Source organism: Celeribacter baekdonensis, from assembly GCF_900102315.1.
Taxonomy (GTDB): Bacteria; Pseudomonadota; Alphaproteobacteria; order Rhodobacterales; family Rhodobacteraceae; genus Celeribacter; species Celeribacter baekdonensis.
The window spans coordinates 1-56,697 of the sequence record NZ_FNBL01000017.1; the positions used below are offsets into that span (position 1 = coordinate 1).

54 protein-coding genes and 4 pseudogenes (1 of these 58 only partly in view) are annotated in these 56,697 nt (G+C 57.1%); 34 read left to right on the top strand and 24 right to left on the bottom strand.

Annotated features, from left to right (window positions below; all coding sequences use genetic code 11):
* Positions 1-323 precede the first annotated feature (323 nt).
* From BLT54_RS23065 to BLT54_RS19365, 8 genes and pseudogenes are all read right to left on the bottom strand, one after another.
* A pseudogene (locus BLT54_RS23065) lies at positions 324-620 on the bottom strand (DUF3768 domain-containing protein); the annotation flags it as partial.
* An 88-nt stretch (positions 621-708) separates the two neighbouring features.
* Positions 709-918, bottom strand: a complete 210-nt coding sequence (locus tag BLT54_RS19335; protein ID WP_074646987.1) for a DUF6330 family protein — start codon at positions 916-918, stop codon at positions 709-711.
* 23 nt (positions 919-941) lie between these two features.
* Positions 942-1,244 (bottom strand): annotated as a pseudogene (locus BLT54_RS19340) (zincin-like metallopeptidase domain-containing protein); the annotation flags it as partial.
* Between the two features lie 110 nt (positions 1,245-1,354).
* Complete coding sequence (locus BLT54_RS19345; protein WP_102856250.1) at positions 1,355-2,353, bottom strand: tyrosine-type recombinase/integrase; 999 nt, start codon at positions 2,351-2,353, stop codon at positions 1,355-1,357.
* The gene (locus BLT54_RS19350) at positions 2,350-3,294 is read right to left on the bottom strand and encodes a tyrosine-type recombinase/integrase (RefSeq protein WP_058123597.1); all 945 of its coding nucleotides are present in this window, start codon (positions 3,292-3,294) and stop codon (positions 2,350-2,352) included. Before BLT54_RS19350 ends, BLT54_RS19345 begins: the two co-directional genes overlap by 4 nt.
* Positions 3,291-4,538, bottom strand: a complete 1,248-nt coding sequence (locus BLT54_RS19355) for a tyrosine-type recombinase/integrase (protein ID WP_199484383.1) — start codon at positions 4,536-4,538, stop codon at positions 3,291-3,293. The genes BLT54_RS19350 and BLT54_RS19355 overlap by 4 nt, the downstream gene beginning before the upstream one ends.
* 180 nt (positions 4,539-4,718) lie before the next feature.
* A pseudogene (locus BLT54_RS19360) lies at positions 4,719-5,363 on the bottom strand (ArdC family protein); the annotation flags it as partial.
* A 39-nt stretch (positions 5,364-5,402) separates the two neighbouring features.
* Positions 5,403-5,873 carry a hypothetical protein gene (locus tag BLT54_RS19365; protein ID WP_245708068.1) on the bottom strand — a complete coding sequence of 157 codons (471 nt, stop codon included), beginning with the start codon at positions 5,871-5,873 and terminating at the stop codon, positions 5,403-5,405.
* Positions 5,874-6,165: 292 nt separating this feature from the next.
* Between BLT54_RS19365 and BLT54_RS19370 the strand changes: the two genes are divergently transcribed.
* Complete coding sequence (locus BLT54_RS19370) at positions 6,166-7,368, top strand: Fic family protein (RefSeq protein WP_074646993.1); 1,203 nt, start codon at positions 6,166-6,168, stop codon at positions 7,366-7,368.
* 135 nt (positions 7,369-7,503) lie between these two features.
* Here BLT54_RS19370 and repC read toward each other — a convergent pair whose 3' ends face one another.
* The 3 genes from repC to repA form a co-directional block, all read right to left on the bottom strand.
* Entirely contained in the window at positions 7,504-8,724 is a 1,221-nt protein-coding gene (gene repC, locus BLT54_RS19375) for a plasmid replication protein RepC (protein ID WP_074646995.1), read from the bottom strand.
* A 177-nt stretch (positions 8,725-8,901) separates the two neighbouring features.
* Positions 8,902-9,918, bottom strand: a complete 1,017-nt coding sequence (gene repB, locus BLT54_RS19380) for a plasmid partitioning protein RepB (protein ID WP_074646996.1) — start codon at positions 9,916-9,918, stop codon at positions 8,902-8,904.
* A complete protein-coding gene (gene repA, locus BLT54_RS19385; RefSeq protein WP_068293325.1) occupies positions 9,915-11,102 on the bottom strand; it encodes a plasmid partitioning protein RepA in 1,188 nt (395 codons plus the stop codon). Before repA ends, repB begins: the two co-directional genes overlap by 4 nt.
* A 236-nt stretch (positions 11,103-11,338) precedes the next feature.
* On the opposite strand from repA, the gene BLT54_RS19390 reads away from it, so the two are divergent.
* On the top strand, positions 11,339-11,566 hold the full coding sequence (locus BLT54_RS19390; protein WP_074646997.1) for an AbrB/MazE/SpoVT family DNA-binding domain-containing protein: 228 nt from the start codon (positions 11,339-11,341) through the stop codon (positions 11,564-11,566).
* Positions 11,556-11,951: a PIN domain-containing protein gene (locus tag BLT54_RS19395; protein WP_074646999.1), complete on the top strand. Its 396-nt coding sequence runs from the start codon at positions 11,556-11,558 to the stop codon at positions 11,949-11,951. The genes BLT54_RS19390 and BLT54_RS19395 overlap by 11 nt, the downstream gene beginning before the upstream one ends.
* Positions 11,952-12,012: 61 nt before the next feature.
* On the opposite strand, the gene BLT54_RS19400 is transcribed toward BLT54_RS19395, so the two are convergent.
* Complete coding sequence (locus tag BLT54_RS19400; RefSeq protein WP_074647001.1) at positions 12,013-12,897, bottom strand: recombinase family protein; 885 nt, start codon at positions 12,895-12,897, stop codon at positions 12,013-12,015.
* Positions 12,898-13,043: 146 nt separating this feature from the next.
* On the opposite strand from BLT54_RS19400, the gene BLT54_RS19405 reads away from it, so the two are divergent.
* The 4 genes and pseudogenes from BLT54_RS19405 to BLT54_RS19420 form a co-directional block, all read left to right on the top strand.
* Positions 13,044-14,678 (top strand): Mu transposase C-terminal domain-containing protein, encoded by a 1,635-nt coding sequence (locus BLT54_RS19405; RefSeq protein ID WP_074647003.1) that lies wholly within the window; start codon positions 13,044-13,046, stop codon positions 14,676-14,678.
* Entirely contained in the window at positions 14,638-15,561 is a 924-nt protein-coding gene (locus BLT54_RS19410; protein ID WP_245708069.1) for a TniB family NTP-binding protein, read from the top strand. Before BLT54_RS19405 ends, BLT54_RS19410 begins: the two co-directional genes overlap by 41 nt.
* Positions 15,558-16,349, top strand: a complete 792-nt coding sequence (locus tag BLT54_RS19415) for a TniQ family protein (protein WP_007803196.1) — start codon at positions 15,558-15,560, stop codon at positions 16,347-16,349. Before BLT54_RS19410 ends, BLT54_RS19415 begins: the two co-directional genes overlap by 4 nt.
* Before the next feature lie 42 nt (positions 16,350-16,391).
* A pseudogene (locus tag BLT54_RS19420) lies at positions 16,392-16,835 on the top strand (helix-turn-helix domain-containing protein); the annotation flags it as partial.
* Positions 16,836-17,040: 205 nt separating this feature from the next.
* Here BLT54_RS19420 and BLT54_RS19425 read toward each other — a convergent pair.
* A complete protein-coding gene (locus BLT54_RS19425) occupies positions 17,041-17,424 on the bottom strand; it encodes a MerR family transcriptional regulator (protein ID WP_064223622.1) in 384 nt (127 codons plus the stop codon).
* Positions 17,425-17,475: 51 nt separating this feature from the next.
* A complete protein-coding gene (locus BLT54_RS19430) occupies positions 17,476-18,525 on the bottom strand; it encodes an AraC family transcriptional regulator (protein WP_064223623.1) in 1,050 nt (349 codons plus the stop codon).
* Positions 18,526-18,860: 335 nt separating this feature from the next.
* Between BLT54_RS19430 and BLT54_RS19435 the strand changes: the two genes are divergently transcribed.
* The 21 genes from BLT54_RS19435 (at position 18,861) to BLT54_RS19535 (ending at position 41,013) form a co-directional block, all read left to right on the top strand.
* Entirely contained in the window at positions 18,861-20,045 is a 1,185-nt protein-coding gene (locus tag BLT54_RS19435; protein WP_067296557.1) for an ABC transporter substrate-binding protein, read from the top strand.
* A gap of 84 nt (positions 20,046-20,129) precedes the next feature.
* The gene (locus BLT54_RS19440; protein WP_064223625.1) at positions 20,130-20,987 is read left to right on the top strand and encodes a branched-chain amino acid ABC transporter permease; all 858 of its coding nucleotides are present in this window, start codon (positions 20,130-20,132) and stop codon (positions 20,985-20,987) included.
* A 26-nt stretch (positions 20,988-21,013) separates the two neighbouring features.
* Positions 21,014-21,934, top strand: coding sequence for a branched-chain amino acid ABC transporter permease (locus BLT54_RS19445; RefSeq protein WP_064223646.1), 921 nt, complete (start codon positions 21,014-21,016; stop codon positions 21,932-21,934).
* Positions 21,931-22,680, top strand: a complete 750-nt coding sequence (locus BLT54_RS19450; RefSeq protein ID WP_064223626.1) for an ABC transporter ATP-binding protein — start codon at positions 21,931-21,933, stop codon at positions 22,678-22,680. Before BLT54_RS19445 ends, BLT54_RS19450 begins: the two co-directional genes overlap by 4 nt.
* A complete protein-coding gene (locus BLT54_RS19455; protein WP_176832926.1) occupies positions 22,677-23,378 on the top strand; it encodes an ABC transporter ATP-binding protein in 702 nt (233 codons plus the stop codon). The genes BLT54_RS19450 and BLT54_RS19455 overlap by 4 nt, the downstream gene beginning before the upstream one ends.
* Before the next feature lie 51 nt (positions 23,379-23,429).
* Positions 23,430-24,980: an AMP-binding protein gene (locus BLT54_RS19460; RefSeq protein WP_067296559.1), complete on the top strand. Its 1,551-nt coding sequence runs from the start codon at positions 23,430-23,432 to the stop codon at positions 24,978-24,980.
* A gap of 11 nt (positions 24,981-24,991) precedes the next feature.
* Positions 24,992-26,500: a class I adenylate-forming enzyme family protein gene (locus BLT54_RS19465; RefSeq protein ID WP_074647007.1), complete on the top strand. Its 1,509-nt coding sequence runs from the start codon at positions 24,992-24,994 to the stop codon at positions 26,498-26,500.
* A gap of 15 nt (positions 26,501-26,515) precedes the next feature.
* Positions 26,516-27,700, top strand: a complete 1,185-nt coding sequence (locus BLT54_RS19470; protein ID WP_009808028.1) for a lipid-transfer protein — start codon at positions 26,516-26,518, stop codon at positions 27,698-27,700.
* Positions 27,697-28,512 (top strand): SDR family NAD(P)-dependent oxidoreductase, encoded by an 816-nt coding sequence (locus BLT54_RS19475; RefSeq protein WP_229678646.1) that lies wholly within the window; start codon positions 27,697-27,699, stop codon positions 28,510-28,512. The genes BLT54_RS19470 and BLT54_RS19475 overlap by 4 nt, the downstream gene beginning before the upstream one ends.
* A 211-nt stretch (positions 28,513-28,723) precedes the next feature.
* On the top strand, positions 28,724-29,512 hold the full coding sequence (locus BLT54_RS19480; RefSeq protein ID WP_009808030.1) for an enoyl-CoA hydratase/isomerase family protein: 789 nt from the start codon (positions 28,724-28,726) through the stop codon (positions 29,510-29,512).
* Between the two features lie 12 nt (positions 29,513-29,524).
* Complete coding sequence (locus tag BLT54_RS19485; RefSeq protein ID WP_009808031.1) at positions 29,525-30,763, top strand: thiolase family protein; 1,239 nt, start codon at positions 29,525-29,527, stop codon at positions 30,761-30,763.
* A gap of 9 nt (positions 30,764-30,772) precedes the next feature.
* Entirely contained in the window at positions 30,773-31,909 is a 1,137-nt protein-coding gene (locus BLT54_RS19490; RefSeq protein ID WP_009808032.1) for an acyl-CoA dehydrogenase family protein, read from the top strand.
* A gap of 8 nt (positions 31,910-31,917) precedes the next feature.
* Positions 31,918-32,691, top strand: a complete 774-nt coding sequence (locus BLT54_RS19495; RefSeq protein ID WP_009808033.1) for an SDR family NAD(P)-dependent oxidoreductase — start codon at positions 31,918-31,920, stop codon at positions 32,689-32,691.
* A 4-nt stretch (positions 32,692-32,695) separates the two neighbouring features.
* Positions 32,696-33,811 (top strand): CaiB/BaiF CoA transferase family protein, encoded by a 1,116-nt coding sequence (locus BLT54_RS19500; RefSeq protein WP_009808034.1) that lies wholly within the window; start codon positions 32,696-32,698, stop codon positions 33,809-33,811.
* A 5-nt stretch (positions 33,812-33,816) separates the two neighbouring features.
* Positions 33,817-34,689 carry a branched-chain amino acid ABC transporter permease gene (locus BLT54_RS19505; RefSeq protein WP_218129412.1) on the top strand — a complete coding sequence of 291 codons (873 nt, stop codon included), beginning with the start codon at positions 33,817-33,819 and terminating at the stop codon, positions 34,687-34,689.
* A gap of 3 nt (positions 34,690-34,692) precedes the next feature.
* Positions 34,693-35,772, top strand: a complete 1,080-nt coding sequence (locus BLT54_RS19510) for a branched-chain amino acid ABC transporter permease (protein ID WP_009808036.1) — start codon at positions 34,693-34,695, stop codon at positions 35,770-35,772.
* A complete protein-coding gene (locus BLT54_RS19515) occupies positions 35,769-36,536 on the top strand; it encodes an ABC transporter ATP-binding protein (protein WP_009808037.1) in 768 nt (255 codons plus the stop codon). Before BLT54_RS19510 ends, BLT54_RS19515 begins: the two co-directional genes overlap by 4 nt.
* Positions 36,533-37,303, top strand: coding sequence for an ABC transporter ATP-binding protein (locus BLT54_RS19520; protein WP_009808038.1), 771 nt, complete (start codon positions 36,533-36,535; stop codon positions 37,301-37,303). Before BLT54_RS19515 ends, BLT54_RS19520 begins: the two co-directional genes overlap by 4 nt.
* On the top strand, positions 37,300-39,147 hold the full coding sequence (locus BLT54_RS19525) for an AMP-dependent synthetase/ligase (protein ID WP_009808039.1): 1,848 nt from the start codon (positions 37,300-37,302) through the stop codon (positions 39,145-39,147). Before BLT54_RS19520 ends, BLT54_RS19525 begins: the two co-directional genes overlap by 4 nt.
* Before the next feature lie 20 nt (positions 39,148-39,167).
* Complete coding sequence (locus BLT54_RS19530) at positions 39,168-40,331, top strand: ABC transporter substrate-binding protein (protein WP_039965744.1); 1,164 nt, start codon at positions 39,168-39,170, stop codon at positions 40,329-40,331.
* A 61-nt stretch (positions 40,332-40,392) separates the two neighbouring features.
* Positions 40,393-41,013, top strand: coding sequence for a TetR/AcrR family transcriptional regulator (locus BLT54_RS19535; RefSeq protein WP_074647008.1), 621 nt, complete (start codon positions 40,393-40,395; stop codon positions 41,011-41,013).
* Positions 41,014-41,327: 314 nt separating this feature from the next.
* Here the strand turns inward: BLT54_RS19535 and BLT54_RS19540 are convergent, their stop codons facing one another.
* The 7 genes from BLT54_RS19540 to BLT54_RS19570 all read right to left on the bottom strand — a co-directional run bounded on the left by BLT54_RS19540 (position 41,328) and on the right by BLT54_RS19570 (position 50,640).
* The gene (locus BLT54_RS19540; RefSeq protein ID WP_074647010.1) at positions 41,328-42,533 is read right to left on the bottom strand and encodes a GIY-YIG nuclease family protein; all 1,206 of its coding nucleotides are present in this window, start codon (positions 42,531-42,533) and stop codon (positions 41,328-41,330) included.
* Positions 42,526-44,574, bottom strand: a complete 2,049-nt coding sequence (locus BLT54_RS19545; protein WP_074647012.1) for a pseudomurein-binding repeat-containing protein — start codon at positions 44,572-44,574, stop codon at positions 42,526-42,528. The genes BLT54_RS19540 and BLT54_RS19545 overlap by 8 nt, the downstream gene beginning before the upstream one ends.
* A 175-nt stretch (positions 44,575-44,749) precedes the next feature.
* A complete protein-coding gene (locus BLT54_RS19550) occupies positions 44,750-46,222 on the bottom strand; it encodes an ATP-binding protein (RefSeq protein ID WP_083351912.1) in 1,473 nt (490 codons plus the stop codon).
* A 142-nt stretch (positions 46,223-46,364) separates the two neighbouring features.
* Entirely contained in the window at positions 46,365-47,249 is an 885-nt protein-coding gene (locus BLT54_RS19555; RefSeq protein ID WP_064223261.1) for a hypothetical protein, read from the bottom strand.
* Positions 47,246-49,969 carry a class I SAM-dependent DNA methyltransferase gene (locus BLT54_RS19560; protein ID WP_074647014.1) on the bottom strand — a complete coding sequence of 908 codons (2,724 nt, stop codon included), beginning with the start codon at positions 49,967-49,969 and terminating at the stop codon, positions 47,246-47,248. Before BLT54_RS19560 ends, BLT54_RS19555 begins: the two co-directional genes overlap by 4 nt.
* The gene (locus BLT54_RS19565; protein ID WP_074647016.1) at positions 49,966-50,388 is read right to left on the bottom strand and encodes a type II toxin-antitoxin system VapC family toxin; all 423 of its coding nucleotides are present in this window, start codon (positions 50,386-50,388) and stop codon (positions 49,966-49,968) included. Before BLT54_RS19565 ends, BLT54_RS19560 begins: the two co-directional genes overlap by 4 nt.
* A 3-nt stretch (positions 50,389-50,391) precedes the next feature.
* Positions 50,392-50,640, bottom strand: a complete 249-nt coding sequence (locus tag BLT54_RS19570; RefSeq protein ID WP_064223258.1) for a FitA-like ribbon-helix-helix domain-containing protein — start codon at positions 50,638-50,640, stop codon at positions 50,392-50,394.
* Between the two features lie 202 nt (positions 50,641-50,842).
* Between BLT54_RS19570 and BLT54_RS22930 the strand changes: the two genes are divergently transcribed.
* Complete coding sequence (locus BLT54_RS22930) at positions 50,843-51,598, top strand: hypothetical protein (RefSeq protein ID WP_229678647.1); 756 nt, start codon at positions 50,843-50,845, stop codon at positions 51,596-51,598.
* A 102-nt stretch (positions 51,599-51,700) separates the two neighbouring features.
* Here BLT54_RS22930 and BLT54_RS19580 read toward each other — a convergent pair whose 3' ends face one another.
* The 3 genes from BLT54_RS19580 to BLT54_RS19590 form a co-directional block, all read right to left on the bottom strand.
* Positions 51,701-51,925 carry a hypothetical protein gene (locus BLT54_RS19580; RefSeq protein WP_074647017.1) on the bottom strand — a complete coding sequence of 75 codons (225 nt, stop codon included), beginning with the start codon at positions 51,923-51,925 and terminating at the stop codon, positions 51,701-51,703.
* A gap of 166 nt (positions 51,926-52,091) precedes the next feature.
* The gene (locus tag BLT54_RS19585; RefSeq protein WP_074647018.1) at positions 52,092-52,349 is read right to left on the bottom strand and encodes a helix-turn-helix domain-containing protein; all 258 of its coding nucleotides are present in this window, start codon (positions 52,347-52,349) and stop codon (positions 52,092-52,094) included.
* 124 nt (positions 52,350-52,473) lie between these two features.
* Positions 52,474-52,725, bottom strand: a complete 252-nt coding sequence (locus BLT54_RS19590) for a hypothetical protein (RefSeq protein WP_009808055.1) — start codon at positions 52,723-52,725, stop codon at positions 52,474-52,476.
* Positions 52,726-52,935: 210 nt separating this feature from the next.
* Here BLT54_RS19590 and BLT54_RS19595 point away from each other — a divergent pair, with 210 nt between their 5' ends.
* The 5 genes in view from BLT54_RS19595 to BLT54_RS19615 are tightly spaced (at most 43 nt apart) and all read left to right on the top strand, a layout consistent with a single transcriptional unit that may run on beyond the window.
* Positions 52,936-53,304: a hypothetical protein gene (locus BLT54_RS19595; RefSeq protein ID WP_009808056.1), complete on the top strand. Its 369-nt coding sequence runs from the start codon at positions 52,936-52,938 to the stop codon at positions 53,302-53,304.
* A gap of 43 nt (positions 53,305-53,347) precedes the next feature.
* Positions 53,348-53,962, top strand: coding sequence for a lytic transglycosylase domain-containing protein (locus BLT54_RS19600; RefSeq protein ID WP_074647020.1), 615 nt, complete (start codon positions 53,348-53,350; stop codon positions 53,960-53,962).
* Positions 53,959-54,252 (top strand): TrbC/VirB2 family protein, encoded by a 294-nt coding sequence (locus BLT54_RS19605; protein ID WP_008282963.1) that lies wholly within the window; start codon positions 53,959-53,961, stop codon positions 54,250-54,252. The genes BLT54_RS19600 and BLT54_RS19605 overlap by 4 nt, the downstream gene beginning before the upstream one ends.
* Positions 54,245-54,523: a VirB3 family type IV secretion system protein gene (locus tag BLT54_RS19610; RefSeq protein ID WP_074647022.1), complete on the top strand. Its 279-nt coding sequence runs from the start codon at positions 54,245-54,247 to the stop codon at positions 54,521-54,523. Before BLT54_RS19605 ends, BLT54_RS19610 begins: the two co-directional genes overlap by 8 nt.
* Positions 54,513-56,697 carry the 5' portion of a VirB4 family type IV secretion/conjugal transfer ATPase gene (locus BLT54_RS19615; protein WP_074647024.1) on the top strand. The gene runs 191 nt beyond the window's last position, so 2,185 of the gene's 2,376 nt are visible here — the first part of the coding sequence; it begins with the start codon at positions 54,513-54,515; the stop codon falls past the right edge of the window. Before BLT54_RS19610 ends, BLT54_RS19615 begins: the two co-directional genes overlap by 11 nt.

The window sequence follows — 56,697 nt, forward strand, 5'->3', positions numbered from 1 at the left end:
AGCTCATTGTGGCCTTGTGGCGATATGTGGAAACGGGACTTGTCCCGTCTGGCGCGGTTCTGAAGGCGGAGGTGTAATACGGGATACTGAAACTTCAGAATAACGCGCAACGCCGGATGGTTGAGTGACCGAGAAGATTGATGGTCTTCACAAACCCTGTAGAAGTTTGGTCCCAACCAAGGCGGCTCCATTCCGGGAACGTGAACGGAAATTTGGTTCGGGCAGCACGCCCACCGTATGCAAGTCGATGCCACTGGAGTGAGCATAATCGAGGAGCCAAACCAGCGTTGCACAGAAAGAAAAGGACTTGAAAATGTAATTTCCTCATGCAAATCGATTTTCCAGAACACGGTCTCGCCCCGGATCTCGACCGCGCCGAAATCGTGCCAGCCTTCCGGGTCATTCTCGGGCTCGAATGTGGCAAACTCACCGGCGGCCTTCACCGCCTCGGCCATGAAGCCGTCGCCGGCCTCCATGAGCGAACGGGTGACGTGCATCCGGCCCTGGATGGGCTGCGCGGGCGGCACCCCAAGGCACGCCAGCTTGCGGAACGCGTCGTTCTGCGCCGCGATCACGGTCGAACCCGGGCGGTCTGGCTGGGGTTGAACGGTCATGGACATGTGGATCTCCTTTGAGAAGTTTGAAACACCCTTCTAAAAGCCCGCTTTTTCTTTTCCGCTTGGCGGATGAACCGAGGCCGAAGGTGCCCTACCCGAACAGCCCCTTGGGTCTGTAATTCGGGTTGGGGATGGTTTCGATCCAGCCGCCCTGTTCCTTGATGCTCTCGAGCGCTGCCGAGAGCGGATAAGCGCCCTCGGACGGGCTCCACCAATAGGCACCGCGCTTGCAGACGATGATCTTGCGGCGGCCGTCTTCGAAGCAGGCCACCCGCAGCGTCTTGGGTTCCTTGCGTGACATGCGAGTCTCCGTTCTCCGTGTGGTCAGGCCGCCTCGGCACTGCGCCCTGCCCTGCCCGTCTCCGATCTGGCAATCAGATAGTCGCAGGCGCGCTGCGCGTCCGCGGCGTGCTTGAAGATCGCACCCTTGTCCGACCGAAGAACGCGCAACCAGTTGTGGAGGTAGGCGGCATTCATCTCGAGCGTATGCGCCGTGAAGCCGAGCGTCTGACCCAGGAACACCGAGGTCAATTCCGCGACGATCTCCTCGCGCGCATAGGACGTGTTGCCAAACTTCGAGAACCCGAAATCACGGTTCAGCCGATGCGGGGCTTTCGTGGCATGGGCCTTATGCCGATGTCGGCATAATGTGCATAATGCCGCGCTCCGGTTTATGCCGCGCCGACCCTTACAACCTGTTGCGTTGCGGTTAGATCGGCGCAGCATATCGGCATAATTCAGAGCGCTTCGAGGAATGCCAGGAGTTCGTCACCCGGTCGATATCGTCCACCCGTCTGGTCAACCGGCTTTGTCAGAGCCATCGCCTTTTCTTTCAGTTCGATATCGGCGTGGATGTAGACCTGTGTCGTCTCAATCGATTCATGGCCCAGCCAAAGGGCGATAATCGTTCGGTCCACACCGCTCTGTAGAAGCTGCATTGCAGCGGTGTGGCGCAAGACATGGGGTGTGACGCGCTTCAGTCTGAACGTCGAGCTGGTCGAGGCGGCGGTTGCCGCATGTTTCCGAACAATTCGCTCAACCGCATCTCTGCTGAGCGGCCTGCCACGGATGGTTGCGAACAGGGGATCGCTGGGCTCAGTCCGGCACTGCGCAAGCCATGCCTTCAATGCAAACCGACTGTCTGTCCGAAGCGGCGTTGCGCGTTCTTTTCGACCCTTGCCCACGCATCTGAGGTGCGCTCCGGTGCCAAGCTCGACATCGCCAACGCGAAGGCCGATCACCTCCGATACACGCAAGCCGGTTTGGAGCATTGTGAGAAGCAGAACGCGGTCGCGCCGCCCAAACCAGGTCGTCTGGTCAGGTGCCTTCAGCAAGGCCTCCATCTCGTCACGGGTCAGGAAGTCCACGACGCGTTTTTCGTGCCGCTTGGACGGCATCGCCAGCACCTTCTGGCAATGGTGCAGGAGCTGGGGCTCACAGCCCGCGACGTATTTGAAGAACGAGCGAATGGCCGCGAGGCGAGTGTTCCGGCTTCGCGCGCTGTTACCTCGTTCCTCCTCGCAGAAGGTCAGGAACCGACCGATGATGTCGGCGTCAATGTGAGCCACATGTAGCTCAGTCGGCGGCAGCCTTGTCTGCGCCTCGGCGTATCTCAGCAAGAGCCGGAAGGTGTCGCGATAGCTGGCAATCGTGTTTGGACTGGCCTGCATCTGGGTCAACAGCCGCTCGGTGAAGAACCGCTGCACATAGACGGGCAATGGATAGGTTGCGATCATGATGCGTCCTCCAAAACCCGCCGTTCGGCCCGCGCCGCGGCTAACTGCATCAGCTCGGGCACGGCCTCGATGTACCAGAACGTGTGCTTGGGCTCGGAATGGCCGAGATAGGTGCTGAGCTTGTACATTTCAGTTTCGATGTCCCGGCCATCCCGGAACCAGTCCAGGATGGTGTGAACGGCAAATGTGTGCCGCAAATCATGGATGCGTGGCCCATGTCCGTGGCGGTTGAAGGCTTGTGGTGACCGAAGGCCGATGTTTCTGCTGACCTGCGCGAAGTTGTAGCGTGCCCCGCAATCTCCCGCCGGTTCGCCATCCTCTTTGATGAAGAACCGGGATGATTGCTGCGGAACCAGACGATCCCGCAGCTCGGCATATCGAACAAGCCAATGAGCGGTATCCTCGTTGACGGGAAGCTGTCGATCCTTGCCATTCTTGGTGTTTCTGAGCGTTAGGATAGCGCGTTCCAGATCGACGTCATGCTGATCCAAAGACAAAGCTTCGTTCACGCGCATCCCCGTCACCGCGATCAAGCCGAACAGGGTCTGCCACAATGCGGCACGGAGGCCATAAGGTGACGGCAGTCGACCGGCTTCAACGACAAGATCCGCGATCTGACTGGGCGCATAGATGTAGGGGACACGCCTTCGGTATCGGCCTGTGACAAGCTGGCTGGACGGGACCTCGGTCCGATTGTCGTGCTCCGCAAGCCAAAAGGCGAACCGGCGCACCATACCAAGGCGATGAGACCAAGTGTTGTTGTCCGCGCTGCCGTAGTTTGCCTTCCAATCGAGGAACAAGGGCGTCGAGATCCGATTGAACCCGTTTTCACCGGCATAAGTCGTGAACTTGCGCAGGACCCGTTCCTCAAAGGAGAGGTCAAACCCCATCGAACGCCGAAGGGCCAGATATTCATCAAGTCGTTGGGACAGCGTCTTCATTGGGCGTCTCCCGAAGTTGGCCAGGGGCGCGAGATCGAGCGCAGGGCAGCCACATCGTATTGCGCATAGATGGTTGTGGTCATTGCAGATCGGTGACGCAGCACGTCCCCGATCTCAGCAAGCGAAGCACCCTTTCGCAGCATGTCGGTGGCCAGGCTGTGCCGCAGAATGTGGGTGCCTATATAGGCTTGTGGCGGGCTAATGCCGGTCGCGTCATAGGCGTCTCGCAATATCCATCGCAGGATTTGCGCGTCCTTGAACCTCTTGAAGGGCGGTTTCACCGACACGAACAGCGCGCGGTCCGGGCCCCGGCGCTCATTCTTGATGTAATCGACAATCGCCTCACCAACCTCCGCCGACATCGGCATCCGATCGTGCAACTGCCTCTTGCCGCGGATCAGGATTTCTCCAGCGCGCCAGTCGATGTCATCCAGTTCGATCGCTGTCACTTCCGGCGCACGAAGACCGAGACGGGCGATCAGCATCAGCATTGCATAGTTGCGCCGACCCGTTTTCTGGTGGTCGCGCACCACCTCAATGAGCCGGTTGACCTGTTCCGGCTCCAGATACCTCGGGATGCCGGTCGGTTTGGGCTGCCTGGCTTTCGGCACAGCATTGCTCAAGTTGCGCTCAGTCTTTCCGCTCCAGAACAGGAACTGGAAGAGGTTGCGAAGATGCGATGGGCCTGTCTTGTCCCGCGGCGCGTTTTGTTCCTTGCGCAACCAAAGTATGAACCCAGTGATGTCGTCTGGCTTGATGGTGTTCAAGTCACCCAGGCCAGAGCCGAACTTCGCAGTCAGGAACCGATCAAAGAACCGTAGGCAGTGATAAATTGTGTCCTCAGACAAGCCGCGCTGACTGCGAAGATAGGTTTCGTATTCCCGTTTCAGGCAGGCCCTCGGTGACATGTCGAGCGGCGGTTCTGAGCGCGGCGGTGCGCCTGCATTTTCAATGAGATAATCCCTGAACCGATTGATGCGGTACCGACAGTGCTTTTGGTCTCTCGCAGAAGCCGCACTGATGATCGACGTCGCCAGATGGTCCACACGATCATCGGTCAGCTCAGTGGGACAGACGTCTGCCTCCAGCATCGCCGCCCAAAGCGCCTCGGCTGTGGTTCTGTAATTGGCGATGGAACGGAGGCCGTATCCCTCCGCCTCGATCTGTAGGGCAAAGCGATCGGCATGGCTGCCAGCTTTCAGTTTCCGCCTCGTCGTTTGATCTGGGTGCGTATCGTTTTCCATGAGTGTTTCCTTCTTTTGGTTGAAGGTTGCACCTATGGCAGATCGCCGGCCCCAATTGCGCAGTTCGCCACGCTCACATGGCGGTTCTGAACTACAGTCTTATGCAGCCGGAAAACGACAAAAACCGCAGGAAACAAGACTTCGCCTGAACAAGCGCGGCATAAACCGGAGCGCGGCATTATGGGCCAGCTCATGGGCCCAGACCCCGTAGAAATTGCGTGGGTCCTGGAACCGCGTGATGGACGGCATGTAGACCTTGTCCACGGGCGGCAAATAGTACGCCTCCGTGCCCGTGAAGACGGTCGTGATGTCGATGGCATCGAAAAACGCCTGCATGTGCGGGATTGGCTCGGACCGCGGATGCTCGGGCACGGGCTCCGGGTCCGGAAAGAAGCTGTCGGGCAAGCCCTCGATCTGGCAGGCATTGAACACGCGGTAGGATTTCTGAAAGCGAAAGATGCGGGCTTCCTCGGAGTGATCATCCCCGTCGCTGCGGTCATGCTCATCGCCGCCCGCGTCTTTCCGGCTTTGACCGTAATAGACGACGACAGAGGATTTCTCGCCCTTGCGGACCTTTGCGTCCAACGCATTGGCCTGCGGCAACGTCATCCAGAAGGGAGAGCTGTGGCCCGCCATCACGGTCCGCATCGTCAGCAGGAAGTTGTTCACTCCCTGGTAGGGTTCACCTCCCACGCGCAGGGGACGAGAGCTGCCACCTGCGGTCCAGGGCTTGCGCCACGGCAGGACGCCGCGCTCGATGATGCGGATGATTTCGTTTGTGATGGCCTCGGAGGCATCGAATTTTGGCGTGCGGGATCGGGCCATGGCTGGCCTCCTTTCGAGTTTTGGTGAGAAGATTGGGGATCAGGTTGACCGACGGGGCCGCGGATCGTTGGCGATCCTGGCACCAAGCACTTCGACCATGTCGATGTAGGTGATCAGCGAGACGGACCTGCCAGGGCCGCAAGGTTCAGGGTCGGGCGATCCGTCCTGCGCCACCCGCGGCAGGTTCGCGAAGGCGATGACATCGGTGACGGGTCGGATATCGATGAACGGGGTCCCTCGTGCGACCGCAAGAGTGGCCAAGGGAAAGCGCTCGATCGGCGCAAAGGTCGACACGGTGGTCCAACCGAGATGGATGAACGTGCCGCCCTCTCCGCAGATCACATGGGCATTCGGCAGCGTCGCTGCCTGCCCGAGATAGCCGAGATCACGCAGGACGGTCTGGCGTTCGAGCTGCAGTGCCTGGCCCGTCTGGCCGGTTCGGCGTAGTTCCTTGTGTCGCCACCACGAGGCAGCGGTCGCGCGTAACACGCGCAAGACACCTGTTTGCATCGGAATGCCCTTCATCAGGAAAGACAGACCGGAACCCGGCCCGGACCCATCCGAGGGACCCCAAAGGCCCTCATCCGTCAGTCACAAAACCCGAAGAACACTTTCTCTTTTCCCAGGCCCTTTGTGCACACAGCAGAACTGAAAACCCGGCACATCTGCCGAAGCCATTGATTTCATGCAGCAATTCTAGATCGGCACCCAAGATCGGCAACGCATATCGGCAAAACCTTGCTTGAAAGTACGAAATGTGTTTATTTTTCAATTACTTTGCAAACATGGAAGATCGGCAAAAATGCTGGAAACACCCGCCAGGATCGAACCCTGCTTCTTCGAGGAGCATATTCCCACAGAACTGGCAGACCTTTCGGTCGACATCCAGAGGGAAGCCACCGGGCTGGGACAAGGGTTGCATCCTGACAGCGCAGCCGAACTTGCCGATCTCGTCCGTGTGATGAACTGCTACTACTCCAACCTGATCGAAGGACACAACACGCGCCCCCGCGACATCGAAAGGGCGCTGGCTGGTGCCGAGCTTGAGGAAGAAACCCGTCCCCTCGCCCTTGAGGCCCGGGCGCACGTCATCGTTCAACGGGCCATCGACGAGATGCATCGCAAGGGCACCCTGCCCCGCCCCACATCCGTCGAATTCCTGACTTGGGTCCATAAGAGCTTCTACGACGAGATGCCGGATGAGTTTCGGGTCATCGAACATCCCGACGGCACACAAGAGCCCATCGTTCCGGGACGCATGCGCCAGGATGACGATCGGGAAGTTGCGGTCGGGCGCCACCTACCGCCTTCATCATCGCGGGTCGCGGCATTCATGGACCATTTCGACAAACGGTTTCAGATTGCGGCGCAGTCTTCGAGCGGACGGATCATCGCGATCGCGTCTGCACATCACCGGCTCAACTACATCCACCCTTTCCCGGATGGTAACGGCCGTGTCAGCAGACTGATGTCTCATGCCATGGCCCTCACAGCGGGGATTGGTGGCCAAGGGCTCTGGTCCGTATCACGTGGGCTGGCCCGCGGGCTAACCGATCGGGGCGAGTACAAACGGATGATGGATCTGGCCGACAGTCCACGTCGCGGAGACCGCGACGGACGGGGGAACCTGTCAGAAGCGGCACTGAAGACGTTCAGTGAATGGTTCCTAAAGGTGACGCTCGACCAGATCAGCTTCTCAGCAAGATTGTTCGATCTCGGCGGACTGGACCAACGGTATCGTCGTCTTGTTGCAGATACCATCGATGACAAGCGAGCGCCGGAACTAATCTCGGCGGTTCTTCGGCATGGGGCACTGGAACGAGGCGATGCGCAGATTGTGCTCAAGACGTCCGAGCGTACTGCTCGCAACACGCTGAGTAAACTGACCGCCGCCGGATACATGACGTCCGCCTCGCCGAAGACGCCAGTTCGGTTGGCGTTTCCGTTGGATTATCGAGAGCGGCTCTTTCCAAACCTCTTTGGAGATGGTGACCTGACTGAGTGATTTTCGTTAGTCCGCGCTCTGCGCAGGAAAGCGCGCCTAGGGAGAAAGTGGACAGATCCCCTAAGCATTGAGTTCACAGCTGTGAACCTGTCTTCTGCGCGACGATACAAGACGCAGTTCACAGCTGTGAACTTTTCATGCAGCGTCCTTTCTCATAAGGGCCATGATCATGGGACCACAGGAGAATTCACCGAGCGCAGCCTTTGCAGACAGCGACCGCAAATACCCACCAGGTGACCGGATGTCGCCGAAGCGTTCCAACATTGCCAAGATGACCACCGATGCCTCTTCCGGGCCCATGTACTGTTTGGCCTCTTCCCACGCTGAAGGTGAGACGCCCATCATAGGTCTTATTACACCGGCCACCCTTACTAGATCATGCCAGTGGCGCACAGGTCGTTCAGCATAAGTTCGGTATTCAGAGCAAGCGGCCAAAACGAGACCGAGGGGTATTCTAGGTAGATTATTGTCGACCGAGACAGGCTCATCAGTCCCACCCTCTACAACCAGTGCTGTCGCCGGATCGGAGACGCTGCCATCGCCCTGCGCTTTTTCTAAGCGTGGTTCAAAATCATAAGAGTCTTTATTTGAATTCTGATAGTGCTGCTCATTTGTGACTTCATTGGTGCTCATATTTTGTGACTGCACTGGTTCCAACAGGTCCCTAATAGCGTTGAGGGCTTCGGACAACGCAGATTCAATCTGCTGCAACTCTGCAAAGTCAAGCTTGCGGCGAAGGTCACGCGCCGTCAGGACGCACAGGTCGGACGCCTGGTCCCAGATGGCGCGGTCAGGGCGCAGAGAGCGGCCGTAGTCGACGAGACCCGCTAGATCACGGCGCATGAGGCTTACAGTGGATCTAAGCCGCTTGTAGCGCTCCTCCGCAGCACGGACAGCCTCTGCGGCTTCGCACACTTCGACGAAGCGTTGGGCGAGGGGGGCCAGATCGAAGCCGAAAGCGATCTTTTCGTCCCCATACCGGCGCGCGTAACGCTTGCCATTGGGACTGTCGCGACGCACGACGAAACCGGTTTGCACCAGGTTCGCCAGATGCCGCCGCATGGTCGAACAGGGCATGCCGTTCAGGCGCTCACAAATAGCCTTGTTGGACGGATGCACAACAGTTTCACTATGGTTCCCGCCAACGATCGTGGCCTGATGGAAACTGACCAATGCCTGAAGCACGCTCAAATCACGGTCGGACAAGCCGAAGGCGATACGGGCAGCGGCGAGTTCGCGAAGTGCTTCCCACTTGTTGACGCCGGAAGGCGGGAGGTCCTGTTGCGCCGCTGCCTGATAGTGCAGAATGGCAGCATTTATGGGTCGCCTGAAAGGCGTTACGGGGGTGTAGTCCATTTTACATTCACGAAGACAAAGAAAACACGGTCCGCGAATCACTTAAGACTTGCGAAAAACGGCGTCCGAGACTAACTTGAGAGTGCTAAGAACAAGTCAGGGTCTCGTAGGGCGGTCGCTTTGCGGGACCTTTTCTTTGGCTTTTTCGTGCCTCCTGTTTTTGGTTTCTGCTCTTCCTCAGTCTTCTGAACGCTGCTTCCAGCGTTTGTGAAGTTCTTCAATCAAATCATCGACTTCAGACTCTACCCAGTCGGCAAACTTACTATTCTGCAACTCGATCGAGATCCCTTTGGCGGTGCGTTTGAGCGTGCCGCCACGTTTGCCCCCAATCCTGAGCGGCTGACTGGATGCAGCAGAAGGGGAGGGGGCCTTGGCCGGTTTGACTAACCTTGTGACAACCTTCGACACGGCCTCGAACGCCTGCACAGAGGGGTCGTCGGTCGCAGGTGCGGCATCAATCACCATGGCCACATCGGCCTTGCCATGGGTTTCGTCAGCAAGGCGTATCAGGCTGCCCCGATCCAGGTCGTTGTCCGCGATGGCACGGCCCATGGCCTCCCACCGGGGTCGGCCGATGCCGTGTGCAGCACCGATGGCGCGGATGAGGTCTGTACCGACCATGTCGGCGACGGCGATGGCCATGGACACCGAAGATTTGGTCACGGTCAGAATTTCTGCAACCTGTGATTGATTTCCAAAGCCCGACGATACGAGTTCTTGCGCAAATATCGCCTTTTCAATGAAGGACAAATCGCGGCGCGCCATGTTTTCGGAAATCTGCGCACGCAGGGCACTGTCATCATCCAGATTGGCGACCAGTGCGCGCACCTTGGCGACCTTGTCGGACTGGCGGATCGCCTCAAGCCGGCGGCGACCATAGACGAGCAGATAGCGGTCCGTCTCTGACGGGTGCCGGCGCACAAGAATTGGTACGGTCTGACCATTCGCCTCGATTGCGGCGCGCAGATCATGCACATCCGCCGGATCAAGCCGGTCGGCCATTCGGTCGTCGACGATACTGGCCGGGTCGAGTTCCCAAACATGATGTGAATCGACCGCATCACGGGCCGAGCGCAGGGCGCGGTTGGACGTCATCATAGGGGTTACGGCGCCACCCTGAGGGGCAGGGGCCGGGCCACCGGCTGCCGCGAGATTGTCGAGCATCGACATACGTTTTTTCTTGCCACTCGTCATGCCCGCCCCCACGTTTTCTGAATAAGATCAGCGACTTCGTCGTTCAGCGCGTTCAGGCTTTCAAGGGCGCGATCGTAGGTCGTGCGGGTAAAGGCGCTCCGCTCGACTTCGTATAGGGTTTGCTTTGTCAGACCTGCATCGGAGATCGCCGTGGATTTGAGCATTGGCGAGTTGAGCACCGCATCGCCATACATGGTGCGCAGAAAGGCGACGATCCGGTTTTGTGGTGCATCCTGAGGTTCATAGCGTGTCAGCGCATAGCGCATCCAGTCATGGGACATGTCCGCACCGCTTTCGGCGATCACGTCCATTAGATCAGCCGTCATGCGCAGAAATTGCGACATCGACATCACGTCGAGCATTTCCGGATGAATTGTGACCAGCACGCCGGTGGCGGCCGAAAGTGCGGACATGGTGAGAAAGCCCAGTTGCGGCGGGCAGTCGATGACCACAACGTCGTAATCGCCGTCAACCTGCGCCAACGCCTCTTTCACGCGGAAAAAGAACAGGCCTGCGTTGCCTTGTGAAAGAGCACGCGGCGTTTCGTGTTCGAACTCCATCAGTTCCAGATTGCCTGGGATCAGGTCGAGGTTCGGGATATAGGTCTTGCGGATGACGGCGCGGATCGGCTCTGGGTCGTCATAGCGGATCGCGTCATAGAGCGTGCCGCCATCTGTCAGATCGAATTCGGGCTGTACGCCATGTAACGCCGTGAATGAGGCCTGCGGATCAAGATCAATGCCCAGAACGCGATAACCGCGCAAGGCCAGCCGTTGTGCAAGGTGTGCCGAAGTCGTGGTTTTGCCCGAACCACCCTTGAAGTTCATCACACCGATGACTTGCAGGTGATCGCCGTCACGCCGTCCGGGGATATAGTCTCCGGGCTTTCGCGCGGTCTTTTCCAGCAGGACACGCAGTGCCTGAATGTCCTGCGCGGAATACAGGCGACGATTGCCGGCCGTCAGTTCAGGCGATGGGCCCTTGCCATCAAGGTTGATTTTGCGCAGGTATGAGTCGTTCACACCAAGAAGCGCTGCCGCCTCGCCGGAGGTGAATTTGCGCATTTCCTTTGTGGCGTCAGGGGGAAACAGGCTCTCGCGCTGCGAATGCAGCTGGTTGGCCAGCCACTCGGAATGCTGGCGGATGACCGCGTTCAGGTCCTGATGCACGAAAGTCTTGTTCATCTGCCCTCTCGATCCGCGCAACGCATCTTTGGCGTGTTCACGGTTATTGACGTTTTTTGCCTCGTTTCCGTGACTATTGCCGTAAGAGTCGGATTCGCGCAAGTTTTTTCCACATCTTGTGTGAGCTCACCATCGAAACACAAGCCCGTTCGCTGTCGTCGTCGAATGCTGATCTTGGCAATTGCGGCAGGATGATATACATATAGGATCGTATATCCACTTGGAGGAACGACACCATGCAAGTTGCAAAATGGGGGAATTCGCTCGCGGTCCGGCTGCCTGCCGATCTTGTGCGCGAACTTGGCCTCAAAGAGGGTGACAAAATCGATCTGATAAAGGACGACGGTACTTTGCTTGTCCAGCGCCAACCTCGCGCCGATGAAGTCCTGCAAGGGCTAAGGCGGTTTCGCGGAAAGCTATCCAAGGACGCACGCCTGAGCCGCGACGCTGCGCATGAGCGCTGAATTCGCGGATACAAATGTCGTCCTTTACCTTCTTGACGACGGCCCAAAGACGGATCGGGCGGAAGACATCCTGGGGCAGGGGCCGCGGATCAGTGTGCAGGTCCTGAACGAAGCGATGGTCAATTGCCGGAGGAAAGCCGGTCTCAGTTGGGAGGAGACCGGCACTTTTCTCGCAGGGGTCCAATCCTTGTGTCCAGTCGAGGACCTGTCTGTGCAAACCCATCTCGTGGGCCGAGCTTTGGCAGAAAAATACCAGCTTTCGGTCTATGACGCGATGATTGTGTCGGCCGCTCTTATTGCTGGATGCACGACTTTGTGGAGCGAAGATATGCACGGCGGATTGCTGGTCGAAGATCAGTTACGCGTCGTCAATCCATTCACCTGACCAGAAAATGGGCTGCAACCTTGCAATCGTTCCATGAGTTGGAAGATTTGCAAGGTTGTGTTTATTGCGCGGACTTCAGCAAGCCCAACTTCTCTGCGCGTTCCAGCAGCATCCTTACTGACGAGGGCTGCCAGCTTGTACGCCCACGTGGTGTGCGTTCGCGCATGGATTCCAGCCTGTCACAGATCGTCTGGAGCGTGATGTTGGGGTCCGCGCCCTTGATCGCTGCGACAATCGCCGGCAGGCGATCGTCGCTTTCGCGGCGTCCAGCGCGACCAAGCACTTCATTGGGCAGAAACCCATCGCGCACATAGGCTTTCACGGCGCGTAGCAGGCGACTTTGGGTCCAGCGACGCGCCTCGGGCAAGGGGCCGTTGATGATGCGTACCACGTCTTCCCAGGCCAAGTCGGGGCGCAACCGGCGCACATGGGGCACCCAATCTTGTGCCGTCTCGTTCAGACGCTCCATGTAGCCGTCCTGTCGCGCCAACCGCACCTTACGAAGAGCGGCAGGGTCTTTGGCCCGCAGTCCGGGGTTCCCGCCGACCCGGCCCTTGGCACGGGCGCTCGCCAACCCCGCCTTGGTACGTTCGCGGATCAGCGCCCGCTCGAACTCGGCCGCGGCGCCCAACACCTGCAGCGTGAACTTGCCTTGCGGGGATCCGGTGTCGATCGGGTCCTGAATGGAACGAAAGAACGCCCCCTTGGCCTCCAACCGTTCGATCACCTCGAGAAGGTGCGACAGAGACCGTGCGAGCCGGTCGATCCGTACGACAACCAGCGTGTCGCCCTTGCTGATGCGCTCCAGCACGCGCGCAAGCACTGGCCGGGCACGATTGCCGCCTGAGGCGTGCTCTTCGAAGATCTCGACGCATCCCGCAGTTTGCAGAGCCTCAGACTGGGGCAGGGGGGTCTGATCCTCTGTCGATACGCGGGCGTAGCCTATTGTCGCGTAGCCCTTAATTGTGAGATGAGAAATCCAACGAAATCAACGGCCACCCTTTGCCCTTAAATATGAGATTTTGTCTTTAATTCCGATATTTTTGCCCTTAAACCTGAGACAGGGTTCACAGCTTCGTGCGGCAAATATCGATGGAAAATGATCACGAAGACTCAGTTGCCCCTGGTGCTGAAGAGGCGCGCAGGGCGGCCGTTCTGCGTCCGCTTGTTCAGGCATATCTCAAAGGAACTGGCAGTCTGGAAAGTGGCATCAATGACGCCGTTTGGGAGCTTGGTGTCAGCAGGGCTACGGTCTGGCGCTGGATAAAGCGTCTGGCCGAAGAGGGTGGACGCACCAGCGCGCTGGCTTCTCGGAAACGGGGCCGCCCGACTGGTACAACCTTGATATCCGGCGAGGTGGAAGCGGTGATCGAAGAACATCTTCGCCGTTATTTCTTACGGCGGGAACGTCCAAGCCTGTCGCGCGTCGTGACAGAAATCCGCAGCGCGTGCTGGCAGCAGGGCTTGCAACCGCCGACGCGTCGGACGGTTCAGCGCAGGCTGGATGCAATGGATGCCCGTGAAATTGCCAAGGCACGCGAAGGCGCAAAGGCGGCCCGCCAGAAATTTGCGCCGGTCGTAGGCGACAACAAGGCAAACCGGCCACTGGAGGTCGTGCAAATCGACCATACGCCTGCAGACATCATCCTCGTCGACAGTTTTGAACGCCAACCAATTGGGCGGCCTTGGGTCACGCTGGCGATCGACGTCGCAACGCGGATGGTGACCGGATATTACACCTCTCTCGAGGCACCTTCGCGTCTGTCGGTGGCGCTTTGCCTGACACAGGCGGTGGCCCCCAAGGCGGAACTTCCGGCGGCATTGGCGTGCAATGTTCCTTGGCCCGCGCAGGGTAAACCGCATAGCATCCACGTCGATAACGGGCGCGATTTCCGGTCGCATGCCTTTCGGTCGGCATGTGCAGAATGGGGGATCGATCTGGTCTATCGGCCGCCAGGCAGTCCTCATTTCGGAGGGCACATCGAACGATTGATCGGCACGATGATGGGGGCCGTGCACCTGTTGCCTGGAACAACGCAATCCTCGGTCGTGGCCAAGGGCGACTATGACGCCGAGGGCATGGCCACGATGACCTTAAGCGACTTCGATCGCTGGTTTGCTCTGGAAATCTGCCGCTACAACAACAGCATTCATTCAAGTCTTGGCTGTACGCCCGTCGCCAAATGGGAGGCGCTCTCAGCGGAAATGATGGGAGACATCCCCTTCGAGATGGAAGCCTTTCGGGTGAGCTTCCTGCCAAGCGAACTGCGTAAGGTCAGGCGTGACGGCATCCATCTGTTCCAGATACGGTACTGGTCGGATGCTCTTGCAGGCCACATTGGGCGCGGCGATGGGAAGGTGGTCGTTCGCTACGACCCTCGCGATATCTCAATGATCTGGGTCGAATTGGACGATGGCCGATATGTTGAGGCGCGTTACAGAAACTTGGAAATTCCGCCCGTGCCGCTCTGGGAATATCGCGAAGCCATGAGGAAGGCCCGTGCCCTTGGCAAATCCGGGTCCAATGAGCTGGTCCTGGCTGAGCTGATCCGACAGCAACGCCAGATCGAGTTTGAAAGTCGGGGCCTAACGAAGGCCGAACGCCGATCCCGTGAAAGAAAAGGGACATTGGAGGGCACCAACTCGGCTGTCTCGAAAACCGAAGGGCTGCGCCCGATCGACACGGGTGATACATCGCGCCCATTGTTCAAAGTGGAGAGATGGTGAATTGAGGGCAGGGACAACAGAGGAAGACGGTCGGATCGCCCTCATTCAATCGGATATCTGGATTGGCTTTCCGCGGGCCGAACAAGTTCTGGACCGTTTGCAGGGTATGATCGAAGCGCCAAGGCAAACCCGTATGCCTGGCCTTCTTGTGCATGGCGCGTCTGGGATCGGCAAGACGATGATCGCCCGCAACCTGTCGCGCAGATATGCACCGGAATATGACCCAGCATCGGGAATTACGCGAACGCCGCTCTTGCTGTTACAAGCACCGCCAGCTCCCGACGAACGGCGGTTCTATCTGCACATCCTGGCGTCCATCGGGGCACCGGCCACGGCACTGGGCGCGCGCGCTCAAAATGTGGCCTCCCTCGAAGTCCGTGTTATTGCGCTTTTGCGCGACCTTGGCCTGCGGATGATCATGATCGACGAGGTCCACAACCTCTTGGCCGGGACCCACCGCGAACAGCGACGCTTTCTCAATGTTCTTCGTTATCTCAGCAATGAGCTCGAGGTGTCACTGGTCTGTCTTGGGGTCAGCGAGGCCCTCGACGCCATCCGTGGTGATATCCAGCTTGCCCGACGGCTGGACGAACATCACTTGCCAAACTGGCGCGACGATGCCGAGTTCTCGGACATGATCCAGACCCTTATTGCTGCCATGCCACTGGAAAAGAAGTCCAACCTGAAGGTCAAGTCACTCAAGCAGATACTTGCACTGACCGGTGGGGTGACCTCGCGCATTTTCGCCCTGATCAAGGATCTTTCCATCGACGCCATTGTAACAGGTGATGAATGCATCACCGATGACGCAATCGTAAAATGGACGCCGGTTTGGTCGCGCCATGCGAACCCCCATCGGCGGCTCGAGAAGTCCGGGGTGTGAAGCCGCACCCGCTGCCCAAGACTGTCGCGCCGCTGCCCGACGAGTTGTTGTCAGGTTGGTTGTCTAGGCTGGCGGCGGCCAACTACTGTGATGATGCGGAACTACTGGCTCATCTCAGAATCGATACCGCGCATGGCACCGCCTTGAACTTCAACGTCGACGCGGCTGCGGCGGCGAAGATTGCCAACGCCGCACGGATTGACCCAGATGTTGTGCGATCTTTGACCTTCCCAGCAATGACGACACGAGAAGCCTCGCTGACGGCCCAGATACCATTCCAGCATTGCCTGCAATGTTCCAGAGAGGGCCTTTCGCTCAAGCATTGGAGGCGAGCCTGGGCATTCGACTGCCAGGTTTGTGGGACGAGACTTGTGCCGACGCTCGGCAAGGCCAGTGGCGAACAGATGCCCGAAAAGCTGATAAATCGTGCGCGCAACGGCGCCGCGCGGCTTGAATACGCCGCGCGATTACGCAGCTCCAAGCAATTTCGGCGCGCAATGCGCGCGGTCACCTTTGCCATATCATTAAAGGCCTTCCGCGGAGATCCGTTATACGCTCTTCAGGGCCACAGGCTGGAAGTAAGGCTGTTTTGCCTTGCTGCAATTGATGCAGCCCAATCCCGTCCACTGGTCAAAGCGGCCATCTCAAGCTCCGGCATCGACGACTATGCAAGGGTTGCTCTATTGCGCGCCTTCGATAAGGAGCCACGTCTGCTTGCCGCGGTCGATTACATCGCCCGGCAGCGCGCGAAAAGCATAGGCGCGATGGCAGTGGAATCTCATAATTAAGGGCAAAAAATATCCCCGAACGCGTCGTGTCTCAGATTTAAGGGCAACGCGACACAAGGAGACCAGATCGAAGCCGCCGTCACGGCGGCCAGGATTGCGAGCAGCAACGGAAACGGTGCTATATTTGCGCCGCTCGCCATGGGTGGAGCAGGGGGGCTGCGTGCATCTGGTTCTCCGGACGAACGATTGGCCCGTTGGTTGGCGGGGATGGAGAGCGCTGTTCTAACGGCGATGCGGCATCTGGATCAGACTGAGGCTTGGACGGTTCAGGCAGAGGCTGAAATGGCGCCACTATCCGGCAAAACCCCTCCCGCCTTACGAGCTCTCTTTGCAGAATGGCCCCTTGTGTCTGCTCCAATGGCTGAGTCCCAGATTGGTTCCAGCCGCGCAGCCGTGCAGCGAAACCTTGCCTTGATGGAGGAAAAGGACTTGGTTCGTGAGGTGACAGGGCTGGGGCGGTTTCGAATGTGGCGGATTGCAACTTAGTATTTGCCTGGAATGTGGGCAGAAACACGCATAAGCGCGCTTATGGCAAATAATGCGCAGGGACCCGCTGTATGTTGTAAAAGCGAATTTTACGTCCCAGCACTTTGTCGATTGTGTTTTAGAGCTAGCTCCATCCATTCGCTTCCAAATTATGGGTGTTTGCATCAACCAGCCATCTATTTGGTCGGTGCGTTGGGTTTCGGGATCACTTTTTGAAATTCAATTCATTGGCGAGCTTTGAGGTTTCTCGTAATTCTGCCAGAGCTTCCTCTCTTTCTTTTATCTCGGCGCGAAGCTTATTTTCGAGGATTTTTGATATCCTTGCCCATTCGCGAAGCTGCGCTCTTGAGCCCCTGTTTTTATATATTTCTAACCAAACTCTTATATCTTCAAGCTTCATTCCGAACCGACGACCTCGCAAGATCAGCTTGAACCGCGCGATCTGTTTGCGATCATAACTTCGTTCACGCCCTTGTAGCGTGGGTTTGAGAAGTTCGAGATATTCGTAATACCGCAGGGTTCGGGGGGTGACGTCGAATTTCCCGACCATCTCTTTGAAGGTGAGCGTTTCGTCATCGGACTTGTTCATGGCGTCACTCCGTTCTGATATATGGTCGTGTTAGCGTCTCGTCGTCTAATCCTAACGTGAACTGGCGAATAACCCTTTGCTGGTTTTTCGATATGCGGACGGCGAATCCCCTGAAACCCGCCGGAAAAATCGCGACAGGCTGGCAGTTTCCGAAAAACCGAGGCGATCTGCAACTTCAGCCAGCGGTAACTCGGATGTATCAAGAAGCTCCCGTGCGCGGCGCAAGCGCACGCTATCGATAATCTGGCGATAGCTCATCGACTGACTGGCAAGTTTTCGATGTAAAGAGCGTTCTGACAAATGAAGCGTTTCGGCCACTTCCGGCGCATTGGGAAAAACGCCGCGCACCTGCATCAACACCTGATAAACCGAATTTGCTGTTCCGGTATGCTTGGGGCCGGTTTCAAGCATATTCTCGCACAAAACACGATAGTTTACCGCAAGAAGGGCATTCGCCAGCGGCAGTTTCAGCGCGCCTGTTCCAGGATGAAAGTGAATGCAACTGCGCGGTGCGCGATACACGATTTCGGTTTGCCAGCGCGCTTCTAGGTTCATCCAGCCTTTCGGGCGGTCCAACGGGCATTCGATCAGACGGATGGGCAGGTTTTCTTGACGCAGGTCCCGGAAGAAGGTCGGGCCGGACCCAAGCAGCCGTTCATGAACAAAATCCAGAAGATCGGGCGGTACATACTGGTCGTCGGCAACAAACCCTGTTGCAAAACCTTCATCGTCCTCTGTGATGTCATATGCCAGCAGTGCGTATCCCAGCCCCTGCATTTGCGTGAAAACCCTCAGCCCCGCTGTCACATTCTCTGAAACTAGCGTGGCAAGCCCGATAGGGCCATACGAGATCAGGCTGTAACGCAGACCGGTGACAAAAGCGACACCTTCAATATGCGCTGTACTCCGGCAAAAGGCACGCAGGAATGTGAGTTCCTGAATACCGTCCAGCGTGCCCCATGGATCCGAGAGAAGGCTGAGCTGCAAACCTGCTTCTTTGAGCAATGGGTCAGGATCAATGCCGTGTTCGATCAGCACGTCACACATGAACTGGATGCTATGTTTGGGAAGACGCAGGTTTTGGAGCAAGCCCACCTTCATGACGATGACCTCAAAATTCTACTGATGGGTAAATAATATCGATTTGGCAGAAAATGTCAAATTTGTGGCGTTTTCGGACATTCCCTGCCAGTCCTAACCCTGCGATGCTTGATGCAAGAGATGGGGGAGGGTTAGGGACACGGTCGCGATCAGATGCACTTTTGCGCCATTTGCAAATCCATGATTTGTTACCGCCCGATTGCTGATCCGACGTATGATAAAACCCGCCAAACTTGCTGATAGTATTCTGCTTTTCCGGGAACGATTTATCCCGGGCAGCGCATCATTCGCCTTGCAGGAGAAACTTCTTGGGGCGTGAAACCGGGAGGAAAACTATGAAACGTCGGAATTTTCTACGCAGCGCCGGGGCGCTAACTTTGGCCAGTACCTTGCCTGCGCCAATGGTTCTGCGGGCCGCAACGCCCGAAGATTATCACATTGCGGGCATTCTGTCTTTCTCGGGCGCATACGGCTTGATCGGCAATGACATGCGCAAAGGCGCGGAACTTGCCGTGGCCATGCGGGGTGGCGAATTGTTGGGCAAAAAAGTCCGCTTCAGCTGGGAAGACGATGAAACCAAACCCCAGCCCGCCGTACAAAAAGCAAGCCGGCTGTTGGCGGAAGGCACGCAATTGATGTTTGGCGCGGTCAGCTCAGCGTCGACTCTGGCACTGCAAAGCCTGTCCACACAGCGCAAGGTGCCGCATCTGGTCACGATTTCCGCAGACGACAGCATTACCAAGATGGACGGTGCGCGTTACTCATTCCGTACGTCCAACACGTTGGCCATGGAAATGAACATGTGTGTTGAATTCGTAAAGAAACGCGGGATCAAGAGAGTATACGCGGTCACGGCTGATTATCAGGCCACGCGCAGCGCCTTTGACGACTTTGCCGCAAAAGCAAAAGCCGCCGGTGTCGAGATCGTCGGGAATGACTTTGCCCCGCTTGGCAACCGCGACTTTTCGGTCATCATCGACAAGATGGCGCGTTCGGACGCCGATGGTATTCTGGTTGTGGCAACGGGCAATGACGGCGTCACCTTCTGCAAGCAGGCAGGTCAGGTTGGGATGGGTCAGAACAAAGTGCTGTTCGGCCCCGTGCTTCAGGATGAAATCTTTGCAGCCGCGACAGGCGAGGCCGCATTGGGCGTGAACTCCGGCGTGCGTTATCACTTCTCGCTCGACAATCCGGCAAACGCCGAATTCGTGACGGCCTACCGTGACGCAAACGGTGACTACCCTTCGGCCTTCGCGGGCGAGGCATTTGACGGTCTTCGCTGGTGGATGGATGTCATCGAAGCGACTGACAGCTGGGATGTGGAAACCTGGGTCGATGCATTTGAAACATCGGTCTATGAAAATTCGGTCGAAGGGCGCAAGGAAATGCGCGCTTGTGACCATCAGGCCAAACAGGTCGGTCTTTGGGGTGAAGTTGTGAAGGGCGAGGCACCATTGCCGGACCTCACCATGAAAATCACCGAAGAGTTTTCGGCAAATAGCCTGTTTAGCGACTGTTAATCGATCCTCCCTGAACTGGGCGGCGCTGTTCCCTCGCGACATGCGTCGCCCGCTTTTTTGGGGTGAAACTGAGGAACCCTGAATATGTCCATTATCGTGATCGGGCTGAGTCTCAGCTTTCTGCTGTTTCTGCTGGCAGCGGGCTTGACCCTTATTTTTGGCATGTTGGGGGTGATCAACTTTGCCCATGGCGCGCTTTATATGCTTGGCGCGTTTGTCGGGTATCAAATTGTTCATATGACCGGATCGTTCTGGTTGGGACTGCTGTTTGCGCCGCTGATCGTCGCCTGTGTTGGTGCGCTGATCGAAATTTTGGCGCTGAAACAGGTCTATGACCGCGACCACATTTTTCAGCTTTTACTCACTTTCGGATTCATTCTGGTCATCGACGACGCGACAAAGATGATCTGGGGATTTGACTATAAGCAAGTGCCGACACCAGAAATCTTCATGGCACCGATTTCCATGTTTGGCAGTCAAATACCGTCATACCGGCTTTTTGTAATCGGTTTTGGTGCAGCGGTTTCTCTGGCACTGTTCTTGCTGCTGGACCGTAGCAAATGGGGCATGATTATTCGCGCCGCCAGTTCCGATCCGGAAATGGCTCAGACACTCGGTGTAAATGTAAACCGGGTTCGCACCGGCGTCTTTGCGCTTGGTGCGTATCTTGCGGCTCTTGGTGGCGTGGTTAGCGCACCGTTGGTGCCGATCGAACTGGGCATGGGATTCAGCGTTATCATCGACTGTTTTGTCGTGGTGATCATCGGCGGGCTTGGGAACATTCGCGGCGCAATCCTTGCGTCGTTGCTGTTGGGCATGACGCGGGCGGCCGGATATACCTACGCAACTGAATGGGTCGAACTACTTACCTTTGCCCTGTTGATCGGAACGCTGATGTTCCGGCCTGCGGGCTTGTTTAGCACAAAGGGGCGTTCGGCATGACACGCAGGATTATCGGTCAGGCCCTGATGGGCATTATTATCGCAGTTATGATTATCGTTCCGTTTTTTGTGCAGGATGAGCAATGGGTGAACCTTGTCAGCCTGATCCTGATCTGGGCCTTGTTCGCAATCGGCTTTGATCTGGTCTTCGGGGTGACAGGTATGCTGTCATTCGGCCATGCGGCGTTGTTCGGGGCAGGGGGTTATGCGCTCACAATCCTCACCCTCAGCTATGGCGTCGGTTTTATACCGGGCCTTTTTGCAGCGGCGATTGTCGGAGCGGTGCTGGCTTACCTGATGGGGCTTTTTGCGCTTCGGGTTTCGGGGCTTTTTTTTGCACTGCTGACACTGGCCCTGGCGCAGATGATGTACATCCTTGCGTCCAACAAGCTGCGCGCAATCACCGGCGGATTGGACGGTATTCCAGGCGTGCCGCGGCCTGACTTGTTCGGGATCAATTTCTACGACAACCACAACTATTATGGGTTTATCGTGGCGGTTTTCCTGATCGGACTGGCGCTGATGGCATTGCTGCGTGGGTCGCCATTCGGGCGGGCATTGCGCGCGGTACAGGCGAACGACGTGCGCGCCGCGCAACTCGGATACAACGTCCATAGCTTGCGCCAATCGGCGTTTATCGTTTCGGGTGCGTATGCAGGTGTTGCAGGAGCCCTGCTGGCATCGTTGATCTTCTACATCTCTCCGCAAATGCTGCATTGGTCCACATCGGGCGACGTTTTGATCATGACCGTGCTGGGCGGCAAAGGCACATTGCTAGGTCCGATTCTTGGCGTGGCCTTGTTTGAATTACTGAAAGAAGAACTGAGCCAAATCACCCAATATTGGTACGGCATCCTTGGTCTGGTGTTCATTTTTGCCACCATCTTCCTACGCAACGGTATTGCCGGAATGTTCCAAGGTGATCAGGACGAAGGAGACATGCAATGACTGCCGGATCATTGAGTTGCAACGATATTCAGGTCTCCTTCAGCGGGTTGAAAGCTGTCAACGGTGTGACGTTCGACTTCCAGCCGGGTCAGCTTTACGGGATTATCGGACCTAACGGTGCGGGCAAGACCACGTTGATGAATGCGCTTTCGGGTCATGCCAAGCTAAGCGGTGGTCAAGTGATGCTGGACGGGCGCGATGTAACGGGCCTGTCGGTGCATAAACGGACCCGCATCGGTCTGGGCCGCAGTTTCCAGATCACCAAGATCTTCGCCGGCATGTCGGTGCTTGAGAACCTTCAACTTGCTGCTTTTGCGCATCTGTACAGGTTGCAGCCCTTCTGGCTTCCGGCGGGCCGCTTTCCTGCAGTCAGGGAACGGGCCGAAAGCGTTCTCGAAGAGATCGGCCTGACGGTGATGGCGCACCGCCCCGCCGAAACCTTGTCTCACGGCGATCAACGCGCATTGGAAGTCGGGCTGGCATTGCTGAGCAACCCATCGGTCCTGTTGCTCGATGAACCATTGGCCGGTGTTGGACATGACCAGATCGGGCCTGCGATGGAGCTGATAAAACGGATCGTCAAGGGCCGCACCGTGCTGCTGATCGAACACAACATGGACGTTGTAATGCGGGTCTCCAGTGCTTTGGTCGTGATGGTTCAAGGGCAAATTCTGGCGTCTGGCAGCCCTGAAGAAATCCGCGCAAACGCCGAGGTGCGAGCGGCTTATCTGGGAGAAGAGGAATGAAGCTGCTTGCGTTGGAAAGCTGCAATGTCACTTATGGCAAGGCGCAGGCGTTGCATAGCGTGTCGATCGAAGTCGCACAGGGCGAAGTTGTTTCGCTGATCGGGCGCAATGGCGCAGGCAAAAGCACCATTCTCAAGACGATCATCGGTTTAAAGCAACCGGTTTCAGGGCGCAGAGTCTGGAAAGGGGACGACGTTACCGCGCGACTCCCGAACCAACTGGGCCGTCTGGGCATTGGGTATGTCCCCGAAGACAGGCGCATTTTTGACAATCTGACAGTGCATGAAAACCTGCGCATCGCAACCGTCATGGGACGCACTGGCGCATGGACCGAAACCCGGATTTTTGAAATGTTTCCGGTGCTGCTTGATCGCGCGTCACAGGCGGGAAACACGCTTTCGGGCGGCGAACAGCAAATGCTGGCGATTTCGCGCGCGCTTTTGACTAATCCGGAACTGTTGCTGCTGGACGAACCGACTGAAGGCCTTGCCCCGCTGATCGTTGATGAATTGGTCGATTCGATGCGGCGGATCAACGAAGAAGGTATGACGCTTTTGCTGGTTGAACAGAACCTGCGCGTGCCGATGAAATTGGCCCATCGACAGTACGTTGTCGACAACGGGACCGTCCAGTGGAGCGGCACGACAGCAGATTTGCTGGCCAACCGCGAAGAGATCGAAAAGCTCATCAGTGTATGAGTTCAGACTGGCAAGGCGGGAAAATCCCGGAAACCAAGATAGGAAACCGTTATGCGTGTGATCGATTTCTTCGACAGGGGTGTCGCAATCAACCCTAACGTGATCGCTTTGGAAGATGCTAAAATCGGCCGGAGTTACGGCGAAGTTCAGGAACGCACATATCGTTTCGCCAATGCCATCACTGCCGAAGGGTACGGACGCGACAAGATGGCCGGCGTTTACAGCCCCAACTGCGTGAGCGGCCTTGAAGTTATGCTGGGCTTGTTTCGTGCCGGCACGATCTGGGTTCCCGTCAATGCCAAGAACGGCGTAGAAGAAAACGCGTATATCCTGGATCATAATGATGTGGAGATTCTGTTTTATCACAGCGATCTTGCACCGGCGCTGGAACAATTGCGTGAACTTTGCCCAAAGATACAAAAATTCATCTGTCTGGATAAACAAGACGGCGCGGCACCATGGCTGGAAGACTGGATGGCCGCGGCCCCTTCAACCGATCCCGATGTGCCGCTTGGCCCTGATGATCTTGTCGGAATTTTATCCTCTGGTGGGACAACGGGGCGGCCCAAGGGGATCATGCTGACGCAGTTGAACTGGACCACGCTAATCGCGAACTATTATGCCAGTTTTGATGCCGGACCTGACCCTGTGCATTTGCTGATCACGCCTATGACCCACGCGTCAGGGGTGCTTGCCATTGCGTTGATGGCCGCTGGTGCGCGCAGCGTCATCCTGCCGGGATTTGATGCCGCCAACGTTCTAGACACAATTGAAAGCGAGGGAGTGACCCATCTGTTCCTGCCGCCGACCGCCGTTTACATGCTGTTGTCGCAACCGGAAGTTGCGCAACGTAGCTTTCCGTCATTGCGGTTCTTTCTTTATGCCGCCGCACCTATGGCCATTGACAAGCTGCGCCAATGCCTGAAGATTTTTGGGCCGGTCATGGCGCAGTGTTTCGGACAAGCAGAATCGCCGATGTTCTGCGCGCTGCTGACGGCAGAGGATCACAATGTTATCGGAGATCCGGCCCGCGAACACCGGCTTGCAAGTTGCGGCAGGCCCGCACTTTTGACACCGATGGCGATCATGGATGATGACGGTAACATTATGCCGCGTGGTGAGCATGGTGAAATTGTTGTGCGCGGAAATCTGGTGATGAAGGGGTATTACAAAAACCCCGAAGCAACCGCAGAGGTTTCCCAGTTCGGTTGGCACCATACCGGCGACATCGGGTATCTGGATGACGAGGGTTACCTTTATATCGTGGACCGCAAGAAAGACATGATCATTTCGGGCGGCTTCAACGTTTATCCCTCGGAAGTCGAGCAGGTGATCTGGTCGCATCCTGCCGTGCAGGATTGCGCGGTGATCGGTGTGCCTGACGAAAAATGGGGTGAAGCGATCAAGGCGGTGATCGAACTCAAACCCGATGCAACGGTGGAACCCGAAGCAATCATTGCATTGTGCAAGGAAAACCTTGGCAGCGTAAAGGCCCCCAAAACGGTTGACTTCTGGGATGAACTGCCGCGCAGCCCCGTTGGGAAAGTGCGCAAAAAGGACATCAGGGATACGTTCTGGCAGGGGCAAGCGCGCAGAATTTAGGGAGCAGAATTATGAACATCGCGTACATTTTGACACAGTCCGCGCGCGCCTATTGCGATCGACCTGCCGTCTGCTTGGGGTTGTCGACGTTCAGCACCTACACCCAATTACAGGACCGCAGCGCGGCCTTGGCCGCTGCGCTGAAACAGCGCAATCTGGTAAAAGGTGACCGTGTTCTGATCTTCATGGGCAACCGGCCCGAATATATCGAGATCCTGTTTGCCATCTGGACTGCCGGATGTGTTGCCGTTCCGTTGAATGCCAAACTGCACCCTAACGAAGTGACCTATATCCATGCTAACTGTGATGCCGCACTTGCCTTTACCGACCGGCCGGAAGACGTCGAAGGGTTTTCAGCAGTCATTGCGGTCGGTGGACCGGAATATAATGCGGCGTTACAAGCGTCAGCGGATTTGCAGCCTGCACACGCTGCGCAAACCGATCCGGCATGGATTTTTTATACCAGCGGCACGACGGGCCGCCCGAAAGGGGCGATACTGACCCACCGCAACCTCTGGACCATGACCACGAGTTTTCTGGCCGATATGTGTCCGGTTACGGAAATGTCGGCGGCGCTGCATCCGGCACCGCTGTCTCATGCGGCAGGGCTGTTTATGCTACCGTTTGCGCAGCGGGGCGCGGCGAATGTTGTGCCGCAAAGCGGTGGATTCGATCCGCATGAAATCGTGACGTTGCTGCATGAATATCCCCATTCATCTTTTTTTGTCGCACCCACGATGCTGACGCGTCTGACGGCCTGTCCTGCGCTTGACACGGCGGCCATCGAAAACCTTGATCTGTTGTTCTGCGGCGGTGCGCCGATTTATGTCGCAGACCTGCGCCGGGCGATGGCGCTGTTGGGCAACCGCATCTGGATCGGATACGGACAAGGCGAGGCACCATGTACGATCACTTATCTACCACCGCATATATTGAGCTGGGAAATTCCGGATAGTTGGCTGGGATCCGTCGGCATTCCACGCACCGGCGTCACGGTCTGTGTGGTGGATGAAACAGGCACACAATGCCCCCCAGATGTCGCGGGCGAAGTGATCGTCAGTGGCGATGTGGTGATGGCGGGATACTGGGGCAATGAAACGGCAACGGCGTCAGCCTTGCGGGACGGCTGGCTCCATACCGGCGACATTGGCAGCGTGGACGCCCACGGTTTCCTGACGCTCAAGGACCGGTCCAAGGACGTGATCATTTCTGGCGGGTCAAATATTTATCCGCGCGAGGTCGAAGAGGTGCTGCTGCGTCATTCCGGCGTGGTCGAAACTAATGTTGTTGGCCGCGAGGAGGCCGAATGGGGCGAGGAAGTCATCGCGTTTGTCGTGGCAGAGCCGGGCGTGACCGCACAGGCGCTGGACCGTTTTTGTCTGGATAACATAGCGCGGTTCAAGCGACCCAAGGCCTATTGCTTTGTTCTCGAACTGCCCAAAAGCAGCTACGGCAAAATACTTAAGACAGAGTTGCGCCAGATGCTGACCGACCCCGATACACAATTCGAAAAACCATAAAAAAGGAGACCCAAAATGACTGCCATTATTGCCGGTGTCGGCATGATCCCTTTTGCAAAACCGGGCGCATCGGCACCTTACGACGAGATGGGCGAGGTGGCGATCCGTCTTGCACTGGATGACGCCGGTATCGCGTTCGAAGACGTGCAACAGGCCTATGCCAGCTATGTTTACGGCGACAGCACAAGCGGGCAGCGTGTGATTTACCGCGTGGGCATGACGGGCATCCCGATTATCAACGTGAACAACAATTGTTCGAGCGGTTCAACAGCGCTTTTCCTCGCACGGCAGGCTGTCGAAAGCGGTGTGGCAGAATGTGTGCTGGCGGTGGGTTTTGAACAGATGGCCCCCGGTGCGTTGGGTGTTGTCTTTCCCGATCGCCCGTCACCGCTGGCGGAATTTGATGCCGCCACGGACCGGCTGATAGGGGACGTCGATCTGCCGATGACGCTTCGGTATTTCGGCGGTGCGGGCAAGGCGCATATGGAACGATTTGGTACGAAGATGGAGACATTCGCCAAAATTCGGGCCAAGGCTAGCCGCCATGCCGCGAACAACCCACTCTCGGTTTTCCGCAAGGAGATGACCACGCAGGATGTAATGGGTGCGCAGGTGATCTGGCCCGGTGTAATGACACGGCCAATGGCTTGTCCGCCCACCTGCGGCGCTGCGGCGGCGCTTGTGGTGTCCAAAGGGTTCGCTGAAAAAATGGGCCTTGATACAACTGTACAAATCCGCGCGCAGGCAATGACAACGGATAAACTGCTGGACCCTGAAACCGGCGACATGATCGAAGTGGTTGGCGCCAGGCTGAGCCGTGATGCCGCGCGCATGGTCTATGAAAAGGCGGGCGTGGGTCCTGACGATATCGACGTGATCGAATTGCATGACTGTTTCGCGCAGAACGAATTGATTTCCTACGAGGCCCTGGGGCTATGTGCCGAAGGTGATGGCGAAAAGTTGGTCGATGATGGCGACAACACCTTTGGCGGGAAATACGTCACGAACCCGTCTGGTGGTCTGCTGTCAAAGGGGCATCCACTGGGTGCTACGGGGCTGGCACAGTGTTTTGAGTTGACCAACCAACTGCGTGGAAAGGCAGAGAACCGGCAGGTCGATAATGCGCGGCTTGCCCTCCAGCATAACGTTGGGCTGGGCGGTGCGGCGGTTGTTACACTTTATGAAAGGATTACAGCATGACAAAACCACCAATGAGAGATCGTGACGATTTCGGCGTGGCACTTGTCACCGGTGCAGGTTCTGGCATCGGACAGGGGATTGCTTTGCGGCTGGCGGAGTTGGGCGCGAGGGTTGTTGTCACTGATATTGCCGAAACAGGCATAGCCGATACGGTCAAGCAGATCGAAGCGGCAGGTGGTACAGCGCTTGGGCAAAAGCTTGATGTGTCGGATCCGGCATCGGTGAATGCGGCATTTGACGAGACGGAACGCTGGGACAAATGCGTGGATGTGCTGGTGAACAATGCGGGTATCGTCGGGATTAATCCGTTCCTCGATTTTCCTTTGGAAGACTGGAACCGCGTTATGGCTATCAACCTGACAGGCAGCATGTTGTGCGCGCAACTTGCTGCGCGTGAAATGGTTCGTCAGCGATATGGCAGGATCATCAATATCACGTCGGTCAGCGGCATCCGCGCAGGGGTCGGGCGCACGGCTTACGGCACGTCCAAGGCGGCCTTGGTGGGGCTGACACGCCAGATTGCGCTTGAAGTTGCGGCGCATGGCGTCACGGCAAACGCGATTGCACCGGGCGCCATTACAACTCCGCTCACCGAAAGCACCTATACCGAAGAAACGGTTGCGCGCCTGTTGCCGATGATTCCGGCGGGTTACATGGCCGACCCTGCGGATATCGCGGCGGCAGTTGCCTATCTGGGCTCGCCTGATGCGCGATATGTGAACGGTGAAACACTGGTCGTTGATGGTGGATATGTCTGTGGCGGCATGATGCAGACTGGCTCGCTGGATCTGGGCACAAAAAGTTCGTCCTGAACACAAGGTGTCGCGCGGCGAGGCATTTTTTCATGTCGCGCGCATCATCGGGGAACGCACTATCTTGATGTCGCCGGATTGCTGATTCTCCGATCAAATCGGACGGGAGAAACCGACAACCTACAAGCCTATGTAACCTAACGTAAATTAGTTCTTGATTTGATTATATATTTTTGATTACTTACTGGTAAGTAAATAGAAAGACGCACGCATGACTCAAGCGAATGTACTGGTCGAATACCGTGGTCCGGTTGCGTGGCTGACGTTGAACAGGGCCAACAGTCTTAATGCACTTTCTGTCGACCTCATTGGGGAACTGCGCGCCGCGATAAGAGAGATCGCTGTGGCAAAACAGGTGCGCGCAATTGTGCTGACGGCTGCGGGGCGTGCGTTTTGCGCCGGTGCCAATCTGAAGGAAGTCCTCGCTGGTCTGGATGATGCCGATACGCAAAAGGGTGATTTTCTTGACGCTATCGGCGCGACGTTTCAAGCGCTGCGTGATTTGCCGAAACCGGTGATCGGCGGGCTGAATGGCATTACCGTTGCGGGCGGGCTGGAACTCGCGATGTGTTGCGATGTGCTGATTGCGGGCGAGAGCGCCAGAATTGGCGATGCTCATTCGAATTTTGGTGTGTTCCCTGGCGCAGGCGGCGCTGCTGTCTTGCCGTGCCGGATCGGACTCGCAAACGCGAAATACCTCTTGTTTTCGGGCCAAAGTCTACCAGCGCGCGAATTGATGCGCATGGGGCTGGTGCAGGAAGTGGTTGGTGATGACGCGCTTGAAGCGCGGCTGCACGAGTTCAGCCAGTTGCTGGCGACCAAAAGCCCGCTGGTCCTGTCGCAGATGAAGCGGGTAGCCAATGCATCCATCGAAATGACGCAGGTGGAGGCGCTGAAACAGGAACTTGCCGTGCTGCGCGAACATCTGAAATCCAACGATGCGGCCGAAGGACTTGCCGCATTCGGTGAAAAACGAAAGCCGGTTTTCACCGGCACATGAGCGGAGATTGAAATGACAAAAATTTACATTGCCGGGGTCGCGATGACCAAAATGGGACGCCTCGACGGGGCAACGGTAAAGTCGCTGACCTGCGAGGCTGTCGATGGCGCGATGGCGGACGCCGGCATTGGCAAGGATGACATTCAGGCTGCCTACTACGCGAACACAACACAGCGACATCTTGAGGCGCAGTTGATGATCCCGGGCCAGATCACCCTGCGCGAGATGGGATTTGAGGGCATCCCGATGGTAAACGTCGAAAATGCATGTGCCAGCGGGTCAACCGCGTTGAACCTTGCGGCTCAATTTCTCAAAGCAGGCGAGGGTGACGTGGCTTTGGCCGTTGGGGCCGAAAAAATGTGGACAGGTGACAAAGCTAAGATGTTCAGCTTTTTCGATGGCGCGTGGGATGTGTCCACCGTTGAGGAAAATACCGAAAAACTGATGGCGCTGGGCAAAGGCATCGACGTGCCGAATGACACCACTTCGGACAAGCCGTTTTCAGTCTTTATGGCGATTTACGGAGCGTTCGGGCTGGCGCATATGCGCACGTTCGGCACGACCCAAAAACAGATTGCTGCGATTGCAGCAAAGAACCACATGCATTCGGTTGAAAATGAAAAGGCGCAATTCCGCGCGCCTTATACCGTTGACGAAATATTAAGCGCACCACCGATCACTTATCCTTTGACCCTGCCAATGTGCGCCCCGATGAGCGATGGCGGTGCCGCTGCGGTTCTGATGACCGAGGCCGGATTGAAAAAGTTCGGGATCAGCCGGGATCGTGCCATCGAAGTGCGCGCCAGCGTGATCCAGACCGGATCAAACCGCGCGCCGGAGGATTATGAGAACCACCTGACCGCGATTGCGGCACGGCGGGCATATGAAATCGCCGGTATCGGTCCCCAAGACGTATCAGTTGCCGAAGTGCATGACGCAACAGCGGTGGGTGAGTTGATCCAGATCGAAAACCTTGGGCTGTTCCCATTTGGCGAAGGGGGTGCTGCATCCGAGCGCGGTGACACCTCCATCGGCGGGCGGGTGCCGGTGAACCCGTCGGGCGGGCTGGAATGCAAAGGCCACCCGATTGGCGCGACTGGGTTGGGCCAGGTTTACGAACTGGTATCGCAACTGCGCGGTGAATGTGGACCTAGACAGGTCGAAGGTGCGCGGATCGCCATCGCGGAAAATGGCGGCGGTTTGATCGGTATCGAAGAGGCCGTGGCCTCCATCCTTATTCTCGGGCGCTAGGAGCGAAAGATGTTCAAAACCGAAGAGCAGATAATGGCTTGCGATTCCTTGCGCCGGTTTCTGGATGACCAGATCGAACCGGAATACCTGAAGGTTAAGGATGCGCCGTTCGAAAAAGAAGTCATTCAGGGTTTCATGACGCGACTTGCCGAGTTCGGTCTGACATCGGCCCCGCATCCCGAAGAAGCGGGCGGTATGGGGCTGGATTGGACCACCCACCTGATGCTGTTCGAAGAGGTTGGTGTTACGGCAATAGATATCGCGCTGCCCATTCTGATCAACGTGGTGGCAGGTGAGATTCTGCTGAAGCTCGGGTCTGATGAGATTCGCAAAAAATATATCGGTCCGTTGCTTGCCGGTGAAATTACCGCGTCGATGGGCATATCGGAACCAAATGTCGGGTCCGATGTGGCCGCTGTCAAAACCCGAGCGCGGCGGGACGGCGATGACTGGGTGATCAATGGCGAAAAGACCTGGATCACCAATGGTCGCTTTTCGGATTTCCTGATATGCACCTGCGCCACCGATGAGGGCCTGACCCATATTCTAGTGGATCGCAAAGAGCATGGCTATGAAACCCGCGACATCAAAAAAATGGGTCTGAACGCACAATCCACGGCACAGATCTTTCTTGATGACGTGCGTGTGCCGATTGCAAACACGATAGGCGAGGTCGGCCGCGGCTTGCAGCAAACGCTTGTGGTGTTTGAACGGGCGCGCGTTCACATGGCCATGTGGGGAATCTCCCTGGCACGGCGCGCGTTGGAAGAGTCGATCAGATATGCGCAGGAACGCAACCAGCACGGCAAGCAGATAGCGGGTCACCAGCTCATCGCAGACAAGATCGCCGTAATGGCCACAGAGATTGATGCTGCGCGGCTTTTGACCCTCCGTGCCGCTGGCATGATCGACCGCGGCGAACGCTGCGACAAGGAATGTGCCATGGCCAAATGGTACGGCACGGAAATCGCAGTGAACGCAACGCGCCAAGCAGTGCAGATCCACGGTGGCAATGGTGTCACCACCGATTTTATCGTCGAACGGCTGGCGCGCGAGGCCATTATCGGGCCGATCCCGGACGGGACTACAGAAATACAAAAATTGCTGATCGCACGGACGCTTACCGGCGTGCAGGCATTCAAATAGGAGCGGTCATGGAAATCGAAGGCAAGACAATCATCGTCACCGGCGGGGCATCGGGTCTTGGCGCGGCGACGGCGAAATATCTGCGAGCACGCGGTGCCAAGATTGGTATTTTCGATATGTCGCAGGGCGCTGGCGATGCGCTGGTCAAGGAACTGGGTGCTTCAAACGCAATGTTCTGCAACGTCGATGTGACCGACGATGAAGGCGTGGACGCGGCAGTTGACGCCGTGGTTTCAAAATTCGGTGCGCTGCATGGGTGCATCAACTGCGCCGGGGTCGTCAGCCCGATGAAAGTGATCGACCGTGACGGCAAGGCCGCGTCGCTCGACACATTCCGCCGCACGGTTGATATCAATCTTGTCGGCACATTCAACGTAATGAGCAAAGCTGTTCAGCGGATGTTGTTGAATGAACCCGAAAACGGCGAAGAGCGCGGTGTTGTTGTCAACGTCTCCTCTGGTGCTGCGATGGAAGGGCAAATCGGCCAGCCGGCTTATTCGTCGTCAAAGGCGGGGGTGATGGGCCTTAACCTGCCTGCCGCGCGCGAACTGGGTGCCAAGGGCATTCGCGTCAACGCGATTGCACCCGGCCTGTTCGGCACGCCGATGGTCATGTCGCTGCCCGACAACGTGATCGCAAACCTCGAAGCCTCTGTCGAAGCGCCCAAGCGTGTCGGCCGGATGGAAGAATTCGCTCATTGCTGCGCCTTTCTGATCGAGAATTCATATATGAACGGCGAAACCGTGCGGCTTGATGCTGCCACGCGCCTGCAGGCGAGATAGGGCGATGCTGCAACGCTCAGGTCCCCTCAAAGGTGTACGCATTGTTGAAATGGCAGGTCTTGGCCCTGCGCCGTTTGCTGCGATGCATCTGGCTGATCTGGGCGCTGAAGTGGTGCGCATCGCGCGGCCCGGTCAGAAATTTCCGTTGCCGATTGATGCGAAATACAATCTGTTCAACCGCTCGCGCCGCAGCCTGACACTTGACCTGACAAAGGCCAGAGATGTCGACCGGCTCTGGCAGTTGATCGAACGTGCCGAGGTGCTGATCGAAGGGTTCAGGCCGGGCAAAATGGAAAAGCTGGGATTTGGTCCGGAACAGGTGCAGGCGCGCAATCCGGCCTTGGTCTATGGCCGATTGACCGGATGGGGACAGGAAGGGCCGCTGGCACATGCAGCGGGCCACGACATGAATTATGCCGCCATAACCGGTGCGGTTTGGGGTTTGGGCGATGCGGACCGCCCGCCACCTGCACCGATGAACCTGATCGCGGATCAGGGCGGCGGCGCGATGATGCTGAACGTTGGTATCCTTGCAGCCCTGACTCATGCGCGCGCCACGGGGCAGGGGCAGGTGGTCGATACGGCCATGACGGACGGGGTTAACCTGCTGATGACCATGCAGCACGGGTTGGTCGCATGTGGCGCTTGGTCTGATAAACGGTCTGGCGATTTTATCAACGGCGGCGTTGCGTGGTATCGTTGTTACGAAACGGGCGATGGCAAATATGTGTCCGTTGGATGTCTCGAACCGCAATTTTTTGCCGAACTTCTGGCACTTCTGGGCCTCACAGACGATCCGCGCTTTGCCGATCAATACGCACCCACCGCGCAGGCCAGTATGATGGACGCGCTTACGGAGATTTTCCTGACTGCGACCCAACAGGAATGGTGCGATATTCTGGAAGGCAGCGACGCGTGTTTCGCACCTGTGGTTTCTCTGGCTGACGCATCGGATCATGCGCATAATCGCGCCCGGGGCAGCTTTGTCACAGTAGGTGGCATCGAGATGCCGACGCCCGCACCGCGATTCTCGCGAACACAACCCGACACACCGACGACCGGAGATGCGGGAGAAATCAGCCTTGATGAAATCCTTGAACACTGGGGGAACAACGCATGACTGCCTTGTCTTTTGCCGATGCGATGCAGCTTTTTGTGGTCGGCCTGTCACAAGGGTGCCTTTATAGCCTGATCGCGATTGGTCTGGTGCTTGTGTATAAGGCGACTGAGCAGGTGAATTTTGCCCAAGGCGAATTCATGATGCTGGGGGCATTTGTCGGGTATCAGTTCATCGTGCTGATGGGGATGCCCTACTGGCTGGGTGCGATGTTGACATTGGTCTTCATGGGCGCATTCGGCTACGGCGTCGAAGCGCTTGTGGTGCGGCGCCTGACGGGCCAGCCGGTGTTCACTGTCTTTATCCTGACGCTGGCATTGGGTATCGCGCTCAGGGCGGTTGCAGGGATAATTTGGGGGTTTGGCAACTATTCGTTGCCTGCTCCGGTTGATGGCAATCTTACACTGGGCCCAGTGATCATTTCTTGGGCCAGCGTGTTGTCGATTGTTGTCACCGCGGTTGTCGCCAGCGCGCTGTACCTGTTTTTCCGTTACGCTCGGCAGGGTGTCGCCATGCAGGCGTTGTCCCTGAACCAGTTAGCAGCGTTCTACATGGGTATTCCTGTGAAACGGCTGACATCCTCGATCTGGGCAATGTCCGCGATCTTTGGCGGGATTGCCGGACTGCTCCTGGGGCCAATGACGTTGGTTTCGACGCAGATGGGTTTTATCGGGTTCAAGGCATTTGCAGGGGCAATTGTCGGTGGTTTCGGCTCCATCCCCGGTGCGGTGATCGGTTGCTTGCTGATCGGTGTGACGGAACCGTTTTTCGATATCATGTTCCCGACCCTCAAAGGAATTGGTGCCTACTTGATCATGTTCCTTGTGCTGTTGATCCGTCCGCAAGGCCTGCTGGCCCAAATTTATGCAAAGAAGGTCTAAGCCATGCGCGTAATTTTTCGCAAATCCTATGTTCAGGACATCCAGCTTTTCCGCGACCGTGGACAGGCATTCTGGTATCTGCTGTTTGCCGCGATCGCACTGGCCGCGCCGCTGTTTCTGGACGGCTATTTTCTGGATGAACTCTCATTCGTATTCATCTATGCTATCGCGGGTCTCGGGCTAATGGTGCTGACCGGATTTTCCGGGCAGGTGAGTTTCGGACAGGCGGCGTTTGTCGCAATCGGTGCCTACACTCACACGATCCTGCTGACCCGTTACAGCGTGCCGTGGCTTTTGTCGCTGCCGATAGCGGCGTTGGTGGCTGGGCTGGTCGGGTTGGCCGTCGGACGGATCTGCGGAAAGATGCACGGGCTGTATCTGGCGATTGCCACGCTTTCGATTGCGATTGTGACCGAACGGCTCATCGGTGGTGCGGGCGATTTCACAGGCGGTCATCGTGGCCTTTCGGTGCCGGAAATCAATATTCTCGGGCTGGCCATCGACGAAAGCTGGAAAGTTTATCTGCTGAATTTTGTCATCTTCGTGGGTTGTATCCTGATCGTTCGCAACCTGACACGCACAAGGTCGGGTCGCGCCATGATTGCGATCCGCGACTCCGAAGTGTCGGCGCGGGCGTTGGGAACCAATGTGGCCTTCTTCAAGGCATATGCGTTCTTCATCTCGGCAGTTTTTGCGGGCCTCGCGGGCGGGCTGCTGGCGCACGCCTTCTTCTACATCACGCCGGAAACCTTCGGAATGGGGGAATCCATCCGTCTGCTGTTGATGATCGTCGTCGGCGGGATCGGAACCATCCACGGCGCGGTTTTTGGGGCGTTCTTTATCGTGCTGCTGCCAACCGTGTTGAGCTGGGTCAAGATCGTGCTGCCCAGTGCAGTCGCCACGTCCGGCGGTTTCGATAGTCTTGCATTCGGTCTGATCCTGCTGGGGTTCATCCTGTTCGAACCTGACGGACTTTATGGACGCTGGACCAAGATCCATCACTATTTCAACGTGTTCCCGATGTACAAGAAGCGCAGTTTCCAGCGTCAGAAGACATTCCTCAAAACGGAGCGTTTAAGATGAACGGGTTGGAGATAGATAACGTATCGCTTTCCTTTGGTGGTTTGAAAGCGGTGGATGGCTTGAGCTTTTCAGTTGAACCGGGGTCGGTGTTCACCATCATTGGCCCCAATGGCGCGGGCAAAAGCACGGTGTTCAACCTCATCTGCCGGATTTACGATCCGTCGCAAGGCGACATCCGGTTCAACGGCAAAAGCCTGCGAAAAGCGAAATCCCATGAGGTAATCAACCACGGCATTGCGCGGACGTTCCAGAATATCGAACTGTTCGAACATGCGTCATTGCTTGATAACTTGCTGATCGGGCGCATCCGTCACGGCAAATTCGGGCCTCTGAGTGAGCTGTTTTTTACCCGTTCGCAGATGCGTCAGGAACTGGCCCACCGCCGCAAAGCCGAAGAAATAATCGAGTTTCTTGATCTCGAAGGCTACCGTCATGCACGGGTTGCGGATTTGCCGTATGGCGTGCGCAAAAAGACCGAAATGGCCCGCGCGTTGGTGTCGGAGCCAAAGATCCTGTTGCTGGACGAACCGTCAAGCGGACTGACCAGCGAGGAAACCGACGATACTGCTTTTGTGATTGAAGATATCCGCGAGGTCCTGGGTGTCACCGTTGTTATGATCGAACACGACATGAAACTGGTGAACAAAGTTTCGGACATGGTGCTGGCCATCAACGAAGGCCGGTTTCTTGCAAGCGGCAGCGCATCCGAAGTTCAAAGCGATCCCGATGTTCAGGCGGCATATCTGGGAGGGCAGGCAGCATGACCGAGGTACTGCGCGCCAGCAACGTCGAAACGATGTATGGCAGGGTGATGGCCATTCGCGGCATCAGCCTGACGGTCAAGGAAGGGTCGGTCGTTACGGTCATGGGCTCCAATGGGGCGGGCAAAACGACGATTTTGAAAACCATCTCCGGCGCGCTTGATCCGTTCAAGGGGCAGGTGGAATTTGAAGGGCGCGATATCACCGCGCTTGACCCAGATGTCATCGCGCGCGTCGGCATCGCCCATTCACCCGAAGGGCGCGAAGTGTTTTCCCTCTTGTCGGTCAAGGACAACCTGATGATGGGTGCCTATTGCCGCAAGGATCGCGATGAAGTGGCGCGTGACTTGGAAAAGGTGCTGGGCTGGTTTCCCGTGCTGCGCACCTTTCTGGAAAAGCAGGCGATCTATCTATCTGGCGGGCAACAACAGATGTTGGCTTTGGGTCGCGCGTTTATGCAGCGTCCGCGCGTGATGTTGCTGGACGAGCCGTCGCTGGGCCTGTCACCGCTCCTGATTTCCGAGATTTTCCAGATCATCAAACGGATCAACGTCGAAGAAGGCGTGACCATGTTGCTGGTTGAACAGAACGCCAGTGTTGCGCTGCCGGCCGCCGATTTCGGGTACGTCCTTGAAACCGGCCGGATCGTTATGGAAGGTGAACGCGACGTTCTCATGAAAAGTGCTGACATTCGCGAATTCTACCTTGGCATCAAAGCAGAAAGTGCGCGCGGCGACCGCCGCTGGAAAGCAAGAAAGACGTGGCGATGAACACAATGCAAGACCAATCCACCGCAGGATGGACGCCGCCGCCGGTCCAGATTGACGGCTGTGACACGTTCTCCAAACTGTTCCGGCAGAACTGCAAGAAGTTCGGCAACAAAATCGCAATCCGCGAAAAGGATTTCGGCATCTGGAAAGAATTCAGCTGGCTGGACTATTACGCATCCGCGCGCAGGGTCGGGTGTTCACTTATGGCGTTGGGCTACCGTGAAGGTGACGTGGCCGCGATCATTAGTGAAGACAACAAGGAGTGGGTGTTTGCCGACCTTGGCATCCAGTGCATCGGGGCCACGACTCACGGGCTATATCCTACTTTGCAGGAAAAGCAAGTTGCCTATCAGTTGAACGATAGCGGAGCGAAGGTGCTATTCGTTGAGGATGAAGAGCAGCTAGATAAGTATCTGGGTGTGGAGGACCAGCTTGATCATCTCGAAAAAGTTATCGTATTTGATATGGAAGGGTTGCGCAGTTTCCAGCATGACAAAGTCATAGGCTGGGAAGAATTTCTCGCACTGTCGGACGCTAAAATCGAAGAACTGAGCGTTGAATTTGAGCGCCGCGTTGATGCGGGCGATCCCGAAGATATCGCAACGCTGATCTATACGTCCGGCACAACCGGTGCTCCCAAAGGTGCCGCGATGTCGCACCGCTTCTTTCTAGCGCAATCGGATAATTACCCCGAATTGCCGCTCGGACCGGGCGATGAAGTTTTGACGTTCCTGCCGCTGTGTCACGCGGCCGAACGGATCCTGTCTGTCTGCGTGCCGATCCGTCACGGCATAACCATCAACATCGCGGAAAGCGGCGATACATTTGCCGCTGACATTCAGGAAGTCGCGCCAACATTCATCTTTGCGGTGCCGCGCGTGTGGGAAAAATTCTATTCCCGTATCAATTTTGTGATGAATGATGCCACCGCATTTGGCCGGTTTGCCTATGACCAAGCCCTGAAAACGGCTGGACGCAGGGAGGCATTGATTGCTGCGGGAAAATCTGTGCCGACGATGCTTAGGCTTAGGCATAAGGTGCTGGACTTTCTGGTGCTTCGAAATATCAGGGTCGAACTGGGACTGGCGCGCGCGCATACGATCGTATCGGGTGCGGCACCGATTTCAGCCCGACTGCTCAGCTGGTTCAATGCCCTTGGGGTGACAGTACAAGAGGCATATGGCCAGACCGAAACCGGCATTGTGACTGCAACCATACCGGGCAGATCACCGATCGGTTCCATCGGCCGGGCAATGCGCAATGTCGAAGCGAAACTGGCCGATGACGGTGAAATCCTCATTCGCTCATCCAGCAATTTTTCGGGTTATCTGAACCAGCCTGAAAAGACGGCGGAAACCGTGGTCGATGGCTGGGTCTATACGGGTGATGTTGGGACGATGGATGCCAATGGTGACCTAACTATTCTGGACCGCAAGAAGGACATCATCATCACCGCAGGCGGCAAGAACATTACGCCTTCGCAGTTGGAAAACGAGCTCAAATTCTCGCCCTATATTTCTGATGCGGTGATCATCGGGGACAAGCGCAAATACCTGAGCGTGCTGATCATGATCGACCACGAAAACGTTGAAAAATACGCGCAGGAAAAGCGTATCCCGTTTTCCAACTACAAATCCCTGTGCGCAAACACCCAAATCCAGGACTTGATCGAAGGCGAGGTGGAACAGGCGAACAGCGGTTTCGCGCCGGTCGAGCAGGTAAAGAAATTCCGGCTGATCGACGTACTTTTGACAGCCGAAGACGACGAGCTGACTCCGACGATGAAGCTTAAGCGCAACGAGATCGAGCGCAAATACAAAGACCTGATCGAAACGATGTATTGAAACACCAAAGGGAGAGACCAATGAAGAAACTAGCAACAGCACTTGCGTTTACCGCAATGACAGCCACCGGCGCGATGGCCGAGGGGCTGCAGGGCGTGACCGACGACATGATCACGCTTGGCACCTATACGGACCTAAGCGGGCCGTTGGCAGTCTGGGGTGTGCCCGAGGCGAATGGCCTGCGCATGCGCGTGGACGAGATCAATGCGGCGGGCGGCATTCACGGTCGCCAGCTTGAGATTATAATCGAGGACACGCAATATCAGGTGCCCCGCGCGATTCAGGTTGCAAACAAACTGATGCGCCGCGACCAGATTTTTGCGATGGTTGGCGCGCTTGGCACACCGATGAACCTAGCGATCATGCCGCAACAAATTGAAGCGGGAATTCCCAACATGTTCCCGATGTCGGCCGAGGTCGAGATGTATGAACCATTGGATCCGATGAAATACGCATTTTTTCGCAGCTATACAGACCAGTTTCGCGCGGGCGTTGCATACTTCAAGGAAAATGGTGATTTCTCAACACCCTGCATTGCGCAACTCGCAAATGAAGCTGGTGAATCAATGGCGCTTGGCGTCACGCAGCAATTGGCAGAGTATGACATGAAAGTCGCGGCCAAAACGGAGCATTCGGCAACCGAATCCGATATGCTCTCGTCTGTAACCACATTGAAAAACGCCGGTTGCGATATCGTGTTTCTGGCGGGTGGGGTGCGCGATACAATTCTAGTTGTTGCAACATCTAAAAAGCTTGGTTTTGAACCGACTTTCGTGACTGGAATGGTGTCCTATATGGATGCAGTTGCGACTGCCGCTGATGGCGCGATGGATGGTCTATATCTGGTATCGCCTTTTGTTTTTGCGAACGCAGGAGACTCCGAAGGGGAAGCAAAACGTATCCTGGAGAGTTACAGCGAAATTTACGGTGAAAAGATGGCCCCACAAGCGCAGCTTGGTTACGTTTTCATCGACCTGATTGCCGTGGCGCTCGAAGCTGCTGGTCGCGATCTGACGACCGAAGGATTTCTGGCCGCAACCGAAGCGATCACTAGCTATGTTGATCCGATCGGCGGCCAGTCGGTCAGCTTTGGCCCGGAAGACCATCAGGGCATCGAAAGTCTGATTATGGCAAAAGTCGAAGACGGTAAATGGACTATTGCGGCCCGCGGGCTCGACTACTAATCTGTCAGTGATAAATGCGGGCGGTGCTTCGGTTCCGCCCGTTGGTTTTGAAAGAGTAGCTTTGACTAGAATCCATTGGCACAAAAAAACCAAAGATGCCAAAGGCCAGCAAAAGCTGAAACGGCGGGCCATGCTCAATCTGGCCGCGCATTCGTTTTCAACAGTCGGATACAAACAGACATCGATGGATGACATCGCAGCGGCACTCGCAGTCACCAAGCCCGCGCTTTATTATTACGCCAAAAACAAAGAAGATATCCTGATGCAATGCGCCCGCATCTCGCTGGAGCGGGTCGAGCTATGCTTCACATCGGCAAAGGAAGTTCAGGGTAACGGGCTTGATCGTATCCGCGTATTCTTTAGAGTCTATGCGAACATGGTTGTGAGCGAATTCGGCTCTGCCTTGATGCGCGAAGCGCGGCGCAATCTGACCGGAGAAAATCAGAAGAATTTGCGTCAGACAATGATAGACGGTCAGAATTTTCTTGAAAGTATTATCGCAGAAGGGATCAAAGACGGTTCTATCCGCGATTGCGACTCAAAGCGCCTCGCACATGTGCTTTTTTCGGCCTTCAACCAGATGCCGATCTGGTATAATCCGAAAGGGCCGCTTAACCCAGAGAGTATTGCAGATGAAATGCTGGAACTAATCATCCATGGCGTGGGTGCGAAGAATACTTGATTCTAAATTTGTTGCCTATTCAAACAGCGCCGATTTTATTAAAGATTTAACATAAGATGGACTCTCGGATTTTTGAAGGAGCACTTTCATAATTAACATAAACTTCATTATGCGAATCTATCATGTACGCGGGTGCGCGCTACCCCCGACTGCGACTCTTGTTAGAAAACAAAAGGCGCAAGATAGAAGGTTGGCGGTACGCTGGGGTGCCGGTGAACGTGATGGCGCTCGACCATATTCCGCGAGTTCAAGCGCAATCCTTCTCCGATCCATGCATCCCGCTGGTCGAGGTGCCATAGAGTGTCACGCAGCATCTATTGCGGCATCTCCCCCGAAATCCGTTTGAGTCCGGCAGCGCGGGGATCATAGTGATAGCCCGTTATTGTGCCGTCCCTGATCTTTTCGACAGCGTCGTTGATTACAAAGAGAGGAACGAGGAACCATTCTCGCGGGACCACAGGCCTTCCAAAGCGATCCATGATCTCGATCTCGAGCCGTGCAGGTTCGAAAATGCGGTGGATCAGGTTCTCCAACTTGGACCGATTGATGTTGTAGAGCTCGTATGTCGCGACCACCTCGACATTCGCCATCAGAAACGTCGGCTGCAACTGCGCGCCGGCGATCCGCTTCTCGACGCTCATATTGGTAACGCCGATCTTGTGCACCAGTTCCCGGTTTTCCGTGACGAGTGGATGATCGGATTTGCTGCGAAGCACATAAATGATCCCGCTCGCCTCATCACCATCGATTGTCTGGTCCGAAAAAAGTGGGCCTGCCGATGGGTCAGTGATTCGGCGTCCCGCGCCGTCCTTGTTCAACGCGCGCTGGAGCGAGCGCATCAGCATGTTGCTCTCGGTGCCGTTGTCAAAAATCACCCGCAGACGAGCATCGGTACGACCTTGCTCATTCGTGATGGTCTCACCCTTTTCAGTAACATAGGCTTTCTGACCGCCGACGATGAAAAAGCGGCCCTTCTCAATCTCGGCTTTCATCTCGAAAGGGCGGGTCTCCCGCAAACCGCTATCCAGTTCTTTCTGGACCATCTCGAACAATGGCTTGAACTTCGAAAAATCTTCGCATTTTTCGCGATTGGCGACCTCGTCGGCGGCCTTTTTCTCGGCTGTAGAGCGGACATGCTTCAATTCTGTGAGTGGTGACTTGGCTACTTCTACGCCCAACTCAGCGAGCAGGGCATCGTCTTCTAGATCTTCGGCGCCCGACGTTGAGGCCGCAAAGGTTTCTGCAAGAAGACCTTGCTCGTCCAGTGGGGCAAGGAGATCGCGGCACTCCTGCAAGTCGCGGATCCGATCAAGACGCACGGCGTAGAGGCGTTCAAAGATATCAAGATCCTCCCCGTGTTGGGGAGGCTGGCCATGCTCCTCTGCAAATCGCGAGATTTCCTCAAAACCTGCGACGATGCGTTCTTCGCGTGGTGTGCGGCTGAGCTGCTTCTTGACTTCGACCTCGACGCCAAGCTCAGCAAGGAGGGCATCATCTTCGTCGGTGAAACTCTTAGCCATTGGCAGCTTCCTGCTTCATGCGCGCGAGATAAGCCACACCTTCGGCCATTTTCTTTTCCCACGGGTCCGGTGAAGTAATCGACGGCAGGCGGCCTCGCTCTTGCTTGAACTTGACGGCTCGCTTCGCAAGATCGCGCGCCTCATCCGGTGACAGTTGCACTTTTTTCGCCGAGATGACGGCCTGGACCTGCCGAAGGCTTTCCTCGCTCATAGTCTTTGCCAGAATCGAGTAGGCTTCGCCGAACGGGTTGATGCGATCAATCAGGTCGATGTCGAGTTCGCGCACGTCCATTGCGAATTTGCGCACCCCGTCGATCAAGGCGGTATTGCCGGTTGTTTCTGTGTCATCGCGGTTCGACAGCGCGATCTCTTTTGCCTTTTGGGTCAGGTTCAGCGCAGCAACTGCGTGTTGGCGCACCGCTTCCTGATCCTCTGCATCTAGCTCTGGGAACCTAGCACCGACAATCTTGCCCATGCGGACCTGCGTCAGTTCCTCCGGCACCAGCTCTTCGTCGAAGAGACCCCGTTCGATCGTAGTCTTGTCCTGAACGAAAGCTGTGATGACCTCATTGAGGTCCTCTTGGCAGATGCGCTTGGCTTCCTTGCTCTTGGGTTCGACCAGGCCTTTGATTTCGATCTGGAACTGCCCGCTGGCCTCGTCGAAGCCGACGTTTTCCTTGTTGGGATCATAGCCGCCCTCACCGTAATCAAACCCTTCGACAGGGCCACTTTTCACGGTCTTGGGTGTGAAGTTGAAACGCGGGGCCAGCACCTGTTCCATCAGCAGGCTCGCTGCGATCGCTTTCAGTGTATCGTTGACTGCCTCGGTCACGGCTTCGGCCGCGGCGTCGGGCTCCGCGATAAGGTTGGTGAAGCGCGCGCGCATCTTGCCCTCGGCATCGCGGGTGGCACGGCCGATGATCTGCACGATCTCCGTCAGGCTGGCGCGATAACCCACCGTCAGGGCGTGTTCGCACCAGATCCAGTCAAACCCTTCTTTCGCCATCCCGAGGGCGATGATGATGTCGACATGGTCGCGGTTGTTCTTATGCGCAGGGTCCTTCAGTGCGTTGGACACCTTGTCCCGCTTGGCCGGTTCATCATCGACCAGATCGGCGATGCGCAGCACCCGCTCCTCGGGCGTCTTGACCAGCTGAAAGCCTGTGATGGGATCCGCTCCCTGCCAATCGCCCAGGGCGTCAATGATATGCTCGACCTCGCGATGCTTGTCCTTGGTGCTTTCGCGCGAGTTCACGTTCGGGATGTGAAGGATCGTCTTCTCGGTCGGATCCAAAACCTTGAGAATGTCGTCCGCATAGGACCCGGAATAGAAGAAATAACCGATGTCAAGCGTCTTGAGGTATTTGTAGCCATTCAATTGCTGATAGTAGGTATAGGTGAAGGTATCGAACTTTGCCTCATCTTCGGGCGACAGAACGGCTTCGGCATCGCCGCGGAAATAGGACCCGGTCATCGCAACCAGATGCACCTTGTCGCGCGCGACAAGGGCGCCCAGATGCGTGCCCAGCTTATTATCAGGGTTGGCAGAGACGTGGTGAAACTCGTCTACCGCGATGAGCCGATCGTCAAACGCTTCAATCCCGAACTTGTCCACGGCGAACCGAAAGGTCGCGTGGGTGCAGACCAGAACCTTGTCGTCGCTCGCCAAGAACTTGCCGACAGCGCCCACTTTGCCATCATCCCCGCCGGGAGCGTTGCACAGGTTCCATCGCGGTTGCACGGTCCAGTCTGCCCAGAAGCCGTACTTGCTCAGTGGCTCGTCGTTGAAGCTGGACCCGATGGATTTTTCTGGCACCACGACGATGGCCTGACGCAGGCCCTGGTTGTATAGCTTGTCGAGTGCTATGAACATGAGCGCGCGGCTTTTGCCAGATGCCGGCGGCGACTTGATCAGCAGGTATTGCTCGCCCCGCTTCTCATAGGCACCCTCTTGCATTTCGCGCATGCCAAGCTCGTTCGATTTGGTCGAGCTTCCATTGGCCGCGTAATTGACAGAGACGGAAGGAACTTGCTTTGTCATGATGTTTTCCTTCTGAGGGGCGCAGAATCATTCGCTTTAGGGCAGGCAATCAAAACCCGATCAAGTAGCGATACCGCACCACGCCTATCGTAACAGTATGATTTATATGTATTTTCCAATTTACGCCCTCTAGCCCACATACGCACAATCAAAACCCGATCAAATGTTATCCCTGTCACGCCCATGAGGGGACATAGCCAGCACGAGGGCGTTCAGCATCCGCAGGACGGATCAGACCAGCATCCAGCGTTGCGCGAATAACCCGCGACGCCTGCGCAGCGTTCTGGTCGTCGATGCCGAGCCGCTCCCGAAGTGTCGCGTTCGTCATCTTCTGACCGCCTACGTATTTGAGCGCGGCATGTTGGTAACACGCTCGCACGGCTTCTTCCGGTGTCATGTCCGCAAAGCGGCGTGGTGCAAACAGAACCACGCGCACGGCGTCTCCCTCCATGCGGAAATCCGGTGGGGGCAACTGGTGTAGCTCAACCGCCGAGATCACCTTGTCGATGCCGGTGCCTTGTTCTTCGCAAAGTTTCATGCGCCGCATCAAGGAAGCAAGAGCTTCATTTCGGGAACGCGGGGGCGAGTCCAAAAACCGGTCGGGGCTAACCAAGGGGGCGCCCGGGTTCGTGATCTCCATGCGATCGCTGAATAACTCGATGAGTGGACCGGCACCGGTGATCGTCATGTCCTGGTGGATCAATGCGTTGGCGATCAATTCGCGGATCGCTATCGACGGGTAGAGCGGACGCTCCTCGCGGAATGCTTTACCAATCAATTCGTTGCGGGGCAGAAGGCCGTCGATGTAATCCACCAGCCCCTGAAATCCCGCTGCATAGCCGCGCTGGCCGTCCTGGCGGTGGCTCACGTCATCTGCACGTCCGGTGCCAGCATAGGCCACGAAACGAACCCCTTTGCGCTCTACAGAGGGGCCGAAATCGGAAAGTTTCTTGGCATACAGGATTGCGCCCAGATTGGTAATGTTCCAGCGGTCGCTTACATCTTTCTGGATCAGACGATCTGCCAATAGCTTGTCGAAGATCCCCTGCCTGTTATCCGGCAAGGGCTGGCCCGTAAGATCGAAGTAGTTGGCGTAATTCAGCCGCGCAAGAACGTCGTCGCCGGACAGGAACTGCGCCGCGACGCCTGTCTCCCAAGCGTAGGGCTGCAACTTGCTCCAGAGGGCACGCAGGCGTTCCGGATGGTCGGACAGGCGCGGCGTGGCACTGCCGATGCGCAAATAGGCGGTCCGGTCAAACTCTACCGGAGCGGTTGCGGCGGCGGGGATAGTCAGCAGGATCAGGCGCTGCCCGTCATGATCGACCTCTTCGAACCGGAACTCGATGCCCGGCTGGAGGTGGTTGGCCACCCACAGTTCGAGCGGCTGCCCCTTCTCCTTTTTCACGGTCGGCTCGAAACTCGTGCCGACAACCGCATGATCGCCGTCTCGCACCCCCCAGACCACATAGGCATAGTGCTGATCGGCCAGCCGTGCAGCATTGGACAAGGCAGAGATCAGCTTGCCGATCAACGGCCCGTCGGCATTGTTTTCCTTGAACTCGATCCATGTGGTTTCCGCTGGTTTGGCACGCAGATCGTCCACCAACCTGCGGGTGCGTTCCGCGCTCATGACAGGGTCAAGGGTCATAGTGTGTCCACTTTCTGACCCACCACGCCTGGGTAGCGTTTGTCGTAGGGGCATTCCTGTATTGCTCGCCGGCCCAGGTCGTTCGGCTTGGCCGGGCTACCGTTGGTGGCATAAATAATCGAAATGGAGGGAAAACCTTTGATCATTGACCTCTCACCCGCTTATCAAAACGTCTTAAAAATATGCGGGCTGTGATCAGGATTATTTGAAACCGAAAAGCACAATCTTCTTCATCTGACAGGCCCGGATGGCTGCCGTGCGGATGCAATCTTGCCCACAACCCCAATACGTACGCAGGTTTGCCTCTGTCGTTCTCCCACTCATTGTATTCGTGAAGTAGGAACGGTCCCGATTTTGTATCTGCAAGATATTGCCTCTTTGCGTCATCGCTAACCTTAGGATCACATCCAAAATACTCCGCAATTTTGTCCAGCAGTTCCTGATAGAAATCTCTGATCATCGCGTTGGCGGAAGACCAGTTCCCTTGCGAAAAGTTCTGAATCGCTTGATCCAAATGCCCCTTGGCGGCGCCCAACCCGTGCCGACCAAGTAAGGCCTCAATTTCGCTGGTCGCCTCTCGAAAATCTGTCTCAGGTACATCCTCAGGCAGCATCCGCCTGAGAACAGTCTGTGTAATGACCCTTGGAGCGTCATCGAAAATGGAAGATCTGCCCATTGGGTCTGGAACCTCCTCTTCCACAAGTGTGAAGCCATCCATTTTCAGACCAGCAAGAAGACGCAACCAGACATCTGGCTTGTTGCGCTTGCTTTGCTCGGATGCCGTAATTGCATGCTCAATCATGGCTCTGCTTAGGTCACAGTTTCCGTTGACCGTCGGAACAGAACGTCCCCCCATACTGCTTCTTGCGAACCGAACCATTTCAATGGCCTTCGATGCTACCGATCCAGAACCACAGAATTCGTCAACACCCCACCCTAGGGTGAGAGACGAGAAAGCGGTTTGTGTCGACATTTCAGCAATCATCTCGCCCGCTGCCATCAACGTCATGCTGTTAAAGTCGCTCATGCGCTCACCTTCGTCGTCATCTTCGTGTACATCTCGAACAGTTTTTCCAGCCGTTCGGTGTCGTTGCGGAAACGGCGGCCGATGTAGATGCGTTCCAGCACCTCGTCGTTGTGGTCATGCGCTGCGCGGAGGTTGGCGGGCATTTTTTCGGGGTCGTAGAGGTCGGCGATGGTGGCGGGGAAATGCGCCTCGCGGGCCAGAAGGATACCTTCGGCCGCCGCTGTCAGGTCGGCGCGGTTCTTTTCGGTCAGTTTCGGGACGGGGAAGGTGTTCCAGCCCATGGTGTTAGAGTAGCGATATCGAGTTTCCAGCTTCCCGCAAACCGTGGCGATCCAGACCAGATGCAGGCGCGAGGCGATCAGCGCCATGTTCCAGAGCGGGGCATCGTATAATGCGAGAGCGAGATTGGATACGCGAACGTCACTGGGCATCAAGCCACACGGCAGGTATTCTCGACGTTCAGAGGATACGCTTGGAACGACGATGGAATTTACTTCTCCAATGATTGTTCGCTCGAACTTGTACGGCGTCAGCAAGCCCGCTTTGCCGCGCTCGCTCCCACCCTGTCGGTAGATTCGAATGCGCTCCAAACGTTCCGCAATCGGAGGTATTGAGAATGCAAGTTCTGCTTGGTGATCTTCAATCCAAAGACAATATCTTTGTTGCCCATTGATGAACTCGCTCGATCCTACAATTGGCTTCACGAGAGGAGATGCCTGAGGGAAACCTTCCAAGAGATCGTTCGCTTCGTCAGGCGACAGTAACAGGTTGCCCTGATCCCGCGGTATGTTGCCGCCGAACATTGTCGCTATCTCTGCAATTGGTTCAGAGGCACGTTCAACAATAATATTGGCCCCTTCGGTGAGGTATGCATTTATGGCTTCGACTGACTTCATGAAGTCAGCTCCATAAATAGCTTTGGACCGTTCACCAACAGCGGCGATCCCAACGATCACACAGGTGACCTGAGCATTCTTGCTCGCATTATTGCCCCAAAGAAAGTTCTGATGTCCGAAAAATATTTCTTGTCCGTTCTGAAAAATTCGGGGCCAGATCAACGGAACTTGGACACCTTGGCAAATCGAGTTTGTAGAAACAAACGCGAAACAGCCGCCATACTTGATGAAGTCCGATGCCTTCCAGAACCAACCCGCGATGTAGTCAATTGCACGTACTTTTTTGTTTCCTGGTAGCAGCGCGTTCAGATCGTCCTTTTGCTCCTTGGTCTGATATTTGTCGCCGACATAAGGCGGGTTTCCGCAAACATACGTCTCGCCTCCTTCATTCGCGAAATCGATCTGCGCCTGATCCAGCGGCGACATGAACAAGTCATCCGCTTGAAACTTCACCCCCGTCCCCGTGGGCGGGCAGACCGACAGCCAGTCCAGCCGCAGGGCGTTGCCACAGGTGATCCAGTTCTGCGCGTCTAGCGGCAGGAACTCGGCCAACGCCTCTTTCTGGCCGCGATAGGTCACGTCGCATTGATATTCCGCGATGATCAGCGCCAGCCGCGCGATCTCGGCCGAGAAGTCGCGTAGTTCGATCCCGCGATAGTTGGTCAGGGGAATGTCGGTGCGGCGCAGCGGCTCGCCCCGGCGCTTGTTGATCTCATACTCGATCGCGCGCATTTCCTTGTAGGCGATCACAAGGAAGTTGCCCGACCCGCAGGCGGGGTCGAACACGCGGATCTTGGCCATGCGGGCGCGCAGATTGGCCAGCTTGCGGGCGTTGTCGCCCGCCGCCTCCAGTTCTGCCCGCAGATCATCTAGGAAGAGCGGGTTCAGCACCTTCAGAATGTTCGGCACGGACGTGTAGTGCATGCCGAGGACCGAGCGTTCCACCTCATCCGCGACGGCCTGGATCATCGAGCCGAAAATATCGGGGTTGATCTGTGTCCAGTCGAGGCTGCCGATATGGGACAGGTAGCGCTGCGCGATCTTGGAAAAGCGCGGCACATCGGTGCTGCCCGAGAAGAGGCCACCGTTCACATAGGGAAAGGTGTCGGCCCAGCGGGGCAGCTTGGCCTCGGCCCGTTTGGGGATGGCGGTGTTCATCGCACGGAAGATCTCGCCGATGACTTCGTGCGTGTTCGACCCGTCGCGGTTCGCCATCTGGTCGATGGTGGCGGTGAACAGGTTGTCGCTGACGAAGATGTCGGTGTCTTCGGCGAAGAAGCAGAAGATCAGCCGCGCCATGAAATGGTTCATGTCGTGGCGTTTTTCGGCGCTGCCCCAGTCGGGGTTGTCCTTGATCAGCTCGACATAGAGCCGGTTGAGGCGGCTGGTGGCGCGGATGTCAAACGCACTTTCGCGGATCTGCTTGACGGTAGAGATGCCGGCGAGCGGCAGGAAGAAGCCGAAGTGATCGGGGAAATCGGTGTAGCGGCAGGCGATGGTCTCGCCGGTGGTGATGTCCTCGGCCTCGAGGTCGATGCCGTCAGTGGCGAGGATGAACTTCGCCTTGGCGCGGGAGGTGGCAGGGCTTTCGCGCAGGGCGGCGAGGGTTGCCGCGATTTCGCCCGGGACGCAGGTCGCAAGGTGGATGTTGTTGGTCTGCAGGACGCCGCCGATGTCGGACTTGTTCGATGCGCCGGTGCGCAGGCGCTTGATTGTCGTCTCCTTGTTTCCGAAGGCCATGAGGAAGGCATAGGGGAACTCTGCCGCATCAAAGGGCTGCTCGGCGAGTTCGGAAACGGCTTGTTCAATCTCAACGGCGTTCATGCGGTAGTCCAGGGGTTGATCAGGTCGATCTCGCAACCCTCGAAGTCAGGCGTGTTGCGCGTGGCGACGGAGGCACCACGGGTGTGGGCAATTGAGGCAATCTGGCAATCGGCCTGGGTGATCGGTCGCCCGGCGGACCGTCGTGCGGCGGAGATGGCGGCATAGGACTGCGCGGCGGCGCTGTCGAAAGGCAGAATGCGCCCCGCAAGGTCCTCACGCAGGATGCTGTCCACTGCATCAACCAGCGCGGCGCGCCGCTTGCCGTTCCCCATGATCGCGAGGCCGTAGCGCAGTTCCGCTTCCGATATCGAGGTCAGGTAGACGTTGAGCCCGTCCTGCGCCGACAGCCATTGCTCGACCCTCGGCTCGGGAGCCGGGCGCAACAGCTCAGAGAGGACATTCGTGTCGAGGATGATCATGCGTCAGGCCTGGTCGAACGCGGGCGGTTCACGCATGGCTTCACGCTGCGGAAGGTCGAGATCAACGCCACCCAGAGGCGCGACCCGCTCGCGGATGGCCGCGGCAAGATCGTGGGATGGCTTCGCTTCGCCGACAACATGGCGCAAGATCTCGCGCGCCTCCTCTTCCATCGAACGGCCGTGCTCAGCCGCACGGATGCGAAGGCGGCGCTTCACGTCATCGTCAAGGTTCCGGATGGTAATGCTTGCCATGATCTCCTCCTGATAGGAGTGTAATCATCGCAATCAATGCGATCAAGGCTAATCGCTGGAACGCATGGTTTCCTCAGGGTGGGCAAGCCGACGCTGTCAGCTCGCGATCTTGCTGATCACCGCAACTGTTATACGCATCATCAATGTTGCAATAGTATATTTTCGTATGTATGCTGGGTGAAGATTGTCAAGGGTCCTTGCCATGCGTTTCGAATTCAAAAACCTCGCTCTGGCGGCCTTTTTAGCTCTCGCCTTGTCCGGCCCAACAGTTCCCACGCAAGCCCGCGCCCAAACCTATCCGATCGACTGCGCCATCTTGCTGTGTTTGTCCGGTGGCTGGCCGGCTTCTGTGCCATGCGCACGCGCGCGGGCCGAGTTCATCCGGCGCATCACACCTTGGCCGGTGGAGCCGCCGCTTCAGATTTGGCGCTGCCCCATGGGTGCGTCTTACGATGGTCCTGCCAGGTCGCGCCCCACGGACCGGATCTTCGATGCCCTATATGGTGGTTCAGGAACCCCACCAAACTCTTCAACCCCGCTTTTTGATCAGGCAGCCGAGGCAGGCGGAATGCTCGGGCTGAAAGGCTCCAACGCGGCTTGGGACAACCTCGTAAGGGCTGATTACGCCCTCCAGCTCGTAGAAGACCGCGCCGACATCGATATCAGCGGGCCGGAATTCAATTTCGTGCGCTCTATTCGCGTCTTTGACGTTCGTTATGCTCGCCAGCACGAATCCGGGCGAGATGGCGACTGCAACCGCAGTGCCGTCGTTGTCCTCGGCACCTACGGGATCCAGGGCGATTTTTCCTGGAGGGCGTCGTCACCCGCAGCGCTGCCTGCTGCGCATGCCGGTCTCGAGCGATGGGGCGAGCACTGTCCGAGCATTTATCACAGATCCGTCTTCGCGGAGTGGCGTGACTATAGCGGGAATTACGGCTTCGAGCAGGTCAATTACTGACTGTTGAGGCGCCGCGACGTCGCACAGAGCCTTGTAAAGATTAAACCTGTAACGCAGGCACAAGCACACAATCGACGGCCATAAAGGCCATAGTCTTCCATGTCAGTCGTCGCGACAGGGCAGCTGCGTGAGAGACGCGAAGTCGATTTCAGCTTTATCGGCATCGCTAAGATCCGGGTAAATCCTTGAGACGCGCTGTGGGCCATGCATGTCCCACCGGATTGCCAGAGCACCTGTGTTCCAGCGATATACCCAGCCGACAATGGTTTTTTCATCGGCTGCGATCAAATTGGCGATCGCGACGCCTTCGACCTCATTTTCGTTCACTGTTTACTGACTTCCTGCAAATTGGCGTTGCGGATAGCAGCTCAGATCCAAAGCGTTTGCTGCAACCATATGCCGGGCCTCGTTAAAATCGGTCACTGTTCGTCCTCGCGGTAACGAATTCACAACGGGAGAAGTCAGCTCCCGTGCTCTCGATTGATGAAATTGCTTAAATCCTGTGGTCGGGCTCCGTGGCGGCTTCGACGATCGCCAAAACCTCGAAGGGGTCAAAGCCGATGGCGCGCGCCAGAACGACCAGTTCGACGACGTCGATCCGGCGTTCACCGCTTTCGAGGCGTGCCACGAGAGATTGATGGCACTTGAGCCTGTCCGCCAAGTCGTCCTGGCCCAAGCCTGCGCTTTTACGCGCGTCGACCAACGCCTGGCAAAGTGCCACCTGTCCCGTGCTTCTGATTGTCTTTGCCACGCGTCACATACCTTTTGTGACGTCGCTAGCGGATGAAATCTGTTATCTAAAAAGTAGATATATGAGGGTGTTATCGGCGTCTGGTTTCCATGGGCTGCAAGTCTGATGCTCCCGAGGTTGCCCATCAATCCCCTACCGATTGTAGAAATCGGCCATATTCCTCGCTGACTTCGCGCGCTTCCTCGAAAGCGCGGGCGCGTTCGCTGTCGAGGCAACGGAAGTAGCTCTGGATATCCTGGATGTAGTCTTCGAAATCGCCACGGATGATATCCGCATAGTCCCGCGCGGCCTGCGAATCGCTTGGCAGGAAAGGGCGGGATGGCGCAAAGCAGGATTCCGCCAAAACCGGTCCGGGAACGCAGATCAGAAGGGCCATAGCTTGCAATGGGAGCAGGCATGTCAACCTTGGGTTTCTCAAACCTGTTATCTCCTTGATCGCAGACACTGGCCGTGACTAGTGTTTGCGTGACCAAACTACAGCTAAAGCACGATATTACATCTTGCGGTTGATAATATACTATCGTAACTCTGGGCTTCAAGTAGGAATGCCTGGGGTCGCGCCATTGGAGAAAGCGTGAGCCGGGCCATGAACTGGGACATCGAAGCACCAAATGTGGTTACGGAAGCCAGGTTCCGCGAACTCGTGGAAAGCGGCTATAGCGCAGAAATCCTGTGCCAGGAGTCGGCACACAAGAAAGGCCCCAGCTATTACGGGGTCTGGATCATGCGTGTGGTCACCAACGAAGGCGTGGAAAAGCTCCTCGTCACCGCCCGCACTCGGACGACCTACAACGATATCAAGATCCGCGAGTTCAAGACGATCTCCGGCGTGGTGTCATTCTTCATTGGCCTTGGCTTTGCGCATGTCGATCTGCCGCTTGAGGCGGGCACAAGCCGTACGCACAAACTTGCGCCGTCAGAAAAAGCCCCATCAGACAAGGGCGCTGACACCTAGCCTTGTCTGTCTCTGGCTGGTCGCCGCGCCAGCCTCAGCGCAAATGGTCCTGGTCATGGAGAGCGACGGCTCTCTGACCCCATCCCGGTCTCAGAGCGGTTTTGCCCGGAACTACAATGACGGCATTGGTCAGGGTTCGGCCTACGATGGGATCGCTATCTTCGGCGAGTTAGAGGCCGAGCAAGAGGGCGTCCAAGTCGCGGCCCTTGCCCGCCCGACTCCCCTGCCCCACGCAGATGTCCTCTCCGGGATTCAGACCACGGCTTTGCGCTATGCCGGCCATCCCGGCCTGCGTCGCGCGGGGCTTTCCGTGACGGATTGGCTGGCTCTCTATCGGGCCAATATCGAGGTTGAGAGCGCCTACCGGCAGGATGCGATTTCAAGTGCAGGTGCCATCGGCCTCGGTCAATTGATGCCCGCAACAGCGCGCGACCTCGGCGTTGACCCGCGTGACCCCCAACAGAACCTCGACGGCTCTGCCCGCTACCTCGCGATGATGCTGGAGACGTTCGGCGATCCGCATCTGGCGCTGGCGGCCTACAACGCTGGTCCCGACGCCGTGCGCCAACACGGTGGCATTCCCCCTTACCGAGAAACCCAGAACCACGTGGCCCGCGTCATGGCTGTCGTGGCCCGATTGGAAGGATCAAATTCATGAAACAGATTTCAAACCTCTTTGTCGCCTCGCTGGCGCTATTCCTGTTCATTGCCGAGCCCGCCCTTGCACAGAGCATCGATCTCTCCCCGATCCAGAGCTTGTTGCAGGGCATTGTCGATGCGCTGACTGGCCCACTTGGCGTTGTCATCGCGACGCTTGCCGTTCTCGGGGTCTTTCTCAGCTGGTTCTTCAACATCATCGATCTGCGCCAGGCGCTTTGGGTCCTCGTGGGCATCGCCGGTGTTGCGGCCGCCCCCACCATCGTTGCCGCGGTCTTTGCCGGTGGCTGAACGCTCGCCTCTCTTTCTCGGGCTCGTGCGCCCGCCGAAGCTTTTGGGCCTGCCCATCATGTACGCGATGGTCTGGCTCTTCGGATCGGTGCTCTTGTTCGTCTGGGTCCAGCACATCGCGGTGCTGGGTGTCGCGGCCCTGCTCTACCCGTTGCTTTGGAAGGCCGCAGATTGGGACCCGCGTTTCATCGACGTGATGGTGACGGCGCTGCAGGAGACACCGCCCACGCGCAACAGGTCCATTCATGGCGGGGACAGCTATGCCCCGTGATGACGCCCGTGATGCTGCGCTCGATGCCCGCACAATGACGCCAGACTGGTATGCGCGCGAGACCCGCCTCGCGCATATGCTGCCCTATGTGAGCCTCGTTGACGACCAGACCGTGCGGACTCGGGTGAACGAACTCTTCCGCTGCATCCGGCTCGAGGGGATCAACAGCTACACGACGGACGATGCCTATCTCGACAAACTGACGGCACTTTTTGCCCGCATCGTCGCGCAGCTCGGGCCGGAATTCAGCTATTACGTCCACAAGGTCTCCAAGGCCATCAAACCTGATCTCGACCCGATCCGTGAGGACAGCTTCGCTGGCGAGGTTGACCGGCGCTGGCGCGCGAAACTCGAGACCAGCGGGCTCCGCGACAAAACACTGACGCTCACCGTCATTCACCGCCCGCCGCACAAAAGCCTCCTGCCGTTCCTCAGCCGCAGCGCACCGGACCGCCTGAGAGAGGAGACCCGCAAACGCCAGCAGCGCCTCAGCGAGGCCGTGAACGTCTTCCTCTCGGGGCTGACCGAGCTCAAGCCGCGCCTGCTGTCAGCCGGATCGGGAGAGTTGGTGGGATTTTTGGGCGCGCTCAACACGGGCACCGAGCTGCCGCTCTACCCGGCCAACACCTACGGCTTTCTGTCCTTCAACGTCGCCAATACCCGCGTGACGTTTCACGGCGATCATTTCGAGCTTTCCGAAGGCGTCGTGGGGCATCGCTACGGCAAGAGTTTCACCATCGGGGAATACTCGGAAGGCACCTCCTGCACCATGTTCGACATGCTGAACCTGCCGGTCGACATGATCGTGACGCACTCCTTCACGCCGATCAATTCGAACCTCATGGCGGGCCGCATCAAGCGGCAAAAGCGCCAGATGCAGGCCAGCCAGGACGCAGCCCTCTCGCTCCTGGAAGCCCTCGACATCGCCGCCGATGATCTCGAGGCCAAGCGCCAAAGCTTCGGCGAGCATCACATGGTCGTGACGCTCTTTTGCGACACGCTCGAAGAGCTGCAAACCCTCAGCGCGGAGATCGTGAACGCCGCCGCGACCGAGGGCGTGAAGATGATCGGCGAGCGGGTCGCGGCCAAGGCGCATTACCTCAGCCAGCACCCCGGCAACCAGCCCAAGCGCGTCCGCGCCAGCGCCGTCACCAATCGCAACTTCGCGGATTTCGCGGCGTTTCATCGGACCCAGCTGGGCAAACCCGCTGAGAAAACCCCTTGGGGCCGGGTCATCACCTATCTGCCCACGCCGGAGCAAAGCGCCTACCGGTTTTCCTATCACGAACAAGGCTCGCCCGACAAAGAACCGACAAGCGGCCATAGCCTGATCATGGGGCGGCCCGGGTCAGGTAAGTCTGTGCTTTCGGCGTTTCTCATGACGCAAGCCCGTCGCGCGGGCGCCCGGATCTTCGTTTTCGACTACCGCCTCGGGATGGAGATGGCGGTCCGCGCGAATGGCGGGCGCTACGCCTCCCTGAACGCCGGTCAGCCCACGGGCCTCAACCCGCTCTGGACCGAGACCGATGCGCGCGGCACCGCCTGGCTCTCGGACTGGCTTGCCACGCTTCTTTACCGCGCTGACAAGCCGCTGACCCCGGCGCAGACCAACCGCATCCAGGAAGTCGTGCGCCAGAATGCCCAGGCCACCAACCCGGCCCTGCGGAACTGGCGGGATTTCGCGTCGCTTTTTGTGTCCACCGATGATGGCGGCGATCTGCACCAGCGCCTGCTCGAATGGACCGAGGACGGCCGCTATGGCTGGATCTTCGGGCAGAGCCTCGAGGACACCTTCTCGCTCAAGGGCGATGTGGTGGGCTTCGATCTGACCGGCATTCTCGACAGCGAGGCCGACAAGGAACGGATGGCGGTCCTCTCCTATCTCTTCCGCCGGGTCGAGCGCGAAATCGAGGACCGCCGCCCCACCATCATCGTGATCGACGAGGCCTGGAAGGCCCTCGATAACGCGTATTTCGCCGAGCGGCTGTCGAACTGGCTGGTGACAGCGCGCAAACAGAACACGGTCGCGGTGATGATGACGCAATACGCAAGCCAGCTCGAGCGCACCCGGACCGGCAAGACCATCATCGAGGCGGTGCCGACGCAGATCCTGCTCCCCAATATCCGCGCGCAGCCAGCGGACTACGCCATGCTGAACCTCACGGAGAAGGAGC

Excerpts from the sequence above, each read along its gene's own strand:
- BLT54_RS19335 (WP_074646987.1), bottom strand. The coding sequence starts at position 918 with ATGTCACGCAAGGAACCCAAGACGCTGCGGGTGGCCTGCTTCGAAGAC.
- BLT54_RS19345 (WP_102856250.1), bottom strand. The coding sequence starts at position 2,353 with ATGATCGCAACCTATCCATTGCCCGTCTATGTGCAGCGGTTCTTCACC.
- BLT54_RS19350 (WP_058123597.1), bottom strand. The coding sequence starts at position 3,294 with ATGAAGACGCTGTCCCAACGACTTGATGAATATCTGGCCCTTCGGCGT.
- BLT54_RS19355 (WP_199484383.1), bottom strand. The coding sequence starts at position 4,538 with ATGGAAAACGATACGCACCCAGATCAAACGACGAGGCGGAAACTGAAA.
- BLT54_RS19365 (WP_245708068.1), bottom strand. The coding sequence starts at position 5,873 with ATGCAAACAGGTGTCTTGCGCGTGTTACGCGCGACCGCTGCCTCGTGG.
- BLT54_RS19370 (WP_074646993.1), top strand. The coding sequence starts at position 6,166 with ATGCTGGAAACACCCGCCAGGATCGAACCCTGCTTCTTCGAGGAGCAT.
- repC (WP_074646995.1), bottom strand. The coding sequence starts at position 8,724 with ATGGACTACACCCCCGTAACGCCTTTCAGGCGACCCATAAATGCTGCC.
- repB (WP_074646996.1), bottom strand. The coding sequence starts at position 9,918 with ATGACGAGTGGCAAGAAAAAACGTATGTCGATGCTCGACAATCTCGCG.
- repA (WP_068293325.1), bottom strand. The coding sequence starts at position 11,102 with ATGAACAAGACTTTCGTGCATCAGGACCTGAACGCGGTCATCCGCCAG.
- BLT54_RS19390 (WP_074646997.1), top strand. The coding sequence starts at position 11,339 with ATGCAAGTTGCAAAATGGGGGAATTCGCTCGCGGTCCGGCTGCCTGCC.
- BLT54_RS19395 (WP_074646999.1), top strand. The coding sequence starts at position 11,556 with ATGAGCGCTGAATTCGCGGATACAAATGTCGTCCTTTACCTTCTTGAC.
- BLT54_RS19405 (WP_074647003.1), top strand. The coding sequence starts at position 13,044 with ATGGAAAATGATCACGAAGACTCAGTTGCCCCTGGTGCTGAAGAGGCG.
- BLT54_RS19425 (WP_064223622.1), bottom strand. The coding sequence starts at position 17,424 with ATGAACAAGTCCGATGACGAAACGCTCACCTTCAAAGAGATGGTCGGG.
- BLT54_RS19430 (WP_064223623.1), bottom strand. The coding sequence starts at position 18,525 with ATGAAGGTGGGCTTGCTCCAAAACCTGCGTCTTCCCAAACATAGCATC.
- BLT54_RS19435 (WP_067296557.1), top strand. The coding sequence starts at position 18,861 with ATGAAACGTCGGAATTTTCTACGCAGCGCCGGGGCGCTAACTTTGGCC.
- BLT54_RS19440 (WP_064223625.1), top strand. The coding sequence starts at position 20,130 with ATGTCCATTATCGTGATCGGGCTGAGTCTCAGCTTTCTGCTGTTTCTG.
- BLT54_RS19445 (WP_064223646.1), top strand. The coding sequence starts at position 21,014 with ATGGGCATTATTATCGCAGTTATGATTATCGTTCCGTTTTTTGTGCAG.
- BLT54_RS19450 (WP_064223626.1), top strand. The coding sequence starts at position 21,931 with ATGACTGCCGGATCATTGAGTTGCAACGATATTCAGGTCTCCTTCAGC.
- BLT54_RS19455 (WP_176832926.1), top strand. The coding sequence starts at position 22,677 with ATGAAGCTGCTTGCGTTGGAAAGCTGCAATGTCACTTATGGCAAGGCG.
- BLT54_RS19460 (WP_067296559.1), top strand. The coding sequence starts at position 23,430 with ATGCGTGTGATCGATTTCTTCGACAGGGGTGTCGCAATCAACCCTAAC.
- BLT54_RS19465 (WP_074647007.1), top strand. The coding sequence starts at position 24,992 with ATGAACATCGCGTACATTTTGACACAGTCCGCGCGCGCCTATTGCGAT.
- BLT54_RS19470 (WP_009808028.1), top strand. The coding sequence starts at position 26,516 with ATGACTGCCATTATTGCCGGTGTCGGCATGATCCCTTTTGCAAAACCG.
- BLT54_RS19475 (WP_229678646.1), top strand. The coding sequence starts at position 27,697 with ATGACAAAACCACCAATGAGAGATCGTGACGATTTCGGCGTGGCACTT.
- BLT54_RS19480 (WP_009808030.1), top strand. The coding sequence starts at position 28,724 with ATGACTCAAGCGAATGTACTGGTCGAATACCGTGGTCCGGTTGCGTGG.
- BLT54_RS19485 (WP_009808031.1), top strand. The coding sequence starts at position 29,525 with ATGACAAAAATTTACATTGCCGGGGTCGCGATGACCAAAATGGGACGC.
- BLT54_RS19490 (WP_009808032.1), top strand. The coding sequence starts at position 30,773 with ATGTTCAAAACCGAAGAGCAGATAATGGCTTGCGATTCCTTGCGCCGG.
- BLT54_RS19495 (WP_009808033.1), top strand. The coding sequence starts at position 31,918 with ATGGAAATCGAAGGCAAGACAATCATCGTCACCGGCGGGGCATCGGGT.
- BLT54_RS19500 (WP_009808034.1), top strand. The coding sequence starts at position 32,696 with ATGCTGCAACGCTCAGGTCCCCTCAAAGGTGTACGCATTGTTGAAATG.
- BLT54_RS19510 (WP_009808036.1), top strand. The coding sequence starts at position 34,693 with ATGCGCGTAATTTTTCGCAAATCCTATGTTCAGGACATCCAGCTTTTC.
- BLT54_RS19515 (WP_009808037.1), top strand. The coding sequence starts at position 35,769 with ATGAACGGGTTGGAGATAGATAACGTATCGCTTTCCTTTGGTGGTTTG.
- BLT54_RS19520 (WP_009808038.1), top strand. The coding sequence starts at position 36,533 with ATGACCGAGGTACTGCGCGCCAGCAACGTCGAAACGATGTATGGCAGG.
- BLT54_RS19525 (WP_009808039.1), top strand. The coding sequence starts at position 37,300 with ATGAACACAATGCAAGACCAATCCACCGCAGGATGGACGCCGCCGCCG.
- BLT54_RS19530 (WP_039965744.1), top strand. The coding sequence starts at position 39,168 with ATGAAGAAACTAGCAACAGCACTTGCGTTTACCGCAATGACAGCCACC.
- BLT54_RS19540 (WP_074647010.1), bottom strand. The coding sequence starts at position 42,533 with ATGGCTAAGAGTTTCACCGACGAAGATGATGCCCTCCTTGCTGAGCTT.
- BLT54_RS19545 (WP_074647012.1), bottom strand. The coding sequence starts at position 44,574 with ATGACAAAGCAAGTTCCTTCCGTCTCTGTCAATTACGCGGCCAATGGA.
- BLT54_RS19550 (WP_083351912.1), bottom strand. The coding sequence starts at position 46,222 with ATGACCCTTGACCCTGTCATGAGCGCGGAACGCACCCGCAGGTTGGTG.
- BLT54_RS19555 (WP_064223261.1), bottom strand. The coding sequence starts at position 47,249 with ATGAGCGACTTTAACAGCATGACGTTGATGGCAGCGGGCGAGATGATT.
- BLT54_RS19560 (WP_074647014.1), bottom strand. The coding sequence starts at position 49,969 with ATGAACGCCGTTGAGATTGAACAAGCCGTTTCCGAACTCGCCGAGCAG.
- BLT54_RS19565 (WP_074647016.1), bottom strand. The coding sequence starts at position 50,388 with ATGATCATCCTCGACACGAATGTCCTCTCTGAGCTGTTGCGCCCGGCT.
- BLT54_RS19570 (WP_064223258.1), bottom strand. The coding sequence starts at position 50,640 with ATGGCAAGCATTACCATCCGGAACCTTGACGATGACGTGAAGCGCCGC.
- BLT54_RS22930 (WP_229678647.1), top strand. The coding sequence starts at position 50,843 with ATGCGTTTCGAATTCAAAAACCTCGCTCTGGCGGCCTTTTTAGCTCTC.
- BLT54_RS19590 (WP_009808055.1), bottom strand. The coding sequence starts at position 52,725 with ATGGCCCTTCTGATCTGCGTTCCCGGACCGGTTTTGGCGGAATCCTGC.
- BLT54_RS19595 (WP_009808056.1), top strand. The coding sequence starts at position 52,936 with ATGAACTGGGACATCGAAGCACCAAATGTGGTTACGGAAGCCAGGTTC.
- BLT54_RS19600 (WP_074647020.1), top strand. The coding sequence starts at position 53,348 with ATGGTCCTGGTCATGGAGAGCGACGGCTCTCTGACCCCATCCCGGTCT.
- BLT54_RS19605 (WP_008282963.1), top strand. The coding sequence starts at position 53,959 with ATGAAACAGATTTCAAACCTCTTTGTCGCCTCGCTGGCGCTATTCCTG.